Annotated in this window: 36 protein-coding genes, 1 tRNA gene and 1 pseudogene; 28 read left to right on the forward strand and 10 right to left on the reverse strand. The window is 71.1% G+C overall.

What is annotated here, in order from left to right; all coding sequences use genetic code 11:
• The 4 genes and pseudogenes from N865_RS23070 to nicT all read left to right on the forward strand — a co-directional run.
• Positions 1–246: pseudogene (locus N865_RS23070) on the forward strand (DNA polymerase III subunit gamma and tau); the annotation flags it as partial.
• Between the two features lie 177 nt (positions 247–423).
• Positions 424–1,215: a class I SAM-dependent methyltransferase gene (locus tag N865_RS15660; RefSeq protein WP_245603794.1), complete on the forward strand. Its 792-nt coding sequence runs from the start codon at positions 424–426 to the stop codon at positions 1,213–1,215.
• Between the two features lie 44 nt (positions 1,216–1,259).
• On the forward strand, positions 1,260–1,937 hold the full coding sequence (locus N865_RS15665; protein WP_034807914.1) for a lysophospholipid acyltransferase family protein: 678 nt from the start codon (positions 1,260–1,262) through the stop codon (positions 1,935–1,937).
• A 149-nt stretch (positions 1,938–2,086) separates the two neighbouring features.
• Positions 2,087–3,214 carry a Nickel transporter NicT gene (gene nicT, locus N865_RS15670; RefSeq protein ID WP_245603795.1) on the forward strand — a complete coding sequence of 376 codons (1,128 nt, stop codon included), beginning with the start codon at positions 2,087–2,089 and terminating at the stop codon, positions 3,212–3,214.
• Positions 3,215–3,265: 51 nt separating this feature from the next.
• Here nicT and N865_RS15675 read toward each other — a convergent pair whose 3' ends face one another.
• Complete coding sequence (locus N865_RS15675) at positions 3,266–4,465, reverse strand: aminotransferase class I/II-fold pyridoxal phosphate-dependent enzyme (RefSeq protein WP_034807963.1); 1,200 nt, start codon at positions 4,463–4,465, stop codon at positions 3,266–3,268.
• 141 nt (positions 4,466–4,606) lie between these two features.
• On the opposite strand from N865_RS15675, the gene recR reads away from it, so the two are divergent.
• The 8 genes from recR to N865_RS15715 all read left to right on the forward strand — a co-directional run bounded on the left by recR (position 4,607) and on the right by N865_RS15715 (position 12,921).
• A complete protein-coding gene (gene recR, locus N865_RS15680) occupies positions 4,607–5,206 on the forward strand; it encodes a recombination mediator RecR (protein WP_034807916.1) in 600 nt (199 codons plus the stop codon).
• Between the two features lie 138 nt (positions 5,207–5,344).
• Positions 5,345–5,932 carry a DUF5063 domain-containing protein gene (locus N865_RS15685; protein WP_034807918.1) on the forward strand — a complete coding sequence of 196 codons (588 nt, stop codon included), beginning with the start codon at positions 5,345–5,347 and terminating at the stop codon, positions 5,930–5,932.
• Positions 5,933–6,059: 127 nt separating this feature from the next.
• The gene (locus N865_RS15690; protein WP_034807920.1) at positions 6,060–7,331 is read left to right on the forward strand and encodes an aspartate kinase; all 1,272 of its coding nucleotides are present in this window, start codon (positions 6,060–6,062) and stop codon (positions 7,329–7,331) included.
• Positions 7,332–7,538: 207 nt separating this feature from the next.
• Positions 7,539–8,723, forward strand: a complete 1,185-nt coding sequence (locus N865_RS23075; protein WP_169735756.1) for a DUF6544 family protein — start codon at positions 7,539–7,541, stop codon at positions 8,721–8,723.
• Positions 8,724–8,806: 83 nt separating this feature from the next.
• Positions 8,807–10,303, forward strand: a complete 1,497-nt coding sequence (locus tag N865_RS21910; protein WP_169735757.1) for a glycosyltransferase 87 family protein — start codon at positions 8,807–8,809, stop codon at positions 10,301–10,303.
• A 90-nt stretch (positions 10,304–10,393) separates the two neighbouring features.
• Entirely contained in the window at positions 10,394–10,666 is a 273-nt protein-coding gene (locus tag N865_RS15705) for a Rho termination factor N-terminal domain-containing protein (protein WP_034807924.1), read from the forward strand.
• Between the two features lie 152 nt (positions 10,667–10,818).
• Positions 10,819–11,691 (forward strand): SDR family oxidoreductase, encoded by an 873-nt coding sequence (locus tag N865_RS15710; protein ID WP_034807969.1) that lies wholly within the window; start codon positions 10,819–10,821, stop codon positions 11,689–11,691.
• Positions 11,692–11,799: 108 nt separating this feature from the next.
• Positions 11,800–12,921 (forward strand): carboxylate-amine ligase, encoded by a 1,122-nt coding sequence (locus N865_RS15715; RefSeq protein WP_281173507.1) that lies wholly within the window; start codon positions 11,800–11,802, stop codon positions 12,919–12,921.
• Positions 12,922–12,986: 65 nt separating this feature from the next.
• On the opposite strand, the gene N865_RS15720 is transcribed toward N865_RS15715, so the two are convergent.
• The 6 genes from N865_RS15720 to N865_RS15745 all read right to left on the reverse strand — a co-directional run bounded on the left by N865_RS15720 (position 12,987) and on the right by N865_RS15745 (position 19,511).
• Positions 12,987–13,760 carry a GAF and ANTAR domain-containing protein gene (locus N865_RS15720; RefSeq protein WP_051510720.1) on the reverse strand — a complete coding sequence of 258 codons (774 nt, stop codon included), beginning with the start codon at positions 13,758–13,760 and terminating at the stop codon, positions 12,987–12,989.
• Positions 13,761–13,847: 87 nt separating this feature from the next.
• On the reverse strand, positions 13,848–14,666 hold the full coding sequence (locus tag N865_RS15725; RefSeq protein ID WP_051510722.1) for a sigma-70 family RNA polymerase sigma factor: 819 nt from the start codon (positions 14,664–14,666) through the stop codon (positions 13,848–13,850).
• Between the two features lie 299 nt (positions 14,667–14,965).
• Positions 14,966–16,072, reverse strand: a complete 1,107-nt coding sequence (locus tag N865_RS15730; RefSeq protein WP_084328291.1) for a M4 family metallopeptidase — start codon at positions 16,070–16,072, stop codon at positions 14,966–14,968.
• Positions 16,073–16,109: 37 nt separating this feature from the next.
• On the reverse strand, positions 16,110–16,427 hold the full coding sequence (locus tag N865_RS15735) for a protealysin inhibitor emfourin (RefSeq protein ID WP_034807928.1): 318 nt from the start codon (positions 16,425–16,427) through the stop codon (positions 16,110–16,112).
• Between the two features lie 287 nt (positions 16,428–16,714).
• The gene (locus tag N865_RS15740) at positions 16,715–18,565 is read right to left on the reverse strand and encodes a carboxypeptidase regulatory-like domain-containing protein (RefSeq protein WP_157557730.1); all 1,851 of its coding nucleotides are present in this window, start codon (positions 18,563–18,565) and stop codon (positions 16,715–16,717) included.
• A 130-nt stretch (positions 18,566–18,695) separates the two neighbouring features.
• Positions 18,696–19,511, reverse strand: coding sequence for a GDSL-type esterase/lipase family protein (locus tag N865_RS15745; RefSeq protein ID WP_034807932.1), 816 nt, complete (start codon positions 19,509–19,511; stop codon positions 18,696–18,698).
• Positions 19,512–19,710: 199 nt separating this feature from the next.
• On the opposite strand from N865_RS15745, the gene N865_RS15750 reads away from it, so the two are divergent.
• From N865_RS15750 to N865_RS15775, 5 genes are all read left to right on the forward strand, one after another.
• Entirely contained in the window at positions 19,711–22,086 is a 2,376-nt protein-coding gene (locus tag N865_RS15750) for a lysylphosphatidylglycerol synthase transmembrane domain-containing protein (RefSeq protein ID WP_034807934.1), read from the forward strand.
• A gap of 227 nt (positions 22,087–22,313) precedes the next feature.
• Positions 22,314–25,625 carry a formate dehydrogenase gene (gene fdh / locus N865_RS15760; protein WP_245603796.1) on the forward strand — a complete coding sequence of 1,104 codons (3,312 nt, stop codon included), beginning with the start codon at positions 22,314–22,316 and terminating at the stop codon, positions 25,623–25,625.
• Positions 25,622–26,656, forward strand: coding sequence for a 4Fe-4S dicluster domain-containing protein (locus N865_RS15765; protein ID WP_034807938.1), 1,035 nt, complete (start codon positions 25,622–25,624; stop codon positions 26,654–26,656). The genes fdh and N865_RS15765 overlap by 4 nt, the downstream gene beginning before the upstream one ends.
• Positions 26,653–27,759, forward strand: a complete 1,107-nt coding sequence (gene nrfD / locus N865_RS15770; protein ID WP_034807940.1) for an NrfD/PsrC family molybdoenzyme membrane anchor subunit — start codon at positions 26,653–26,655, stop codon at positions 27,757–27,759. Before N865_RS15765 ends, nrfD begins: the two co-directional genes overlap by 4 nt.
• Positions 27,756–29,069, forward strand: a complete 1,314-nt coding sequence (locus tag N865_RS15775; protein ID WP_034807942.1) for an L-lactate MFS transporter — start codon at positions 27,756–27,758, stop codon at positions 29,067–29,069. The genes nrfD and N865_RS15775 overlap by 4 nt, the downstream gene beginning before the upstream one ends.
• A 74-nt stretch (positions 29,070–29,143) precedes the next feature.
• Here N865_RS15775 and selD read toward each other — a convergent pair whose 3' ends face one another.
• Positions 29,144–30,127 carry a selenide, water dikinase SelD gene (selD, locus tag N865_RS15780; protein ID WP_034807944.1) on the reverse strand — a complete coding sequence of 328 codons (984 nt, stop codon included), beginning with the start codon at positions 30,125–30,127 and terminating at the stop codon, positions 29,144–29,146.
• Between the two features lie 88 nt (positions 30,128–30,215).
• Here selD and N865_RS15785 point away from each other — a divergent pair.
• The 3 genes from N865_RS15785 (at position 30,216) to selB (ending at position 33,468) form a co-directional block, all read left to right on the forward strand.
• Positions 30,216–30,311: transfer RNA gene (locus tag N865_RS15785), tRNA-Sec, on the forward strand.
• A 73-nt stretch (positions 30,312–30,384) separates the two neighbouring features.
• Positions 30,385–31,689, forward strand: a complete 1,305-nt coding sequence (gene selA / locus N865_RS15790; RefSeq protein WP_245603797.1) for an L-seryl-tRNA(Sec) selenium transferase — start codon at positions 30,385–30,387, stop codon at positions 31,687–31,689.
• Positions 31,690–31,692: 3 nt separating this feature from the next.
• Complete coding sequence (selB, locus tag N865_RS15795) at positions 31,693–33,468, forward strand: selenocysteine-specific translation elongation factor (RefSeq protein WP_034807945.1); 1,776 nt, start codon at positions 31,693–31,695, stop codon at positions 33,466–33,468.
• Here the strand turns inward: selB and N865_RS22805 are convergent.
• Positions 33,389–33,844: a hypothetical protein gene (locus N865_RS22805; RefSeq protein WP_157557731.1), complete on the reverse strand. Its 456-nt coding sequence runs from the start codon at positions 33,842–33,844 to the stop codon at positions 33,389–33,391. The genes selB and N865_RS22805 overlap by 80 nt on opposite strands.
• Before the next feature lie 266 nt (positions 33,845–34,110).
• On the opposite strand from N865_RS22805, the gene N865_RS15805 reads away from it, so the two are divergent.
• The 4 genes from N865_RS15805 to N865_RS15820 all read left to right on the forward strand — a co-directional run bounded on the left by N865_RS15805 (position 34,111) and on the right by N865_RS15820 (position 37,573).
• Positions 34,111–35,364, forward strand: a complete 1,254-nt coding sequence (locus N865_RS15805; RefSeq protein WP_034807947.1) for a M48 family metallopeptidase — start codon at positions 34,111–34,113, stop codon at positions 35,362–35,364.
• A 183-nt stretch (positions 35,365–35,547) separates the two neighbouring features.
• Entirely contained in the window at positions 35,548–36,120 is a 573-nt protein-coding gene (locus N865_RS15810) for a dihydrofolate reductase family protein (protein ID WP_034807948.1), read from the forward strand.
• Between the two features lie 226 nt (positions 36,121–36,346).
• Positions 36,347–37,078, forward strand: a complete 732-nt coding sequence (locus N865_RS15815) for a hypothetical protein (protein WP_051510723.1) — start codon at positions 36,347–36,349, stop codon at positions 37,076–37,078.
• Positions 37,079–37,195: 117 nt separating this feature from the next.
• On the forward strand, positions 37,196–37,573 hold the full coding sequence (locus N865_RS15820) for a DUF1801 domain-containing protein (RefSeq protein ID WP_034807950.1): 378 nt from the start codon (positions 37,196–37,198) through the stop codon (positions 37,571–37,573).
• A 22-nt stretch (positions 37,574–37,595) separates the two neighbouring features.
• Here the strand turns inward: N865_RS15820 and N865_RS15825 are convergent, their stop codons facing one another.
• Positions 37,596–38,636, reverse strand: a complete 1,041-nt coding sequence (locus tag N865_RS15825; protein WP_051510727.1) for a helix-turn-helix domain-containing protein — start codon at positions 38,634–38,636, stop codon at positions 37,596–37,598.
• A 376-nt stretch (positions 38,637–39,012) separates the two neighbouring features.
• Here N865_RS15825 and N865_RS15830 point away from each other — a divergent pair, with 376 nt between their 5' ends.
• The 4 genes from N865_RS15830 (at position 39,013) to N865_RS15845 (ending at position 44,790) form a co-directional block, all read left to right on the forward strand.
• Complete coding sequence (locus N865_RS15830; protein ID WP_169735758.1) at positions 39,013–42,657, forward strand: S8 family peptidase; 3,645 nt, start codon at positions 39,013–39,015, stop codon at positions 42,655–42,657.
• A gap of 394 nt (positions 42,658–43,051) precedes the next feature.
• Positions 43,052–43,462 carry a VOC family protein gene (locus tag N865_RS15835; protein WP_034807955.1) on the forward strand — a complete coding sequence of 137 codons (411 nt, stop codon included), beginning with the start codon at positions 43,052–43,054 and terminating at the stop codon, positions 43,460–43,462.
• 1 nt (position 43,463) lies between these two features.
• Complete coding sequence (locus N865_RS15840) at positions 43,464–44,090, forward strand: VOC family protein (RefSeq protein ID WP_034807958.1); 627 nt, start codon at positions 43,464–43,466, stop codon at positions 44,088–44,090.
• 238 nt (positions 44,091–44,328) lie between these two features.
• Positions 44,329–44,790 carry a helix-turn-helix transcriptional regulator gene (locus tag N865_RS15845; RefSeq protein WP_051510729.1) on the forward strand — a complete coding sequence of 154 codons (462 nt, stop codon included), beginning with the start codon at positions 44,329–44,331 and terminating at the stop codon, positions 44,788–44,790.
• Positions 44,791–44,942: the final 152 nt, after the last annotated feature.

The following is a 44,942-nucleotide window of genomic DNA, read 5'->3' on the forward strand; positions in this document are numbered from 1 at the left end:
ACCGCCGGGACCTCCGGGCCGGCGCCCACCGAGACCGCACTGCGCGGGGCGAGCGCGGTCCGCGCCTCCTTCGCCCAGGCCCGGTCCGCGCCGTCGCGCGCCGACGACGCCCCGAGCCGCGTTCCGCTGACCGACGACTCGGCCGTGAGTGAGGACGACGAGGACATCGAGCAGTCCGGCGACGTCGGCCGCACCGTCATCGAGAAGGTCCTCGGCGGCCGCGTCGTCGCCGAGATCGACGACTGAGCGAAGGCCGACGAAGGCTCGAAGAGGAAGGGTTCCCCCAGGGCTCCGGCCGATGCTGTCGCCCGATGGATCCGTCCACGGAGCGGGACCCGTCCGCTGTGACCGTCAAGCCCGATCTCGCTTGTGAGTGAGGCGGATTCGGCCTCGCCCCAGACGGATAAAGCGGTACCGTCGAACGTGACCTTCGACGTGACGCCGCAGGCGTACGACCGGTTCATGGGGCGGTACTCCCGGCCGCTCGCCCGGGTCTTCACCGACTGGGCCGGCGTGCGCGAGGGGCAGCGCGTCATCGACGTGGGCTGCGGCACCGGGGCCCTTACCGAGCAGCTCGTCGCACGGGTCGGGACGAGTGCCGTCTCGGCCGTCGACCCCTCCCTTCCCTTCACCACGGCCCTTCGGAGCCGGTTCCCGGACCTCGACGTGCAGACGGCTGCCGCGGAGCACCTGCCGTACCAGGCCGACTTCTTCGACGTCGCGCTGGCGCAGCTCGTCGTCCACTTCATGACGGACCCGCTCGCGGCCCTCCGCGAGATGGCCCGCGTCACCCGGCCGGGCGGAACGGTCGCCGCCTGTGTCTGGGACATGGTCGAGGGCGGCCCGTTGGGCCTCTTCTACCGGGCCGCGCGAGACCTCGACCGTGGCGCCCCGGACGAGCGCGAGCGGCCGGGCACGCGGCAGGGTCACCTCGAGGAGCTGTGCACCCGCGCCGATCTCGCGCACGTCGAGGGGGGGCTGGCTGGTCGTGACGGTGACGCACGAGACCTTCGAGGAGTGGTGGGAGCCGTACACCCTCGGCGTCGGTCCGGCGGGCGACTACGTCAGGTCGTTGCCGGCCGCCGCGCGGGAGGCGCTGCGCGAGCACTGCCGCGAGCTGCTCCCTCCTGCGCCGTTCCAGGTCAGCGCCGCGGCGTGGAGTGTCCGGGCCACCGCGTGAGGGTGCGTGAGCGGCATACGGCTCGATCGGGCTGAGATGCCGACTCGACCAGGGAGCGGGCACCCCTACGCTGGGGCCCATGTTCTACAGCCTCGGACGGACCGTGCTCGTCCCGCTGAGTCACGCCCTCTACCGGCCGACCATCGAGGGGAAGCACCACGTGCCCCGCGACGGCGGCGTCATCCTCGCGAGCAACCACCTGTCGTTCATCGACTCCTTCGCGATCCCGCTCGCGTCCCCGCGCCAGGTGCGTTTCCTCGCCAAGGAGGAGTACTGGACGGGCTCGGGACTCGGCGGGCTGCTCCGCAAGGGCTTCTTCAACGCCGTGGGGATGGTCCCGGTCAACCGGCACTCCCCGACCGCGGCCCAGGAGAGCCTCGACACCGCGCTCGAGGTGCTGCGCGCCGGGGACGCGTTCGGGATCTACCCCGAAGGGACCCGCTCACGCGACGGCCGGCTCTACCGAGGACGGACCGGGGTGGCGTGGCTCGCGCTGACCGCCGGGGTTCCCGTCGTGCCCGTCGGTCTCATCGGCACCGAGAACATCCAGCCCGTGGGGTCGAGCTTCCCTACGCTCGCCAAGGTCACCGTGCGCTTCGGCGCCCCGATCGGCGTCGAGAAGTATGCGGGGATGCCGGCCGGCAGGGCTCGTCGCCAGCTGACCGACGAGGTCATGGACGCGATCGCGGCACTCACAGGTCAGGAGCGGGCCGAGGGCTACAACGAGGTTCCCGGCGCCGCGGAGACAGAGGTCTGAGGCTCCCTCGCCCGCGCGCCTACGTCACTGCTCCGCCTGCGGGAGCAGTGGGACCCACTGCTCCCGCAGGCGGAGCAGTGACGTGGTGGCGGCAACCCGCTGGGGCCACCCGCTTGCAGATGCGACCCAGTCGCATCTAGCGTGACGGGGTGGCCTCTCCCGCGACCGTGCAACCCGCTCGTCAGTCCGGCGAGCGTGCGGACCGACCCCGCCTTCGGGAGCAGCTGACCGCCGCAGACCGGCGCAGCCTCGCCGGGATGGGGCTCGTCGTCCTGCTCCTCCACGTCGTCGGCTGGGGCCTGCTCGTCTGGGTCGTCGCGCCACAGGAGTATCGCGTGGGCGGCCACCTCTTCGGCGTCGGGCTCGGCGTCACCGCCTACACCCTCGGCATGCGTCATGCCTTCGACGCTGACCACATCGCGGCGATCGACAACACGACGCGTTCGCTGATGGGCGGTCGACGCCGCCCGCTCACCGTCGGCTTCTGGTTCAGCCTCGGCCACTCGTCGGTCGTCTTCGCGATGGTCACCCTCCTCGCTCTGGGCGTTCGAGCGCTCGCATCGGCCCTACACGACGGCAGCGCCGTGCAGCGGCTCACGGGGCTCTGGGGCACGTCGGTGTCAGGCCTGTTCCTGCTGCTCATCGGCGCGGTCAACCTCGCGGCGCTCGCCGGGATCCTCCGGGTCGTCCGCGGCATGCGGGCCGGGCGCCTCGACGAGGAGGAGCTCGAGCGTCAGCTCGGTCGCCGCGGCCTGCTCACACGGGTCCTCGGTCGGGTCACCCGGGCGGTGTCCCGTCCGTGGCACATGTACCCCGTCGGCCTGCTCTTCGGCCTCGGCTTCGACACCGTCACCGAGGTCGGCCTCCTCGTCGCCGCCGGGGGAGCGGCCGCCGCCGACCTGCCCTGGTATGCCGTCCTCACCCTCCCCGTGCTCTTCGCCGCGGGCATGTCGCTCCTCGACTCGATCGACGGCGCCTTCATGACGTTCGCCTATGACTGGGCCCTCCACCGGCCGGTCCGGGCGGTCTACTACAACCTCACCGTCACTGCGCTCTCGGTCGCCGTGGCCCTCGGCATCGGTGGCATCGAGGTCCTCTCCGTCGTCAGCGACCGGCTCGGCATCACGAGCGGGCCGATCGCCGCGATCGGGTCGATCGACCTCGGTGGCGTGGGCTTCTGGGTCGTCGGGCTCTTCGCCGGGGCGTGGCTGCTCTCCCTCGCCGTCTGGCGGCTCGGGCGGATCGAGGAGCGCTGGGGGGCGCGGCTCGCCGAGTGACACCTCACCGACGGACGCCGCAGGCGGCCGTATGCCGCTCGGCGGGCGGGGTCAGTCGCGCGCGGTCTCGCTCGTGGCGCGGCGGATGGCCTCGGCGAAGCGGGGCAGCGACTGCTCTATCGTCTCCATCGTCGCGGTGAGGCAGATCCGGAACCAGCCGGGTGTCTCGAAGAGCCGTCCGGGCAGGACGAGGACGCCGAGATCGGCGAGGACGCGGGTGAAGGCCTCGTCGTCGGGCACCGGCGACTCCGGCCAGAGGTAGAAGGTTCCCTCCGGGACCGCAACCCGGTAGCCCAGCTCGCGCAGCGCCGACACCATCCGGTCGCGTTTGGCCTGCAGGGCCGGCACGTCGAGCGAGAGCTCCTCGAGCCGGGGCAGGGCGTGCTGGAGCACGGCGTTGGGGAAGAGCCAGCCACCGGCGATCTGGAGGGTGTCGATCGCCTCCATGAGCACCTCCGCCCCGGGCAGGCCGGGTGGGACGGCGATGTAGCCGATCCGCTGGCCGGGCGCGAGGAGCGTCTTGCCGTAGCTGTAGCAGAGCAGCGTCCACGGGTAGAACTCGGCAGGGCTGCGAAGGGTCGCCCCGTCGAAGACGATCCGGTTGTACGGCTCGTCGGAGATGAGCCAGATCCGGTGGCCGATCCGCCTCGAGGCGTCCTCGAGCAGCTCGGCGAGCGCGGCGAGCAGCGACGCGGGGTAGATCCTGCCGCTCGGGTTGTTGGGCGTGTTGACGATGACGACCCGGGTCCGTGGCGTGATCGCGGCGGAGATCCCGTCGAGGTCGAGGTCGAAGCTCGGCCGGAGGGCCGGCACCTTGACGGCCACGAGCCCGGCCTCGAGAGCCAGCCCCTCGTAGAGGAACCAGGGCGGCAGCGTGAAGACGACCTCGTCGCCCGGGTCGGCGACGGCCTTCATGGCGACCGTGATCGCGCCGAAGCCGCCGGTCGTCATCCGGAGGTTGTCCGCGGTCCAGTCGAGCGGGACGACCCGCCGGAGCGACTCCGCGGCCGCCTCCTGCGCGGGCCGCTCGCTCTGCTTGTAGGCGAACCACAGCTCGTCTCGCGGCACGGTCGCGTCCTGGAGGGCCTCGACGTAGGCGGGCATCTGCATCTCGTGCGGGTCGCCGAAGGTGAGGTCGAGGACCCCGGGCTCGTGCCGCCGCTCCTGGTAGCCCGAGGTGTCGAAGTACTCGAAGAGCATCCGGAACGGCGCCGCGCCCTGGATCAGCGCACTGCGCCGTGAGACCTGCATGTCGTCCACTGGAGCTCCCTCCGGCCGATCCTCCCCAGGCGTCAGGCTAGCCCCGCCCCGCCGTCCGGGACTGCGCATTCCCCCTGGCGCCCGGCCGGGCGGCATACGGGCGATGTCCGGGCTGGGGCTTAGGGTGAGGGGGTGTACGAAGGCGCGGTCCAGGACCTCATCGACGAGCTCGGGCGACTCCCCGGCGTGGGGCCCAAGGGCGCCCAGCGGATCGCCTTCCACCTGCTCCAGGCCGACTCCGATGACGTCACCCGACTCGTCACCGCCCTGACCGAGGTCAAGGCCAAGGTCCGCTTCTGCGACCTGTGCGGCAACGTCGCCCAGGCCGAGCGCTGCCGCATCTGCGCCGACCCGCGCCGCGACCAGACGGCGATCTGCGTCGTCGAGGAGCCCAAGGACGTCGTCGCCATCGAGCGCACCCGGGAGTTCCGGGGGACCTACCACGTCCTCGGCGGCGCGATCAGCCCGATCGACGGCATCGGCCCCGACGACCTGCGCGTCCGCGAGCTCATGACGCGCCTCGCGTCGGGCGACGTGCAGGAGGTCATCATCGCGACCGACCCCAACCTCGAGGGCGAGGCGACGGCGACCTATCTCTCCCGGCTCCTGCGCGACATCGGCGTGACGGTGACCCGCCTCGCGTCGGGCCTTCCGGTCGGCGGCGACCTCGAGTACGCCGACGAGGTCACGCTCGGGCGCGCCTTCGAGGGCCGCCGCCGCGTCGACGCCTGACCCGCCCGTCCGGGCCACCCGTCCGGTCCCGCCCGACCAGTTCGTATGCCGCCGGGTCGACTCCGGGACCCGCCGCGCGGCAGACTGGGGGCGCGGCCGTGATCCGGCCGAGCGGCATACGACCAAGAGGGGACGGCCATGGGATCCGAGGCGCCGGAGGACACCCGACAGGAGATCAGCGAGCTCGAGGGGCTCGCCGACCTGACGGCGCACGAGGCGAGCGCCTACCTGACCGCGGTCACCGAGGTCGCGAGCGGCACGTCCCCGGCCACGGCGATCCCGCTCCTCACGCTCGCCCTGTCGCAGGTCCTCGTCGCGGGGGCCCGCCTCGGGGCGATCCAGGACGTCGTGCCGGTGCTGCGCTTCGAGCCCGACACCGGCCCCGAGGACGATGTCGACCCGCTGCGGACGGCGCTCGCCAACGTCCTTACCGGCATCGACGAGTACGTCTACGTCGTCGACCCCATCACCTCGACCGAGCGCGCCGACGGTTCGGTCAGCGGCGACCTCGCCGACATCGCCGTCGCGCTGACCCACGGCCTCCAGCACTACGCGGCCGGCCGCCGCATCGAGGCGCTCTGGTGGTGGCAGTTCAGCTATCTCTCCGACTGGGGCGACCACGCGCTCATGGCGCTGCGCGCCCTCCAGTCGGTCCTCGCCCACCTGCGGCTCGACGCCGACGAGGAGACCGTCGGCGAGGCCGAGTTCGACGCGCTCCACCCCTGAGGCCGTGCTGCGACACGCGCGCTGTCTCGAAGCGTGGGCGCTGCGTCTCAGCATGCCGACCGCTCGGTCGGGGTCGACCTCGGCTCCCTAGACTGACATCTCCGCACGAGAGATCCCGGGAGTCAGTGTGAGCATCGTCGTCCAGAAATACGGCGGTTCGTCCGTGGCCGACGCCGAGTCGATCAAGCGCGTCGCGCGCCGGATCGTCGAGACGCACAAGGCGGGCCACTCCGTGTGCGTCGTCGTCTCGGCGATGGGCGACACGACCGACGAGCTGCTCGACCTCGCCGAGCAGGTCACGCCCGCCCCGCCGGCCCGCGAGCTCGACATGCTGCTCACGTCCGGCGAGCGCATCTCGATGGCTCTCGTCGCAATGGCGATCGCTCAGCTCGGCGCCGAGGCCCGGTCCTTCACCGGCTCCCAGGCCGGCGTCATCACCGACGACTCCCACGGCGCCGCGCGAATCATCGACGTGACGCCCGGGCGGATCCAGAGCGCCCTCGACGCCGGACACATCGCCATCGTCGCCGGCTTCCAGGGTGTCAGCCAGACGACCAAGGACATCACGACCCTCGGCCGTGGTGGGTCCGACACGACCGCCGTCGCTCTCGCCGCCGCGCTCGACGCGGACGTCTGCGAGATCTACACCGACGTCGACGGCGTCTTCACCGCCGACCCCCGCATCCTCCCGAGCGCCCGCAAGCTCGACGTCCTGTCGATGGAGGAGATGCTCGACCTCGCGGCCAACGGGAGCAAGATCCTGCACCTGCGCTGCGTCGAGTACGCCCGCCGCTACGGCATCCCGATCCACGTCCGCTCGTCCTGGTCGCAGCGGCCGGGCACCTGGGTCAAGGACAACCCCTACGAAGGAGAAGGCGCTGTGGAAGCTCCGATCATCGCCGGCATCGCCCACGACCGCAGCGAGGCCAAGATCACCATCGTCGGTGTGCCCGACCGCGTCGGCATCGCGGCCAAGATCTTCGGTGCCATCGCCGAGGCCGGCCTCAACATCGACATGATCGTCCAGAACGTCTCCGCAGCGGAGACGGCCAAGACGGACATCTCCTTCACCCTGCCCAAGGGCGACGGGCCCAAGGCCATGTCGGTCCTCCAGGCGATCAAGCACGAGGTCGAGTACGCCGATCTCCGCTTCGACGACGAGATCGGCAAGATCGCGCTCGTCGGGGCCGGCATGAAGTCGCACCCGGGCGTCTCCGCGAAGTTCTTCGGGGCGCTCGCCGAGGCCGGCATCAACATCGAGATGATCTCGACCTCCGAGATCCGCGTCTCGGCGGTGACGCGCGCGTCCGAGCTCGACGAGGCCGTCCGAGCCGTCCACACGGCATTCGGCCTCGACTCGGCCGAGGACGCGATCGTCTACGGCGGCACCGGCCGCTGACCTCGTCATGACCGACCCCGGTCCCCGTCGAGGGGGGCCGCGGCCGGTGCGTCCCGGCCCGAGGCCTGACCCTGCCCGTGATCCCGTCGCCTGAGTCGGCGCCTGAGTCGGCGCGACTCGGCGTGTGATCCGTGCGTGATCCTCCTCGAACGCGGGGAGCTCGGCCCTTCCCCGGCGCAGACTGGAGGGGGAGGGGAGGTGGTCGCCGTGGTCCTGAGGCGCGTCATCCGGTGGACCGTCGTCGTCGTGGTGGCCGTCCACGGACTGCTGCACCTGCTCGGCGCCGTCAAGGGGTTCGGGTGGGCGGACGTCCCCGCCCTGAGCGCCGAGATCGGGCCGTGGCTCGGACTGGCCTGGCTCCTCGTCTCCGTCCTCGTCCTCGCCGTCGCCGTGCTGCTCGCCCGCGGGACCTGTCCCTGGTGGCTGCCGCTCGTCGCCGCGGTCCTCTCCGAGGTCCTCGTCGTGACGGCGTGGCAGGACGCGTGGGCCGGGACGGCGGCCAACCTCCTGCTCCTCGCGGTCGCCGGCCACGCCTGGGCGCGCACCGGACCGCGCAGCCTTCGAGCGGACTACGCAGACCACGTCCGGGCGGCGCTCGCCAGGCCGCGCACCCAGGTGGACCTGCGCGAGGACGACCTCGCCGGGCTGCCCGCGCCGGTCGCGCGCCTCATTCGCCGGACGGGGGCGCTCGGGCGCCCCGCCGTCATCGGCTTCCGCGCTGAGCTCCACGGACGGATCCGCGGTGGTCCGTCGAAGCCCTGGATGCCCTTCACCGGCGAGCAGGTCAACCTCTACGGCCCGGACCCGTGCCGGCTCTTCCTCATGGACGCGACGATGTTCGGCCTGCCGGTCGACGTGCTGCACGTCTTCGACCGTCGGAAGGCCACGATGCGGGTGCGGCTCTGCTCGACCGTGCCGATCGTCAGGGCGGCCGGGCCCGAGCTCGACCGGACAGAGACGGTCACGCTCCTCAACGACCTCTGCCTGCTCGCCCCCGAGGCCCTCGTCGGCGCACCGGTCAGGTGGACCCAGGTCGGGGACGACAGGGCGACAGGCTCGTTGACGTTAGGCTCGTACACCGTGGCGGCCGACCTGACCTTCGACGCAGCAGGCGATCTCGCCGACTTCGTCTCGGACGACCGGGCGCGGGCCTCGGCGGACGGCCGGACTTTCACACCTCAACGATGGTCCACGCCGGTCCGCAGTGTGGGGCAGTGGGACGGACGTCGGGCGTGCGGCGTCGGCGAGGCGCGGTGGCACGCTCCCGAGCCCGAGGGCACGTTCACCTACCTCGAGGTCGTCGTCGACGACCTGTCGCCGATCGAGGGTGTCCCCTGGGCCCGGACGCCCACGCCGTCGACGCGCTCCCTCGGCTCATCGACCCCTGGTTGAGCGCGTTGAGCTCCATCGAAGGAACGCCACCCGATCCCGGACATCCAGTCACGACCGGCCGAGCCGTCGCAGCGACCGAGTCGATGCCCACCGACCGCAGGGTCTCGCGCGCTGTGGCCCTGGGACTCCTCGCCCTCGCGGCGGTCGTCGTCGCCGCGTCGTCGGCCCGAGGCGGTGGCCACGTCGACCTCGAGGTCTACGTCCGCGCGGGGAGACGCTGGCTCGCCGGAATGGACCCCTACGCCGCGCGCCCGGAGCTCCCCTTCACCTACCCGCCCTTCGCCGTCCTGCTCAGCGTGCCGATGGCGCTTGCCCCCGGCGTGGCGCTCGCCGTCCTGACGACCCTGACCCTGGTGGCTGCGGCCGGGGGAGCGCTGTCCGCGGCGCGGGACGCGGGCCGGCCGTCCCTGGCCGGTCACGGCCCTCCCGCCCGCCTCTCACCCAGGCAGGACTCCGGTCGGGTCCGCCTGGCCTGGGTCGCTGTGGGGGCCGGGGCCCTTCTCAGTGAGCCGGTGCGACGGACCCTCCACCTCGGGCAGGTCAACGGGCTCGTCGTCGGGCTCGTGCTCGTGGACCTGCTTCTCGTGCCTCGGCCGTGGCGGGGCTGGCTCACCGGAGTCGCCGCGGGCACCAAGCTCACTCCGCTCGTCTTCGTCCTCCACCCGCTGGCCCGGAGGGACTGGGCCACGGCCGTGCGGATCGTGGCGGGGTTCGCCGCCACCGTTCTCGTCGGAGCCCTGGTCCTGCCGGCGGAGTCGCGGACGTACTGGACCTCGCTCGCCCTCGATCCCGGACGCGTCGGCGCGCCGGGATTCGCCGACAACCAGAGCCTTCTCGGGCTGTTCGACCGGGTCGTGCCAGGGCATGCGACGGCGGCGTGGCTCGCCGCCTCGGTCCTTGCCGTCGGCGCCGGTCTCGTTGCGCTGCAACGGCGCCGGGGACGAGCGCCGATCGAAGGTGTGGTCGTCTGCGCGCTCCTCGGTCTGCTCCTCTCGCCGATCTCCTGGTCGCACCACTGGCTCCTGCTCCCTGCGGCCGCAGTCGTCTGCCTGCGCGACCGCCGGCCGCTCGTCGCCGCGATCGCAGGCGCCACCGTCCTGCTCGCGGAGCCGCTGGCGTCCTCGGGCGCGGTCGGCGGCAGTGGCCTCCTCGAGGGCCTCGCCACGAACGCCATCACCATCGCCGGCGTGCTCTGCCTGGTCACCCTCGCTCGCGTCCCGGGCCGTCCCATCATCGAGGCACCACCGGGCGGCGGGCCCACGGCACGAGGACGCGGTCCGGCCCGGCTGCCCCTTCGGCCGGCTCGCGTCGGCCGGAGGCGACTGATTCCGGCATTCCCCAACGGCACTCAGGTTCGGGGCGTAGCAAGGGGGTATGAAGGCAGTAGGAGGCAAGAAACCATGACCAAGCACATCTCGCATCTCCAGGAGGACGGCACCGTCTTCCCGCCCGTCACCCCCGATCCTCCGCTCCCACCGGGACAGCCGGAGATCGTCGTGCCGGAGATGGTCCCGCCCAAGGACACCGCGACGCCGACCCGGCCGACCGAGGACCCAAAGCCGACGGAGCAGCCCGACTGACCCGTCCCCAGCCCGGTTCGATGTATTGCCGCGTGCTCTGGGTCGCGCCGATACATCGACCGGGGCCTTCCCGAACGAGAGGAGAGGCACATGCCACGCCGACAGGACCCGGGACCGTCCGTGAAGGACAAGGAGCTCTACGAGGCGCTGCGTGACGACGGCGCGAGCAAGGAGAAGGCCGCGCGCATCGCCAACGCGGCCGCTGCGACGTCCCGCTCGAAGGTCGGGCGCAAGGGCGGCAAGGCGGGGGACTACGAGGACATGACGAAGGACGAACTGATGTCGCGCGCCCGCCGCATCGGCATCGCCGGGCGCTCGTCGATGAACAAGGCCCAGCTCATCGACGCCCTGCGCAACCACTGACCGCACGCCCTGGAGGCCGCATGACCCCCGAGCCCGAGCAGTCCGAGCGCCAGCACGAGTCCCAGCACCAGCCCGAGTCCCAGCGCCAGCCCGAGTCCCAGCGCCAGCCCGAGTCAGCGGGGGAGCCCGAGGTCGCACGGCACGCCGAGAGCATGGTCCGCCGCGACGACAAGGGCGGCTTCCCGGCCCAGCAGCAGGACCCGCCCGGCCTCACGAGCCGGATGCACCCCGTGCCGGACCACGGCGAGGACACCTACATCGGCCACGGTCGGCTTGAAGGCCTGCGTGCCCTCATCACCGGCGGGGACTCCGGGATCGGGCGGGCCGTCGCCATCGCCTTCGCCCGCGAGGGAGCCGACGTCGCCATCGGCTACCTGCCGGACGAGCAGAGCGACGCCGAGGAGACGCTCGGCTGGGTCGAGCGGGCCGGCCGCAAGGGCGTGCTCGTGCCCGGCGACCTCGTCGACCGCGAGACCTGCCGGCGGGTCGTCGCCCAGGCCGTCGGCGGCCTCGGCGGCCTCGACATCCTCGTCAACAACGCCGGCTACCACTGGGACCGGGGCGGCGACGGGATCGAGGGGCTGCAGCCAGAGCACGTCGAGCGGGTGCTGCGGACCAACCTCCACGCGGTCCTCTGGCTCTGCCAGGCGGCCTCACCGCATCTCGGCACGGGGGCGTCGATCATCACGACGACCTCGATCCAGGCCTACGACCCGTCGCCGGCGCTGCTCGACTACGCGGCGACGAAGGCGGCCCTCAACAACCTCACGGTCAACCTCGCCGCGGCGCTCGGGCCGCGCGGGATCCGGGTCAACGCCGTCGCACCCGGGCCGATCTGGACGCCGCTCCAGCCCGCCACCCGCGGAACCGACACGATCGAGACCTTTGGCGCCGACACCCCGCTCGGGCGGGCCGGGCAGCCTGCCGAGGTCGCGCCCGCCTACGTCTTCCTCGCCTCGCCGGCCGACGCGAGCTACGTCTCCGGGACCGTCCTCGGTGTGACGGGCGGGAAGGCGACCCTGTGACGGGAGGCGACCGCCGTATGCCGCCCGGCCGGGTCCTCAGCCGACGCTGAGTCGATCCTCACTCGGCTTCGGTCGGCACTGCGCGCTCGAATGGAGCAGAGTGTGAGGGTGCGGACCATGGGAGTCGAGGAGGAGATGCTCCTCGTGGACATTCGCAACGGTCGGCCACGCTCCGTGTCGGGCCGGCTCCTCATCCGGGCCGCCCAGCACCCGGCGCCGGTCGCCGGGGTGGGCGTCCACGGGGCGCTCGAGGGGGAGTTCAAGCAGCAGCAGATCGAGACGCACACCCGGCCCGTGTCCGACCTCGACACGCTCCGTCGGGAGGTGCGCCGCTGGCGCACCGAGGCCATCGACGCCGCCCGGGAGAGCGGCTCGAGCGTCGCCGCGCTCGCGACCTCCCCGCTCCGGGTGAAGCCGACGCCGGTCGCGTCGCCCCGCTACGCCTGGATGCAGGAGCGCTACGCCCTGACCGCGCGCGAGCACCTCACGTGTGGGCTGCACGTCCACGTGTCGGTCGAGTCCGACGAGGAGGGCGTCGCCGTCATCGACCGGATACGGGTCTGGATGTCGACCCTGCTCGCGCTCAGCGCCAACTCGCCCTACTGGAAGGGCGACGACTCCGGCTTCGCGAGCTACCGCGCTCGGGCCATGGCGAAGTGGCCCGCGGCAGGGCCCACCGACCTGTTCGGCTCGGCGGCGGTCTACCACCAGCTCGTCCGCGACATGACCCTGTCGTCCGTCATCCTCGACGCCGGCATGGTCTACTTCGACGCCCGGCTCTCGCACCACTACCCCACGGTCGAGATCCGGGTGGCGGACGTGTGTCCCTCGGTCGAGGAGACGGTGGTCATCGCCGGGCTCTGCCGGGCCCTCGTCGAGACGGCCGCCTCCGAGTGGGCCGCAGGGGAGCCGCCGCCACCGGTCCCCACCCTGCTGCTTCGTCTCGGAGCCTGGCAGGCGAGCCGCGAGGGCATTGACGGGGTCCTGCTCGACCCGTTCACGTCACGGCCCGTGCCGGCGTGGGACGTCGTCGACCGTCTCGTCGACCACGTCCGGCCGGCGCTCAAGGCGGCCGGCGACCTCGAGGCGGTCGAGGACGGTCTGGAGCGACTCCGCAGGGAAGGCAACGGCGCGATCCGCCAGCGGCGGATGTACGAGCGGACCGGCCAGCTCGTCGACGTCGTCGCGCATGCAGTGCGGGTCACCGCGGGGCTCGAGGACGCGCCCTGAGGCCGCCGACCCGCCGAGCGCGCGCGCCGGCGGGCGGATGCGAGCGGCATACGGCCCCGGGATGGTCAGGCCGGGTCGATCCAGAGGGTCCCCGTCTCGATGACGTCCGCAGCCACGTCACGCAGCTTGCGGTTGTGGTTCTGGCTCGCGGCGTGGAGCAGGTCGAAGGCGCGCTCACGGGTCACCTTGTGCAGCCCCATGATGATGCCCATGGCCGTGCCGATGTCGCGGTTGCTCTGCAGGGCCCGCTCGAGGTTGACGACGCGCTCGCGGCTCGTGGCGGCCGTGACGGCCCCGGCGGCGTGCGCGGCCAGCAGCAGGCCCGTCAGGACGTCGTGCTCGTCGAACGCGCGAGGAGCCCGGGCGTAGACGTTGAGCCCCGCGATCGAGTCGTCGTCGAGGTCGGTCAGGAGCCGGAAGGAGAGCATGCTCCGGAAGCCGAACTCCTCCGCCACGAGCCGGCCGAACTCAGGCCACCGATCGTCGTGGAGGAGATCGGCCGGGTGGTAGACGGTGGCGTCGAGCACGGCATCGACGCAGGGCCCGGACCCGAGCCGGTACTGGAGGTAGTCGGCCTCGCGGGTCGCGTCGTCGGTCGCCGCCGGGGTCGAGAACCGGCCCGCCCGCAGCGTCGTGATGCTCGCGCTGTCGGCGCCCTCGATGACCTTCACGGCATGGCGCGCCACGTCCTCCATCGTCGGCGCCGCGCCGGGCCCGGCCGCCGTCACCGGCTCGACCATCCGGTAGCGCGTGATCAGCTCCTCGACGCGCAGCGTGTTCGCCTCGAGGTCAGTGGACCGCTTGGTGCGCCGGTCGGGTGCACGACTCTCGTTGCTCACAGCGGGCTCCTTCGGGACGACCGAGGCTCGCAGGACGCGGGACCCCTCCCATCATGCGCGCGCTGCGGCCACGATGGGCACGAGGAGTCAGGATGCGCGCCTCGCGGTCGTGCCCTCCATCGCGGACTCACCCATGGAGGCACGCAGCGTCTCGAGGACCCGCGCCAGCCGCCGCGACACCTGCATCTGGCTCACCCCGAGCGACTCGCTGATCCGCCGCTGGGTCTGTCCCTCGACGAACCGCATCCAGATCAGACGCCGCTCCTCCTCGGTCCGTTCGGCGAGCGCCTGCCGGAGACAGATCCGGTCGGGGAGCATCTCGACGGCCTCGTCGAACGTTCCGAGCGTGTCGAGGACGGACCGGTCCTGCAGTCCCCCGCACAACAGGTCGAGTGAGTCGGGTCGGTAGCTCGTGTCGACCTGCTCGGCCTCCGAGACGAGCTCGGCGGGCACGGACATCCGCTCAGCGAGGTCTGCGAGCCGCGGTGTGCGTCCGAGCTCCTGGGAGGCCTCCTCCACGTGGCTCCGCATGGCGATCCGCAGCTCCTGCAGCCGGCGCGGCGGGCGGACCGCCCAGCCGTGGTCACGGAAGTACCTCTTCAGCTCGCCCGAGATGGTGGGGATGGCGAAGGCCGTGAACGACCGACCCGCCTCCGGGTCGAACCGGCGGATCGCCTTGAGCAGGGCCAGGCGCGCGACCTGGACGAGGTCCTCCTCCTCGATCCCGCGGCGCCGGAACCGGCGGCCCAGGGAGTCGCAGAGGTCCAGGTGAAGCTCGACCAGCTCTGCCACGAGCTCCTGGGCTCGCTCGGCGTCGGTCTCGGCGCGGAGCCGTTCGAAGAGCTGTCTGGCGACGTCGTCGCGCTCGGAATGACGAGAGGTTCCGGGGGTGTGGGGGTCAGACATGACTCATCTCCGTGTGCTACCGGATGACTGAGTCGGCACGTGGTTTGGACCGCTCGCTGTCTGGTCGGTCCATACCCACTCTTCGCGGATGGCCGTCGCCGGCGTGACCGGTTCGCGTGGGGCCGTGACGACGATCGTCGCGGAGGCGGCGCGGACCGTGGGCTGCCGGACCAACGAAGCCCGACCTGACCCCTGCTCGCTCCGGCCGGGTCCAGGACCGCGCCGCAACTCCGCCCGGGCGGAGTTGCGGCGCTGGGCGTCGTTCAGGTCGTCGTTCAGGTCATGACGAGACGCAACACCTAGGCGCCACTCGGGGTGGTGTGCGGCTTCTTCTTCGGCTTGTGGTGGGGCTGGCCGTCCGTTGCCGGGACCTTCGTCGCCACGCCGACCTGCTCCCACGCGTCCCGGACGACGGTGACGGCGTCGGCGCCGAAGAGGCTCTGGGCATTGGTGACGGTGAGCTGGGCGAACGCCGCGAAGGTGGCCGACGCGCGGAGGTGGCCGCCGGTCAGCGTCGCGTACCAGATGCGGCCCGCCTTGTCCCAGGCATAGCCGCCGAAACCGGCCGCCGCGAGGTAGAAGGCGCGGTTGGGGATGCCGGAGTTGATGTGGACGCCGCCGTTGTCGTCGGACGTGTGGACGTAGTGGGCCATGTCCGCGGGCTGCGGGTCCTTGCCCAGCTGCGGGTCGTCGTATGCCGTGCCCGGGTCCTTCATCGACCGGAGCGCGACCCCGTGGATGCCCGCTGCGAGCAGCCCGGCACCGATGAGCCAGTCCGCCTGGTCTGCCGTCTGCTTCGGGTCGGCGTGGTACTGCTTGACCATCGAGCCGAACACGTCGGACATCGACTCGTTGAGTGCTCCCGCCTGGTCCTGGTAGTCGAGCGCGGCGGTGTACTGGGTGACGCCGTGGGTGAGCTCGTGGCCCATGACGTCGATGGCGATGGTGAACCGGTTGAACAGGGTCCCGTCGCCGTCACCGAAGAGCATCTGGCTGCCTGTCCACTCGGCGTTGTCGTAGGCATGCCCGTAGTGGACCGTGCCGATGAGGTCGAGGCCGGCATCGTCGACCGAGTTGCGGGAGTAGACCCCGCTGTAGAAGTCGAGGGTCGCCCTCAGGCCGTCATGTGCCTCGTCCGTCTCGGCGTCACCCGTCGCGGGATCGGTGTCGCCCCGGACCAGCGAGCCCGGCAGGGTCGTGGAGCCCTGGGCGTCGTAGATGGCGACGGTCGCGGGTGGCGCGCCGAGGGCCCGGGTCGTGGCGACCCCGGGAGCCATCTCTCGCGAGCCGATGACGGAACGGTGCTGTTCGAGGGCCACCTCGGCGAGCTGGCGCTGCTCGGGTGTGCCGTGGTCGCGAATGTGCTCGAGAATGTGCGGGGGAACGATCCCCTGGATGAATGTCATCGCCCGACCTCCCGGAGCCCGGAGGCTCCGACTCATTTCATCGTGGATTTTTCTCTCTGCCGATCTCCTCGATCCGCGACACGAGGTGCTGCAGCGTCGGGTCGGCTATCGGTGACGTGAACGACACGGCGGATTCGCCGTCGTCGTGCGACACGGTCAGCGTGTAGCTGATGTAGTCGCCGGCACCGGGCTTGGGGGTCTGACGAGCGACCGCATGCTCGAAATCGACTGCCCCGACGAGGTGCTCGATCTCCCGGGAGGAGGGCTCGGTCAAGGAGTCGGTGTCGATCGTGATCTCCCCGGTCAGTGCTCTGACGGCGGCGAACCCGCCGGACCGGTTGAGAGTGATCCTCATCGACCCTCACCTCCCCCCGATTCAGTGTTCTCTCGCCGAATACGGGGCGTCAAGGTGACGAAGAAAAGGGCTGGTGTCAGTTTCTTGGACGTTTCCCGCGAATTCCATAGCAGTATCGGCGAATTCCCGGGCGGACCGTTCGACCGCGGCGTATCGTGCCCGGCCGGGTGACGAGAGGGCATCCCGAGATGCCCCACAACCCTTCACGGGTATGCCGCCGGGCCCGCTCCGCAGAGTGGGGACCTCGCCGTTCGGCGAGGTCCCCACACGTGCACCGCTGCGCCCGGTCAGGGCAGGTGGATCGTGATCTGCTTCTGCTCGCCGCGGGCCAGCGGGACGACCGTGGCATCGACCGAGCTCGAGGCCGAGTCGTACCAGACGACCTGACCCGTGTCGGGGTTCTCCAGCTGGAGCTTGAACTCGCCGCCGGGGAGGGCCGTCGACGCGAAGGAGTTGCCTCCCCAGACGTCGAAGCTGCCGACGATGGTGCCGTCCGCCGCGATGATGGAGCCGTCCCAGGGCTCGGTCGTGGCTGACCCGTCACTGTTGACCACGGTGCCGGTCAGCCGGGCGGCCGGACCGAGCTGCGCGTCGAAGGTGGACGTCTTGGTCGCCTTCACCGTGATCGGCGTCGCGTCGGTCGGGGTGTCGGCATCTCCCGACCACTCGGGCGCCAGGTTGCCCCAGGGGACTGCGTACACGACTGGTGTGTAGTCACCAGCCGGGATCCCGATGATGGTGTACCTGCCGTCCGCATCCGTCTGGGCGACGTACCGACCTTCGCCGGGGCCGGCGCGACCCCCGGTGTTGCCCTCCGCGGAGACCCAGGCACCCTCGAGCGGGTTCCCGAACGGGTCCGTGATCCGGCCGCTCAGCTGTCCACCCGGTGCGAGCTTGACGTTGCGGATCGCCTTGTTCTCTCCGGCGCCGACCGTGATGAGGTCGGCGGTCGCCTGGGAGTCCGCCTTGAAGGCCCACGTCCCAGCCATGTAGCTCGTGTGGTGGGCGCCACTCAGGAAGAGGGCGTAGTCGCCCTTGCCGAGCCCGCGCAGGGTCCAGCGCCCGTCCGAGCCGCTGCACTCGGGCGCCTGGCCCTGGGCGAAGCCCCCGTTATGGCCGACGTAGGCGTCGGGACAGACTCCCTCGATGGGTGCTCCAGTCTTCCCGTCGACGGCGAGGCCGGTGATCGAGGACGCCTTCGCAAGGGAGGTGTCCACCCTGGTCGTCGCACCATGGGTCACGGTGAACGGAGCTGCATCCGCGGCGACCGTCGTGTTGCCGTTGTACTCGGCAACGAACCGGCCCTCGGGGTCGGTCACGAGGGTGGTGTAGGTGCCAGCCGCCGACAGGTCGATCGAGTAGGTCCCCGTGTCATCTGTGCATCCGTACCCTTGGCCCCAGCCGTCGGGGACGACCGGGTAGGGCTTGACCTCCACGCAGGCGCGGGCGACGGGCGCACCGTCGACGTCGCTCGTGATGACGCCGGAGACCGTGGCTGCGCCGAGCATGGTGTCGTCGACCACGGCCGTCCGGCCCGCCTCGACATGGATCGTGGTGGCACCCTCACGGGTCTCCGAGCCGTACGCGTACTGCGAGGCGCTGCCATCGTGGAAGGACACCACATAGTCGCCCGATGGGACGAGGGCGCTCCACGTGCCATCCCACGTAGAGGCCCCGCCGACAATTTCGCCGCTGTCCAGCTTCGAGACGTCGATCCAGGCGTAGCCCTGCGAGCCATCGGCGCGCGTCAGCGTGCCTGAGATCGTTCCTCCGAGAGCCAGGGCCGCGTCGGCTGTCGCGGGCGCCACGTACTCCGCCGCATTCTCGAACGAGCTTGCACCACCGGCCCACTGCTCGACGTGCTTGCCGTCGAAGGCCTGGACCGCGACCTTGTAAGCGACCCCGGCCTCGGTGGAGGCGACGCTCCAGTGCCCGGCGTCGTCGGTGCAGGCGCTGTCGACCCAGGAGTAGGAGAGGTCGTAGACGGTGACGCAGGCCTGGAGCGGTTGCCCGGTGTCGGCTGCGGTGACGGTGCCCGACAGGGCGGCGGGCTCGGCGTGTGCGGGAGCGGAGACGGCCCCGAAGGCGAGCAACGCCCCCGCGACAGCCACCCCCACCCGTGTGAGTGCTCTGTGCATGGGTTCCTTCTGACTGGGTACGCCAGCCGGGGCGGCCGGGCAGGCGCAACGTAACAGAAGAAATCGGTCGATACCCGTCGAAAAATGCACCAATCGCGCCCATTCAGCCTGGCGCGGTCAGCAGTGCCGCTCACCCCCAGTAGCTGGCTGCCCAGGTCTCCGCGGCGAGCTTGTTCTGTCCGGCGATCGACGGGTGGAAGTAGTCGACGGTGGAGACGTCGCTCGTCGTGAACGCCGTGTTGAACGTCGCGTTGTTGTCCCACCTGCAGTTCGTGTACTTCGAGCACACCGAGGCGAGGGCGCTGTTGAAGGCGGTCTCCTGGTCGACGACCTTCTGACGGTCGGCCGCGGTGTTGCGTGCCGACAGCATCGACTGGCAGATGCCGAACGAGCTCCACGTCGCCTGTGCGCTGAAGTTCGTGTGGAGGAGCGACCACAGCTGGTAGATGTTCGGGATCGAGCTGACGAAGACCCGGGAGCCCGGTCGCGCGGCGACGTAGGCGGCGAGCGCGGTGTCGAACTGGCTCGTGAAGGTCGAGACCGAGGTCATGGTCGCCGCGCTCGAGGTGCACAGGTCGTTCGCACCCATGAGGATCGTGACGTAGTCGACGCCCTGGCTCGCGGCGGCGGAGAGCTGGCCGCTCAGGTCGACCATCTTCGCCCCGGTCTTCGCGTCGTTGTAGACGTGCCCGGAGATCGCGGGGTTGGCGGCGAGGATCGAGCGGTACTGGCTCTTGACCTTCCGGTCCGTCCCCGTCGACCAGGAGTACTGCGGGCAGTCGCTGAGGAAGCAGCCGCTGGCCGTCGCGTCGAAGCCCCGGGTGATCGAGTCACCGGTCGAGGCCATCGAGCTCGGGAGCGGCACGCCCGTGGCGGCGTGTGCCGGGGCCGTGAGTCCGAGGAGAAGGCTGACGACGGCCAGCAGGCCGAGAAGTGCACGACGCATGGTCACCTCACCGTTGAGAACCTGAACGTGGAGCCGGGCGGGCGCCGAAGGCCCACGACGAGAGTGGCACCGGGCGACCGACCCCACAAGAGAATCCACACCTCCGCCGCGTCCCGAGCGCGTCGACGACGGAGCACGCGGCGCCCGCCCGTCGTGTGTGCTCCGTCGTCGAGGGGCGCGAGTGGGGCAGGATGGGGCGGTGTCCAGCCATCAGGGGGCCGTCGAGGTCGTGGAGCCGCCGATCCCGGATCGCGTGCGGCGGCCGGCCGACGCGCTGAGACTGGGCGTCGTCGTCCTCATCCTCGTCTTCTCCGTCGTCCTTGCCACCGTGGCCGTCGGTACCGCGGGGGCGCTGGAGCAGGACCTGGCCCTCGCGACGAGCGGCCTGCCCCGCCTGCTTCTCCAGGTGTTCAGCTGGCTCTCCGGGATCGGCGTCGTCGTCCTGCCCCTGGCCGTGGGAGCCGACCTCCTCGTCCGGGGGCGCCCGATGCAGCTCATCCTCGCGCTCGCCGCCTCCGGTGTGGGCGCGCTGGTCGTGGTCGGCCTCAGGGCGCTCATGCTGAACGGTCACCTCGGCGTCCTCGTCAGCGCACTGACCCGGCCGGTCGCCGGGGGCCGCACCGACCCCCTGGACGCGGTGATCGTCTCGATGATGGCGCTCCTGACCGTGGCCGACATCGTCGGGCGCAAGTGGATCTCTCCTCTGGCGATCGTCGTCATCGGGTCCACCTTCGTGACGGCGTTCCTCTCCGGCACCAGCACGTCTCTGGCCCTGTTCATCTCGTTGCTGCTCGGCTGGGCCATCGGTCTCGCCTTCCGGTTCGGTTTCGGCGCCACGTCGACCCGCCCCCCTGGCGCGGAGATCGCCACGGCGCTCGTCGCCGCAGGGGTCCCGCTGCAGCGGCTCGAGCTCGTGGACCCGGACGACGGCGGGGACCGTCGCTACCGCGGGACGACGAGCACCTCGACGGTGGACGCGCAGGTCATGGACCGCGACACCTTCGGGATCGCCTCGGGCCGGCGGCTCCTGCGCCTCCTGCGCCTGCGCAAGGGCACGACCCGACCGGCCCTGACGCTGCGCTCCGAGCTCGAGCACCGGACGCTCATGGGTCTGGCCCTGGCCGAGGCGAGGATCCCGGCGCCGCGCCCAGTCGCCGTCCGTGAGGTCGGCCCGTTCGCCGCCGTCATCGCCTACCTCAACCCGCGGGGAACCTCGGTCTCCGAGCTCGGCGCCGACCTCGACGACGACCAGCTCGCCCGGATCTGGAGGATGCACGCGACCCTGCTGCGACTCAGCGTCGCCCACCGGGGACTCAGCCCGGAGGTCGTCATGGTGACCGACGACGGACGCGCCGGGCTCCTGCGCGTCGGCGGCGGCGACATCGCGGCCGACGACCTGGCGCTGCGCATCGACACGGCCCAGCTGCTGACGACGGTGGCGCTCGCCGTCGGCGCCGAGCGCGCCGTCGAGAGCGCGACCGCCGAGCTCGGAGAGGAGACGGTCGCCCGGGCGCTCCCGCTCCTGCAGCCGCTCGCCCTGACCCGGACGACGCGCCGGGCCCTGAAGGAACACAAGGGCCTGCTCGGCTCCCTGCGCGACGAGATCCAGCGCCGCCGTCCTCCCGAGGAGGTCGTCGAGCCCGTCGAGCTGCGCCGCGTGACGCTCCGCGGCCTCGTCACCGTCGTCGGCGGGGGCGTCGCCGCCTACCTGCTCCTCACGCAGCTCGCCCAGGTCGACCTCGCCACGGTCGTCGCCACCGCCAACCTGGGCTGGGCCGTGGCCACGGTCGCGTGCGCCGCCCTGACCTTCGCAGGCGCCTCGCTGGCGCTCAGCGGGTCGGTCAACCTGGCGTTGCGGTTCATCCGGACCTACATGACCCAGCTGGCCGTGGCGTTCAGCGGACTCGTGGCGCCGTCGGCGATCGGCAACATCGCCCTCAACACCCGCTACCTGCAGAAGTCGGGGGCCGATCCGGCCGTGGCGGGAGCCAGTGTCGGGGTCGCCCAGCTGGCCCAGTTCTGCTCGTACTTCGTGCTGCTCATCGTGTCCGGTGTCCTCGCGGGCACCGGCCCGCAGGCCTCGTTCACGCCCCCGGCCATCGTCGTCGCGGCCGTGCCGATCTTCGTCCTCGTCGTCCTCGTCCTGCTCGCGATCCGGCCGGTGCGCCGGCTCATCGCGATGCGCGTCCTGCCCCGGATCCGGACGGTCGTCCCCCAGGTCCTCGCGGTGCTCCAGCACCCACGCAAGCTCGCCCAGCTGCTCGGCGGGGCGCTCCTGCTCGACCTCTCCTTCGTCGCCGCGCTCGTCTGCGCGACGCGCGCCTTCGGTGCCACGCAGTCGGTCGCGGCCATCGCCGTCGTCTACTTCGCGGGCGCGATCATCGGCTCGGCCGTGCCGACGCCCGGCGGTCTCGGCGGCATCGAGGCCGCGATGTCGGCGGGCCTGATCGCGATCGGGCTCGACGGAGGGACCGCCGTGTCCGCCGTCCTGCTCTACCGGATGGCCACCTACTGGCTGCCGATCCCGTTCGGCTGGTACTCCCTCAACCGGCTCCAGAAGCTCGGCGCGATCTGACGCGCTCCAGCCCGCCGAAGCGGTCGGGGGACGTATGCCGTCCAGTCCGGTCGTCCCCGACGTGACGGTGCCGGGCGTGCCGGGTATGGGAGCCACAGCGGGACCGCGCTCTGGGTTCGGTCCCGGCTCAGCGGCATACAGCCGATTGTCAGGTTCGCAAGTCCCCTCGTCGTGGTCCCGTGGACCATGCTGGTGTGAGTCACTTCTTCTCCGGGAAGGTGTCAGCGATGGACCCGAAGCAGACCTTCCTGTCCTGGCCGGTCGTCAGGCAGGTGCGCAGCGGCGACTTCCTCGGGCGCGGCCCGTCGGTGACCTCGAAGCGGACCCGCGAGCTCACGCCCCGCACCGTGACGGCCGACCGCGTCGTCCAGAGCGTCTGCCCCTACTGCGCCGTCGGCTGCGGTCAGCGGGTCTTCGTCAAGGACGAGCGCGTCGTGCAGATCGAGGGCGACCCCGACTCGCCCGTATCGCGAGGGCGGCTCTGCCCCAAGGGGTCCGCGAGCGAGCAGCTCGTCAACAGCCCCGGCCGCCAGCGCAAGGCGCTCTACCGCCGACCCGGCGCCGCCGACTGGGAGCCGATCGAGCTGTCTAAGGCCGTCGAGATGATCGCCCAGCGCTTCGTCGACACCCGTCGGCGCACGTGGCAGGACCACGACGAGCACGGACGTCCGCTGCGCCGCACCATGGCCATCGCGTCCCTCGGCGGAGCGACGCTGGACAACGAGGAGAACTACCTCATCAAGAAGCTCTTCACCGCCGCAGGCGCGATCCAGATCGAGAACCAGGCCCGTATTTGACACTCCTCCACGGTCCCCAGTCTGGGGTCCTCGTTCGGGCGCGGCGGCGCCACGCAGTTCGTGCAGGACCTGTCCAACGCCGACTGCATCGTCATCCAGGGATCCAACATGGCCGAGTGCCATCCGGTCGCCTACCAGTGGGTGATGGAGGCGCGGCTCAAGGGCGCCAGGGTCATCCACATCGACCCGCGCTTCACGCGGACGTCCGCCACCGCCGACAAGCACATCCCGATCCGCGCCGGCAGTGACGTCGTGCTGCTCGGCGCGCTCATCAACCACATCATCAGCAACGAGCTGTACTTCAAGGAGTACGTCGTCGCGTACACCAACGCCGCGACCCTCGTCAGCCCGGAGTTCCAGGACACCGAGGACCTCGACGGTCTCTTCTCGGGCTACGACGACGAGAAGGGCAGCTACAAGCAGGACACGTGGGCCTACGCCAGCGCCGACGGCGAGGGCGACGAGTCACCCGGCACCATCGGGGGGCCGGCGGCCGTGCACGAGCACGGCCAGACCGAGTCCGAGCGATCTGCCGGCGAGCAGCACGGTTCCGGCGGACCGGCCCTCGAGCACGCCCGCGTCCTGCGGGACGAGACGCTCCAGGACCCGAACACCGTCTTCCAGATCCTCAAGCGGCACTACTCCCGGTACACCCCGGAGATGGTCGCCGACGCCTGCGGCATCTCCGTCGACGACTTCCACTACCTCGCGGAGGCCGTCACCGAGAACAGCGGGCGGGAGCGGACCACCGCCTTCGTCTACGCCGTCGGCTGGACCCAGCACACCCTCGGCGCCCAGTTCATCCGCACGGCGGCGATCGTGCAGCTGCTCCTCGGCAACATGGGCCGCCCGGGCGGCGGCATCATGGCGCTGCGCGGCCACGCGAGCATCCAGGGCTCGACCGACATCCCGACGCTCTACAACCTCCTCCCGGGCTACCTCGCGATGCCGGTGGCCGGCCTGCACGACACCTGGGAGGCATACCTCGGCGCGATCGCCAACAAGGAGCAGAAGGGCTTCTGGGCCAACGCCGACACGTATGCCGTGAGCCTGCTCAAGGCGTGGTGGGGCAAGGCTGCGACAGCCGAGAACAACTGGCGCTTCGACTACCTGCCGCGCCTTTCCGGAGCTCACGGCACCTACCAGACGACGATGGCGATGCTCGACGGCGAGGTCGAGGGGTACTTCCTCCTCGGGCAGAACCCGGCCGTCGGGTCCGCCCACGGCCGGATGCAGCGCCGCGCCATGTCGCACCTCAAGTGGCTCGTCGTACGCGACTTCAACATGATCGAGTCCGCGACCTTCTGGAAGGACGGCCCGGAGATCGTCTCGGGCGAGCTCGTCACCGAGGACATCGAGACCGAGGTCTTCTTCCTCCCGGCTGCCGCACACACCGAGAAGAGTGGTTCGTTCACGCAGACCCAGCGGATGCTCCAGTGGCACCACCAGGCGGTGCAGCCTCCGGGCGACTGCCAGAGCGAGCTCCAGTTCTTCTACGAGCTCGGTCGCCGGGTGCGCGAGCTGCTCGCCGACTCGACCGACGAGCGCGACCGCCCGCTCCTCGACCTCACGTGGGACTACCCCACCGACGGGCACGGTGAGCCGGACGCCGAGGCGGTCCTGGCCGAGATCAACGGCCGCCACCTCACCGGCGACAAGGCGGGCCAGCCCCTGTCGTCCTACACCGAGATGAAGGCCGACGGCTCCACCGAGGGTGGCTGCTGGATCTACACCGGTGTCTATGCCGACGGCGTCAACCATGCGGCGAACCGCAAGCCGGGCCGCGAGCAGGATCTCACCGCGCTCGAGTGGGGCTGGGCGTGGCCTGCCAACCGCCGCATCCTCTACAACCGCGCCTCGGCAGACCCCGACGGCAAGCCGTGGAGCGAGCGCAAGAAGTACGTCTGGTGGGACGAGGAGCAGGGCAGGTGGACCGGGCACGACGTGCCGGACTTCGTGCCCGACAAGGCGCCCACCTACCGCCCCGAGCCCGGCACCGGTGGCCCGGCAGGACTGGCTGGCGACGACCCGTTCGTCATGCAGGCCGACGGCAAGGGCTGGCTCTTCACGCCCAAGGGGATGCTCGACGGGCCGCTCCCGACGCACTACGAGCCGCAGGAGTCGCCCGTCCGCAACCCGCTCTACGGGCAGCAGTCCAACCCGGCCCGGAAGGTGTTCCCGCGCAAGGACAACCTGTGGAGCCCCTCGGGAGGTGAGCGCGGTTCGGAGGTCTACCCGTTCGTCTTCACGACCTACCGCCTCACCGAGCACCACACGGCCGGAGGCATGAGCCGGTGGCTCCCGTACCTTGCCGAGCTCCAGCCGGAGTTCTTCTGCGAGGTCTCGCCGGAGCTGGCTGCCGAGCGCGGCCTCGAGAACGGCGGCTGGGCCACGATCGTCTCGGCCCGCACTGCCATCGAGGCCCGGGTCCTCGTGACCGAGCGGATGACGCCCTTGGTGGTCGGCGGTCACACGATCCACCAGGTCGGGCTGCCGTACCACTGGGGTGTCGGCAAGGAGGCCCTCGTGTCGGGCGACGCGGCCAACGACCTCCTCGGCGTGGCGCTCGACCCCAACGTCCAGATCCAGGAGTCGAAGGCGGGCTCGTGCGACATCGTGGCCGGGCGTCGGCCGCAGGGAGAGGCGCTGCTCCGGCTCGTCGAGGAGTACCAGTCGCGGGCCGGGTCGACCGTGATGACGGGCAACGTCCTCGTCACCCCGCCTGAGGAGGAGAGCCGATGAGCTTCTGGAGGAACCAGCTCTCGGGGCCGACCGACCCGGTGGCCGACGCCGCGTGGGAGGCGCCGCCGCCACGGAAGGGCTTCTTCACCGACACCTCGATCTGCATCGGGTGCAAGGCCTGCGAGGTGGCCTGCAAGGAGTGGAACGCGATCCCCGAGGACGGCCTCAGCCTCCTCGGCACGTCCTACGACAACACCGGATCCCTCGGTGCGAGCACGTGGCGTCACGTGGCCTTCATCGAGCAGTCGGGTGAGCGCATCGCGCAGGCCCGCGAGTCGGGGCGGCGACTCGTCGACCTCGGTATGCCGGCCGTCGGGCTCCCCGACACCGCGCCGGCTCCCGCGCTGGCGGGTTCCAACGGGCACGGCGCGGCCGGCCCGGGGGCGATGACCGACGGCGACGCCGTCGCCCTGGCGAGCGAGGCGGCTGCTGCCGGAACGGTCCCCGACTTCCGCTGGCTCATGTCGTCGGACGTCTGCAAGCACTGCACCCATGCGGCGTGCCTCGACGTGTGCCCGACCGGCGCTCTCTTCCGCACCGAGTTCGGGACCGTCGTCGTCCAGGACGACGTGTGCAACGGCTGCGGCTACTGCGTGGCGGCGTGCCCGTTCGGCGTGATCGAGCGGCGCGATGGCGATGCCACCGTCAAGAACTCCGGGATCGCCCAGAAGTGCACGCTCTGCTACGACCGACTCGGCGCCGGCCAGACCCCGGCGTGCGCGCAGGCCTGCCCGACGACCTCGATCAGGTTCGGCGACCTCGACGAGCTGCGCGAGGTCGCCCAGCAACGGGTCGACACGCTCCACGCCAACGGCTACACCGAGGCCCGCCTCTACGGCGCGGACCCCACCGATGGTGTCGGGGGCACCGGGTCGGTCTTCCTGCTCCTCGACGAGCCGGAGGTCTACGGCTTGCCCCCGGACCCGAAGGTGACCACCGCCGACCTGCCCGACATGTTCCGCAAGGCGGGGATCGCCGGCCTGACGATGCTCGGCATGGCCGCCGCCGCATTCCTGGGGAGACGCAGATGACGACGAACCCGCTCGACGCCGACCGCCCGCCGGAGCTGCCTCGCAGTGGCCGTCGCGGGGGCGGCGGGGATGTCCGCCGGCGGCGTCGCGACGAGTCGATCATGGTCCCGGACGCCGAGTTCCAGAGCTATTACGGTCACCAGGTCGTCAAGCCCGCTCCGTGGAAGAAGGAGATCCCCTCCTACCTCTTCCTCGGCGGTGTCGCCGCCGGCTCGGCCCTCATCGGCGCCGGGGGTGCAGCGGCCGGGCTGTCGAGCCTGCGGCGGATCGGACGGGTCACGGCCGTCGGGGCGGCAGCCCTCGGTGGGGCCGCGCTCGCCAAGGACCTCGGCAAGCCGAGCCGGGCCCTCAACATGATGCGCACGGTCAAGCTGACCTCGCCCATGTCGGTGGGCTCCTGGATCCTCACGGCGTTCAGCGGCTTCGCCGGCACGGCGCTCGCAGCCGAGGTCGGGCGGAGCGTGCTCGACCGCGACTCCTTCCTCGCCAAGCTCCTGCGCGTCGTGGAGCCGCCGGCCACCGTCGGGTCGGCCCTCTTCGCGCCGCCGCTCGCCGCATACACCGCTGTGCTGCTGAGCGACACCGCCAGCCCGACCTGGCACGAGTCCTACCGCGAGCTGCCCTTCGTTTTCGTCAGCTCGGCCAACGCGGCGGCGTCCGGCCTGGCCCTGCTCGCGGCGCCCACGGCCGAGAACGGTCCCGCGCGGAAGCTCGCTGCGGTGAGCGCTGCGGCCGAGGTCGTGGCCTTCGAGCGGATGCAGCGCACGCTCGGCCCGACGCTCTCCGCGCCGCTCCACGAGGGCAGGGCGGGCGCCTTGCTCAGGGTGAGCAAGCTCCTGACGGTCGGAGGTGCGGTGGGTGCCGTCCTCTTCGGGCACAAGCGCACCGGAGCGGCCCTGAGCGGCCTTGCGCTCCTGGCGGGTTCGGCCTGCACCCGGTTCGGCGTCTTCGAAGCCGGGATCGAGTCCGCCAAGGACCCGCGCCAGACCGTCGAGCCGCAGAAGCAGCGGCTCGAGGGGCGCCGCGCCGCGGGCGCGTCGGGGGGCTCCATCACCACCAGCCGGTCCACTGATATGCCGGCTCTCCAGGGAGGTTCGACATGAGCGATACCCGCCGCAGCGTGGCACCCGACGCGACCGGCGACGCGGGACCAACCGGCAACCGCTGGTTGATCCTGGGGTGCGCCATCCTCGTCCAGCTGTCCATCGGGTCGGTCTACGCGTGGAGCGTGTTCGCCAAGGCGCTGCAAAGCAAGGAGGCGTTCGGCTGGTCGAAGACGGAGGCCGCGATCCCGTTCAGCGTGGTCATCGGAATGATCTTCGTCGGGAGCTTCGTCGGCGGGCGGATCCAGGACGCCCGCGGTCCGCGGACCGTCGCGATGGTCGGCGGCATCATCTACAGCATCGGGGTCATCCTCGCCTCGTTCGCGAGAACTGACTCCTCCCTCTGGCTCCTCGCCCTCGGCTACGGCGTCATCGGCGGCTTCGGCCTCGGCATGGTCTACATCGTGCCGATCGCCATGCTGCAGAAGTGGTTCCCCGATCGCCCGGGCCTCATCACCGGCATCGCGGTCGCAGGTTTCGGGTTCGGCGCCGTCATCACCGCACCGGTGGGGCAGGCCCTCATCGACCAGACCCCGAGCGTGCCGACGAAGGCCTTCCTCTGGCTCGGCATCGCCTATCTCGTGGCGCTGCTCGTCGGCACGTCGGTCTTCCGCAACCCGCCGGCGGGCTACGGAGCCGTCGCGTCGCCCTCGACCGCGACGCGCGATGCGACGGCAGACGAGCCGGTCGCGAGCGCCGACTTCACCGCGAACGAGGCCCTTCACACGAGGCAGTGGTACCTCCTGACGGGCATCCTCACCATGAGCGTCACGGCCGGCATCTCGCTCATCGCGGTCGCGGCCGGCACCGCCACGGACGTGGCTGGCTACTCCAAGACCGCCGCCGCCACCCTCGTGGGCCTCCTTGCCGTCTTCAACGGCGGAGGCCGGATCCTCTGGGGCTGGCTGTCCGACCTCATCGGCAAGATGCCCGCCTTCCTCGGGATCCTCGGGATCCAGGGGGTGTGCCTCCTGCTCATCCCGCACGCGTCCAACGCCGTGTTGTTCGCGGTGCTCGCAGCCCTCGTCTACACCTGCTACGGCGGTGGGTTCGGCACGATGCCCTCCACGGCCGGGACGTTCTTCGGGGTGAAGAACGTCGGGGCCATCTACGGCCTGATGCTGATCGGCTGGAGCATCGGGGGCATCGTCGGCCCGATCCTCATCGCCTCGCTGATCGGCGACCAGAAGGCGTACACGCTCGGGTTCACCGTCATCGGCATCATCACGCTCGTGTCCCTCCTCCTCCCGATCGTCACCAAGGCACCCAGTCCGCGCGCTCGGGTGGCGGAGACCGCCGCGCGCGCCTGAGCCGGCGCGCCACCTCTCGAGCCCGCAGCGCCTGCCCCACCCGTCGGGCAGGGGCTGCGCTCTGTGGGCTGCCGTCAGTGCACGAGGACCGTGCTCGCCTCGCGCGGCACGAACTCCCCGACGACCGTCGCACCGGGGATCTCGCCCGCGACGAGCAGACCGCCGCTCGTCTGGGCATCGGCGAGCAGGATCAGCTCGTCCTCGTCCACGCGCGCCTCGAGGTGTGGTCGCACCCAGGCGAGGTTGCGGCGGCTCCCGCCCGGGACGAACCCCTGCGCGAGCGAGGACCTGGCCCCGTCCAGGTACGGAACCGCTGCAGAGTCGACGGCGGCGGTGACGCCGGAGGCCCGCGCCATCTTGTAGAGGTGGCCGAGCAGCCCGAACCCCGTCACGTCGGTCGCGGCCCGGACCCCGGCCGCAAGCGCCGCGGCAGCCGCGGTGTCGTTGAGGCTCGCCATGGACTCGACGGCATGGTCGAAGACCTCGCCCGTCGCCTTGTGCCGGTTGTTGAGCACGCCGACTCCGAGCGGCTTGGTCAGGCTGATCGGCAGGCCGGCCCGGGCGGCGTCGTTGCGCAGCAGGCGATCCGGGTCGCCGAGGCCGGTCACGGCCATCCCGTACTTCGGCTCGGGGTCGTCGATGCTGTGGCCGCCGGCGACGAGGCACGAGGCCTGTCGCGCCACGTCCATCCCCCCGCGCAGGACCTCCTGCGCCAGCTCGCGTGGCAGCACCTCGCGCGGCCACCCGAGGAGGTTGACCGCGACGACCGGCCGCCCGCCCATGGCGTAGATGTCGGAGAGGGCGTTGGCGGCGGCGATGCGGCCCCAGTCGTACGGGTCGTCGACGACCGGCGTGAAGAAGTCGGCCGTCGCGAGGACCGCGAGACCGTCCTGGATCCGGACCGCCGCGGCGTCGTCGCCGTCGTCGAGCCCGACGAGCAGGTCGGGGGAGACGACGCCCGTCAGCCCGCGGACCATCTCCTCGAGCTCACCGGGCGGGATCTTGCAGGCGCACCCTCCGCCGTGGGCGAGCTGGGTGAGCCGGGGCGCGTCAGGCATGGCTCGACTGTATGCCGCTCAGCCTCGTGACGTGCCCGCGCGGGCGCCCGGCGTTGTCAGTCACCCCCCGCCGGGTACGTTGGGCCCTGGAGGTGTCTGGGCTCCTGGTGGTCCCCCCGGTCTTCAAAACCGGTGAGACCGAGCATCTCGGTCTGGCGGGTTCGATTCCCGTCCACCTCCGCCACACGTGGCTCGTGCATCGCGACGAAGGACCCGGGGACGGACCCGGCGGACCGTGGACGGAGGAGGCGGACGAGGTGACCGACGAGGTGCCCGACCAGGACGCTCGCCGCCGGATCCCGCGCACCGACGCGCTCCTCGCCCTCCCGGCGCTCGTCGAGGCGGCGACCCGCCATGGCGAGCGGGTCGTCCGGGCCGCCGTCACCGAGGCCCAGCAGCAGGCGCGCGATGGCCGGATCACCCCGGAGGAGGTCCCCGCAGCGGCCGAGGCCGCGCTGCCCCGCCGGCCCACGAGCCTGCGGGCGGTCATCAACGCGACGGGGGTCGTCGTCCACACCAACATCGGGCGGGCCCCCTTGTCAGCAGGGGCGATCGAGGCGCTCTCGCTCGCCGCCGGCTACGTCGACGTGGAGTACGACGCCGAAACCGGCGCCCGGGCTCGCCGCGGCCGCGGCACGATCGCGGCCCTGCTCGACGCCGTCCCCGCTGCAGGGGGTGCCCTCGTCGTCAACAACGGCGCGGCGGCACTCGTCCTCGCCACGACCGCGCTCGCCGCCGGGCGCGAGGTCGTCGTGAGCCGCGGGGAGATGGTCGAGATCGGCGACGGGTTCCGCCTCCCCGACCTCATCGAGTCGACCGGTGCCCGGCTCCGGGAGGTCGGGACGACCAACCGGACCACCCTCGCCGACTACCGGGCCGCCGTCGGCCCTGAGACCGGGTGCATCCTCAAGGTCCACCCGAGCAACTTCCGCGTCGAGGGCTTCACCTCGTCGGTCGGCGTCGCGGAGCTGTCGACGCTGGGCCGGCCGGTCGTCATGGACATCGGCAGCGGGCTGCTCCACCCCGACCCGCTCCTGCCCGTCGAGCCGGACGCCACGACGGCCCTGACCGACGGGGCGACGATCGTGACGGCGAGCGGCGACAAGCTCCTCGGCGGCCCGCAGGCGGGCATCATCCTCGGCGAGGCCGCCACGGTCGAGCGGCTCAGGAGGCACCCTCTCGCCCGGGCGCTCCGGGTCGACAAGCTCACGCTGGCCGCGCTGGAGGCGACGGTCCGCGGCCCACGGACGCCGGTCACGGCATACCTCCACGCCGACCCCGCCGAGGCGCGACGGCGCACGGAGGCGCTGGCGGCAGCTCTGGGGCGCAAGGTCGTCGACGTGGTCGGCCGCGTCGGCGGCGGGGGTGCACCGGGTCTCGAGCTCCCGGGCTGCGCGGTCGAGCTGCCCGAGCGGTGTGCCGCCGGTCTCCGGCGCGGGGACCCGTGCGTCGTCGCGAGGGTCGAGCGCGGCCGCTGTCTCGTCGACCTCCGCTGCGTCCCACCCGAGCAGGACGACCGGCTCGAGGCAGCGATCCGGGCCGCCCTGGCCGACGGGATCTGACCGGTGCACGTCGTCGCCACCGCGGGCCACGTCGACCACGGCAAGTCGGCCCTCGTCCGCGCCCTGACCGGCATCGAGCCCGACCGTTGGGAGCAGGAGCGTCGGCGCGGCATGACCATCGACCTCGGCTACGCCTGGACGACTCTCGACTCCGGTGAGGAGCTCGCCTTCGTCGACGTGCCCGGCCACCAGCGCTTCATCGGCAACATGCTGGCCGGACTCGGGCCCGCCCCAGCCGTCGTCTTCGTCGTGGCGGCCGACGAGGGGTGGCGCCGGCAGTCGACAGAGCACCTGGCCGCGGTCGACGCGCTGGGCATCGAGCACGGCCTGCTCGTCGTCACGCGCAGCGACCTCGCCGATCCGGCCGCGGCCCTGGACGACGCGGGGGAGCGGCTCGCGGGTTCGAGCCTCGGCCGGTGCGAGGCGGTGGCGGTCTCGGCGAGGACGGGGGACGGCATACCCCTGCTGCGCGCCGCTCTCGACCGTCTCGTCGCGCGGCTGCCCCGGCCGGCGACGGACGGTCGCCTGAGGCTGTGGGTCGACCGCGCGTTCACGATCCGGGGCAGCGGCACCGTCGTCACCGGCACCCTCGGCGAGGGGACCATCCGGGTCGGTGACCATCTCGAGGTCGCAGGCCGCTCGGTGACGGTCCGCGGGCTCCAGTCCCTCGAGCGGGCTCGTGACACCGTGCCCGCGGTCGCGCGCGTGGCCGTCAACCTTCGCGGCATCGGGACGGACGAGGTCGCCCGGGGCGACGTGCTGCTGAGCCCGGGCGCGTGGGTCCCCACCGCGACCGTGGACGTGCGCCTCGGTATGCCGCAGAGCGCGCTGCCCACGCACGCGATGGTCCACGTCGGCACCGTCGCGGTCGAGGCCCGCGTTCGCCCGCTCTCGGGAGACGCGGCCCGGCTCACCCTGCGCGAACCGCTGCCCCTCCGTGCGGGGGACCGGGCCATCCTCAGGGACCCCGGGGCCCAGCGGGTGCTCTCCGGGGTTCTCGTCGTGGACACGGACCCGCCCGTCCTGCGGCGCAGGGGCGCGGCAGCGCGGCGGGGGGAGGAGCTCGGCACGTACACCGGCGGTCCGGACCTCGTGCACGAGGTCGACCGACGCGGTGCGATGCGGGTCGCCGAGGCTCGAGGGCTGGGGATCGATGTCGACGAAAAGCTGAGCGCCACAAGCCAGTTCATCGGTCGTCACGGCGACTGGCTGGTCAACCGAACCACGTGGGCGGGTTGGGGCGAGGCTCTCGTCGGCGCCCTGCGACGGCGCGCAGCCGACGACCCGCTCGACCCCACGCTGACCCTCGAGGCGGCACGAGCCGTTGCGGGCATCCCCGACCGCGACCTCGTGGCGGAGGTCGCCACGTCCGCTGGTGCAGAGGTCCTGGCCGGCCGCGTCGGGCTCGTCGGCGTGACGCCCTCGCTCGGTGACCGAGCGGAAGCAGGTCTGCAGGCGATCGAGGCACGGCTCGCGGTGGAGCCGTTCGCGGCGCCGGAGGCGCGCGAGCTCGAGGCGGCCGGGCTGGGTCCGCGCGAGATCGCCGCCGCTGCGCGCCTCGGGCGGGTCCTCCGGCTGCCCGATGACGTCCTGCTCCTGCCCAAGGCCCCGGCCCTCGCCATGCGCACGCTTGCCGCGCTGCCTCAGCCGTTCACGACGAGCGATGCCCGGCAGGCGCTCGGCTCCACCCGTCGGGTCGTCATCCCGCTGCTCGAGCACCTGGATGCGCGGGGCTGGACGCGGCGGCTCGACGGCTCTCACCGCGAGGTCCGGCGGTAGGCCTGTCGGCTGTCGTCCCCGTCGGACCTTTCGAGGAGCGCCAACCGATGAGGAGGCACAACGCCGCCAGCGGGATCTCGATGACGGCCGCGCTGAGGAGCGCGCCGGCATACGCCCAGCCCGGCTGGCTGAGGGTGACGTCGAACCACGCGTCGACGAGGAACACCATCGCCGTCATCGGCGCCACCTGGGCCACGGCGGCCGCCCGTAGCCGCATCAACACCGTCGTGGCGAGCAGCCCGACGACCTCGAGGATGTCGAGGCCGATCCAGCTGACGTCCCAATGTCGCACCGTCGCAGAGGTGCCCAGCGTGGCGCCCAGGACGGCGATCCAGCCCACCAGGAGAGCCGCGCAGGCCGCAAGGACCCAGGGCACCCGGTGTGCGTCAATCAGGCTTCTCGCTCGCATAAGAGCACGGTAGGAACAGGCCCGCTCCATCGGGAATCAGGTACGCCACGGATCCGTCCCTGAGTGGACTCGCCGACGTGTCGGGATCACTGCGCCCGGAACCGGGATCCCACGTCGTCCTGGGCGGATACTGCGGGCATGACCACCGACCGCGGCTGCCCTCGTGCCCATCGACCTGGGAGATCCGTGGCGCGCGAGGGATTCCCGAACGGCAAGGTCAGGGAGGGGCGGGCGTGACCCCGACGTGGTGGGCCCTGGCGGCGCTCGGCGCGCTCGGTGTCGCGCTGACCGTCGCGGCGATCGTGCTGGTGCCCTGGCGGGGGCCCACCCCGACCCGCGCCGAGTGCTCGGCGGTGCTGCGTGACCTGCCGGCCGGCATGGTCGCGAGAGGTCGGGCACTGCACGCCGCGCTGCGCCCCAGCTCCTACGGCTCTCTGCTGCTCGGCCTGGTGGTGCCTTTGCTGCTCGGGCTCACCCCGGCCGGCGCCCGGATCGTCGGCTGGGTGGCCCAGCCGTTCGGCGGGCACTGGCTCGCCGAGGCCGTGTTCGGCGGCCTGGTCGTCCTCATGATGGTGTGGGTGGTGTCCCTGCCGTTCAGTGCGTGGCGCCACACCGTGCTGCGCGACTATGGGCTGTCCACCCAGGGCTGGGGCGGGTGGGCGGTCGACCTGCTCAAGGGCGGCGCAGTCGGCGCGGTGACCGGGGCTGTGGTGCTCGCCGGGTTCTACACCCTGACCCATCTCGCACCGGTCTGGTGGTGGGCCTTCGGAGCCGTGGGTGCCGCAGGCCTCGTGGTGCTGCTGTCCTTCGTCTTCCCCGTCCTCGTCGAGCCGGTGTTCAACAGGTTCACGGGCATGCAGCCGGGGCCACTGCGTGACGAGCTCGTCAGGATGGCGGCACGGGACGGCATACAGGTGGGGGAGGTCCTGGTCGCGGACGCGTCGCGGCGGACCGCCGGGCTCAACGCCTACGTGTCCGGCTTCGGCGCCACCCGGCGGGTCGTGGTCTACGACACCCTGGTCCGCGAAGCGCGTCCGGGTGAGGTGCGCAGTGTCGTTGCGCACGAGCTGGGCCACGCGAAGGACCGCGACCCGGAGGTGGGCACGCTGCTCGGGGCGATCGGCGCCGCGGCCGCCGTCGTGGGGCTCTACCTGGTCGGGCAGTGGGATGCCCTGCTCCACCGGGCCGGGGTCGACTCGATCGGCTCACCGAGCGCGATCGGGCTGGTGCTCGCGGTGATGGCGGTGGTGGGCCTCGTCAGCAGCCCTGCGCAGAACGTCGTCTCTCGTCGGGTCGAGGCCCGTGCCGACCAGCATGCGCTCCGGCTGACCGGCGACCCGGCCGAGTTCGCCGCGATGCAGCTGCGCCTGGCCGAGGTCAACATCGCCGACGTCCAGCCGCCCCGGATCGAGTACGTCCTGTTCGCCACGCACCCCGACACCGTGGAACGCCTGGCCGCGGCTCGGCAGCCGGCGGCCAGCCCCTGACCGGGCCGGGCCACGTCGCCTCGGGCCGCCAGCGGGACGGCCCCCTACCACCACTCCGAACTGCGAGGACGGTACGCAGTTGCCTAAAGGCTCGACGACTGCCGCCTCAGCGCGACGATGGGATGCGTTGGGACGGCCCTGCTGACCCATCGACAACTGCCTCAACTCCAAAGGACACCTCACATGCGTTCCCTTATCAGTACCGCCTTCATCTCGGTCGACGGCGTCGTGGAGGCCCCCGGCGGGGAGCCGGGATACCGCAACTCGGGTTGGACGTTCAAAGACGTCGACTTCCTGCCCGAGGCCTATGACATCAAGGGCCGAGAGCAGCAGGACGCCACTGCGATGCTGCTCGGCCGGGTCAGCTACCAGGCGTTCAGCCCCGTGTGGCCGACCATGGAGGAGTTCGCCGACTACAACGTGATGCCCAAGTACGTGGTCTCGACCACCCTCGCCGAGGACGACCTGGTGTCGAACTGGGGCGAGACGACCGTTCTGCGCTCGCTCGACGACGTCGCCGCCCTGAAGGAGACCGACGGCGGCCCGATCATCGTCCATGGCAGCGCGTCGCTGACGCAGGGCCTGTCCGACGCCGGCCTGATCGATCGGTACCACCTGCTCGTCTTCCCGCTGCTGCTCGGTGCAGGCAAGCGACTGTTCAGCGCCAGCGACAAAGACGCACGGAAGCTCCGACTGGTCGAGCACGAGGCCTACGCCAACGGAGTCCAGCTGAACGTCTTCGACGTCGTCCACTGACGGAACGCGGGCTCCTGGTCTCCCCCCCGGCGAGGTCGAGAGTTCCACGGGCCGAGGGCTGGACCCCGGCCTCGACCTCGACAACGGCGGCAGGTCCCGACAAGGGGATCCGCATGCCCTCTGTCGTCGGGTGTGACGTTTCGACGAACGTTCAGACTGTCGAATCTCCAGCCTATATGGTGGCCAGCGGGAGAAGGAGACTCGAATGCCACGATCTCGACCGGCCATGGGCGGCGCACTGGCGGGCCTCCCTGTGGCACTGCTCTTGCTGGCGGGCTGCGGGACGTCGTCGCCGGGCGCGGCATCGGCCACGTCTTCCGAATCGGCCGCATCATCCACATCGGCGGCCGCGACCGCGCTCGCGGGTGCAGCCTGGCTCGATGCCGGTCATGGCGTCGCTGTCGTGAGCATGGGCAGTTCGACCTGCGTCCCCCAGGCCGGGCACATCACGGCGAGCGGACAGACCGTCACGGTCGCTTTCACGGAGCCGACGGCCACGACGCCGTGCACCTCGGACTTCGGGCCGCGGGCGTCGTACGTTCCGTTGCCCTCCGGCGTGGATGTGACCAAGGCTGTCCAGATCGTCGGCACCGGTGCGCTCGGGGGCACCCTCACGCTCAGCGCGCTCTCCGCCGCGCCGGCCCCCGCCGGTGAGAACACCCCGAGCGCCGGATGGGTGGAGACATCGCCACAAGCCTCGGACGTCCCCCAGGGCAGCTTCGCGTTCGTCACCTGGGGATCGTCGACCTGCCCGCCCACCGTGGGGTCCGTCTCCTCCAAGAGCGCAGGGACGTTGACCGTCACGTTCGCTGCGCCCAAGACAGCGGCTTGCACGATGGACATGGCACCCCGCGTCGGTCTGACGGTGGCGCCCGCCACGGTCACCGCCAGTGACGTCAGGGTGTCGTTCCTGGGCGCCCACGTCACCGGGACGACCACGATGCTCGGAACGCGCTGACCTCAGTCGGCGGGGTTCAAGAAGCTCGCACTGTTGGATATCTTCAGCTGACCTTCGGGCGGGACCTCTGGAGAGATCTGGTTGCGACGTGGCATGCGGCAGGAACGGAGTCATGTGATGGGACACGCCAACGAGGAAGTCGATGCCATCATCCGCATCGCGGATGACTGGCGAGGTGAGATGTTGTCACAACTCCGCCGGATCGTTCTGGCCGCCGGCCCGGCCATCGACGAGGACGTGAAGTGGAAGAAGCCCTCGAGGCCGGAGGGAGTTCCGGTGTGGTCCTCCAACGGCATCATCTGTATCGGCGAGATGCTGAAGAACGCCGTGAGGCTGACGTTCCCGAAGGGCGCCTACCTGGACGACCCGACGAAGCTTTTCAACGCTCGCCTGAACAGCAAGAGCGTCCGCGCCATCGACTTCCCCGAGGATGGGGACCTGCCAGAGGCCGACGTGCGGGCACTGGTTGCCGAGGCGCTGGCCCTGAACGGCTGACGACGGCGTTCGTGTCGACGCTCTAGCTCCCTACGCCCGGGGTGCCTTTGCTGTCCAGGGGCCGACGGGTCACCCAACCGCGCTCGGACGCCTCCCAGCCCAGCTGCATACGGGACGTGGACCCGGTGTAGTCCATGAGCGCGCGAAGCCGGCGTTGCACGGTCCGTCCGCTCATCCCCAGCTGCTTGCCCACGGCGTCATCGGTGAGCCCGCTCAGCACGAGGGACAGCAGCGCGACGTCGAGCGCGTCCGGTCCGGCAGCAGAACCATCGACGAGCCCGCCTTGGGCGTCGGGGACGACGGGGATGCCGGACGACCAGACCGACTCGAACAGCGTCACCAGCGACTGGACGAGGCTCCGAGCCCGGATGACGACGGCGGCCGCGTCGTAGCCGCGGACTGAGAGCGGCGCCATGGCCACAGTGCCGTCCGTCACGAGCAGCTTGGTGGGGACGCGTTCGACTGCGCGCAAGAGAACGCTGGCGCCGAGGGCCTCGCGCGCCTCGGCCACGGTGGCCTCGTCCTCGAAGGCCGCTCGCTCCATGACGACACGGAACGTCACCCCACGATGGAGCGCCTGCTCCTCGGCCCGGTTGTCCTCGGGGTTCACGGCGACCGGACTGGCGTCGACAAAGGCGCAGACCTCTTCCCGCGCGCTGAGCTCCAGCTGCAGGAAACGGGCGCCGACGGCTTCGGTCCCCAGGACGACCTCGACGAGGTCGCCGACGTCAGCATGGTGGAGGTCGCGGCGGAAGATCTCGGTGAGCCGAGCCACTGACGTCTCTGCGAGGGACAGTGCATGCTGCCTGGTGTTGAGGAGTCCGCGCAGCGCGACGTCCGGGGCCGTGGGGAACCAACGGGGAGCGTCGCGGCCGATCGTTGCCACCTCGACGAGTCCCAGGTCGCGCAGCGAGGCGAGACTCCGGTCGACCGCCCCCACGGGCCGCCCCCATCGGTTCGCGAGCGCCTCCGCGGTTCCCCCACCCTCGACGACGAGGGAGTGGTAGTCGCGCTCCTGCACCTCCGTCAGGCCGATGGCGCTGAGATCGACCTCCAGGGCCACGGGCCACTCCCTTTCCACACCGGTCCACCGCGGGGCGCCGGGCACCGGGTTGTCGAGAACACGACATGTCGATTCTCCGCCCGTCGGGACGGCTTACGCGAGCCGACCCCGGTTGACATCCTGCTTGCTAGCTCCGGGCCTCGCACCTCAGGCCGGCAGCGCCCGTGGACGGTCCCTTCCACGCCATCCCCCACCCCGGGGCCCTCTCCCCGGGTGTCTTCCTGGAGGTCCAATGCGCCGCACATGGCGTCGCTCCACCTTCGCGTCCGCTGGCGCTCTCGCCATCGCCGCGACCGCACTAGCCCCCTCAGTCATCGGAGCCTCGACCGCCTCCGCGGCCGACACTGCGAAGCCCATCGTCGGGTCGGCCGCCGCAGTGCAGACCCAGCGTTCGGCAACCGTCACGCTCATCACGGGCGACAAGGTCCGGGTCACCCGCACGACCGACGGCCAGCCCGTCGCCGAGGTCCTGCCGGGCGCTGACGGCAACGTCGGCGAGTACCAGACGCTCCGCGACGGAGACAACCTGTACGTCTTCCCGGCGTCGACCGCCCAGGCCTTCGCCGCGGGCATCGTCGACAAGGAGCTGTTCAACGTGACCGGCCTGGTCGCGCAGGGCGTCGACGACGCCCACTCGGACTCGATCCGGGTCATCGCCCAGTACGACAAGGACAGCCGCACCGTCTCCGACACGACCCCCGCGCCGCCCGGCGCCGGCGAGACCACCGCTCTCGACTCGGTCAACTCGCTGGCGTATGCCGTGGACAAGTCGGACGCCCAGGCTGCCTGGGCAGACCTGACCGACGCGGTCTCGGCCGCCGGCAGCGGCCTGGCCAAGCTGTGGCTCGACCGTCCCGTGCGCGCCACGATGGCGGACTCGACCGCGCAGATCGGCGCCCCGGCGGCCTGGCAGGCCGGCCTCGACGGCGAGGGCAGCACGGTGGCCGTGCTCGACACCGGTGTCGATGCGGACCACCCCGACCTCGCGGGCCGGATCAAGGACAAGAGGGACTTCACCCGTTCCCCGAACGGGACGAACGACCTCGTCGGCCACGGCACCCACGTGGCGTCGACGATCGCCGGCACGGGAGCTGCGAGCGGCGGCAAGGAGCGCGGCGTGGCCTCGGGTGCCAAGCTGCTCATCGGCAAGGTCCTCGGTGACTCCGGGTCCGGGTTCGACTCGGACATCATCGCCGGCATGCAGTGGGCCGTGGACAACAAGGCCGACGTCGTCTCCATGAGCCTCGGCGCCCCGACGCCCGCGACGGCCTGCGACGACCCGATCGCCCAGGCCGTCAACACGCTGTCGGCCTCCAGCAACAGCCTGTTCGTCATCGCGGCGGGCAACATGGGCTCCGGCCAGAACACGGTCTCCAGCCCGGGCTGCGCCACCTCGGCCCTCACCGTCGGCGCGGTCGACTCGACAGACGCGACGGCCTACTTCTCGAGCCGCGGCCCGGTCAGCACCAGCCACCTCACCAAGCCCGAGATCGCCGCACCCGGCGTCGACATCCTCGCTGCCAACGCCGGCGGACGGGGCCTGTACGCGTACCGGACGATGTCCGGCACCTCGATGGCGACCCCGCACGTCGCCGGCGCGGCGGCCATCGCCAAGGAGGAGAACCCGTCCCTCACCGGTGCCCAGCTCAAGCAGCTTCTCACCTCGTCGGCCGACCCGACCGTGGCCGGAGGCGCACAGGAGGTCGGCGCCGGCCGCCTCGACGTCGCGCGGATGCTCTCCCAGACCGTCGTGGGCCAGTCGACCGTCTACGGCGGTGCCTTCGACTACCCGCAGACGCACGCGTACGCCCCCAGCACGCTCAGGTACACCAACCGCGGCAACGCGGCCATCGACCTGCGCCTGTCCGTCGAGAAGGTCCTCGGCAACGACAACCGCCCGATCAACACGCCGCTCATCCGGACCCCGCAGCACGTCGTCGTCCCGGCGCACGGCACCGCGGACATCCCGATCACGGTGCAGCTCGGGGCGAACATCCCCGACAGCGCACTCGGTGACATCACCGCCCGGATCCTCGCGACCGGTGGCAACCAGCGGGTCTCGACCGCGTTCAACCTCTACGCCACCGCCCCCGCGGTGACGGTCAAGGTGTCCGTCATCGACCGCAACGGCAACCCCGCCACGGGCTCGTCGTCGATCGCCATGGTCAACACCGACACCTCGAAGGGCGACAACCGAACCATCGGCGGCAAGGAGCAGACCTACACCCTCCGCCCGGGCAGGTACTTCCTCAGCTCGTTCGTGACCACGCCCACGCCGGGTACGGCCGCGAACAGCAGGGCGGCGGCACAGTCGATGACCTACCTGGCCCGTCCGGAGGTGACGATCGACAAGGACACGACGATCGTCCTCGACGCCCGCCAGGCGTACCCGCTCACGGTCTCGACCGAGCAGCGCAGCGAGCTCCGTACGACGGTGATGACCTTCGAGCGGCTGTGGCCCACGAACCGGTACTACGCCGGGTCCATTGGGGCCACCGCCGGCACCAAGCAGTTCTTTGCTCAGGTCGACGGCAAGGTGGCCAAGGGCGACGGCTCGTTCGAGTTCGGTGACTACAGCCGGCTGGTCGCGCCCCCCGTCTCCTCGATGACGACCTCCGGCGGGTTGGCCCTGCACCCGCTGTCGGCCAAGCTCGGCCTGGGCAACCTCAATGGCGACGGTTCCGCCGACGTGGTCTCGGTCGGGGCCGGCACCACGACCGACTTCAAGAACGTCGTCGTCACGGGCAAGGTCGCGGTGGCCCACGTCGCGATCGGTGCCAGCGACTTCTCGATTGCCTCTCTCGCCAAGACCGGCGGCGCCAAGGCGCTGCTGCTCTACCGCGACGACCCCGGCACGTGGCTCGCGACGTCCAGCTCCACGTCCGCCGCTCAGGTGCCGACCTACACCCTTCCCAGTGGTGAGGGTGCTGCGCTTGCCGCCGAGCTCGCGGCCGGTCCGTCCACCCTCACGTGGTCGGCGCAGAGCAAGACGCCGTACGCCTACACGCTCGGCTTCTACAACGACGGCCAGCTCGTCACTGCCCAGAAGCACGACGTGACCGATGCATCACTCGGCCACATCAACGCGAGCTACGCGAGCATGGGTGTCGCGACCGACATGCTCGAGCAGACCGCGGTCCAGCGCCCGAGCACCGTGGCCTTCTCGCTGGGCGCCGACTGGATGGCCACGCCGAGCAGCCGGACCGAGTACTTCCCAGCCGACGACGGCAGCCAGTGGTACAAGGCGATCCAGTCGAGCTTCGGTTTCGCTGAGGTCATGGCCGACAAGTGGCGCACGTTCACCCCGGGCCAGGAGGTCAACGACGCGTGGTACGGCGGGTCCCTCGCCCCGGCCCTGCGCACCGATGGCAACGGCAAGCCGCAGATGATCGGCGAGCGTCAGGGCACCCTCATCGGTGTTGCCCCGATGGTCTGGGGCGACAGCGCGGACCACTATGCCGACCAGGGCAGCTTTGGCGACCTGGGCAACCTCACGCTCAAGCGCGACGGGGTCCAGATCGGGTCGAGCCTTGACCCGTTCGGCGTGTTCAGCGTCCCGTCGGACGACGCCAGGTATGACCTGACGCTGCACGTGGAGAAGGCCACCAGCTCGAACTTCCGGTACTGGAAGCGATCGGCAGCGACCGACACCACGTGGTCGTTCCGCTCGCACGAGGAGCCCGACGTGTACAGCCGCGCGCTGCCGATGCTCATGCCGCGCCTCGACCTGCCGGCCGACGGCCTCAAGACGGTCGCGGCAGGGTCGATCACGATTCCGGCCCGCGTCCAGGTCAACCCCGGCTACGATTCCGGCGCCATCGTCGCGGCGAAGGTGTGGACGTCGACCGACAACGGAACGACGTGGGTTCAAGGCACGACGGACCTCACCTCCACCGGTGCGAACCTCGTCGTGGACCACACCGGTCAGTCCGGCAAGCAGGTCAGCCTGCGGGTCGAGCTCACCGACGCCAACGGAGCCACGGTGCTGCAGACCATCACGCGCGCCTACGACGTGCGCTGACCATCGGTTGATCGTGAACCCGCCAGGTCGGGAGTTCGGACCTCCAGAAGACGTCGTGATGGCCAAGGGGTGATGGCAAGCAGGTCACGAACCCATCGGAGGTGTTCGGACGGCACGCCGGCGAGCGAACCGAAACCGGAGGGTCGCGACCGGCCCGGCCCCACCTGACGAGTCGGACCGGTCAGCAGGTGCCCGGGACCACAGTGTGGTCCCGGGCACCTGTCCGTGCGGTGGATGATGCCGGCGGGCCCTGCTGTCGTGGAGTCCCACGGCGGGTGGCACTCCAGCGTCGGGAGTTCCACCCGACCGTCCGATCCGGTCGGGTGGAAGAGGACGCGAGATGGGTCAGGAATCGAGAAGCACAGGTCAAGCGCGCACGCTTATCGTCAGCGCCATGAACCTCACCATTCACACCAGTTTTCTGCCGCACACCGACCCGGAGGAATCCCTGACGTTCTACCGAGACGTGCTCGGCTTCGAGGTCCGCAGCGATGTGGGTAGCGGCACGATGCGCTGGATCACGGTCGGTCCGCCCGAGCAGCCCGGAACCTCCATCCTGCTGGCGCCCCCCGCCGTCGACCCCGGCATCAACGAGGATGAGCGGCGCGTCATCACCGAGATGATGGCCAAGGGCACCTATGGCTGGATCTTGCTCGCCGCCAAGAATCTCGACGAGACCTTCGACCGGCTGCAGGCCGGCGACGCCGAGGTCGTGCAGGAGCCGACCGAGCAGCCGTACGGGATCCGCGACTGCGCGTTCCGCGACCCCGCCGGCAACCTGATCCGGATCCAGGAGGTGCGCTGAGATGGCCGCCATCGAGGGCGTCACGCTGCAGGTTCCCGACCCCAAAGCCGCGGACGTGTTCTACGCCAACGCATTCGAGCTCGGCCCACGGGTAGCCGTGTGCGCCTCGGACGAACCGACGACCGGCTTCCGTGGTTTCACGATGTCGCTCGTGGTGTCCCAACCGAGCACCGTCGACAGCCTGATCGGCACGGCCCTCGAGGCCGGTGCCACGACGCTGAAGCCGGCCAAGAAGGGCTTCTGGGGCTACGGCGGCGTGGTGCAGGCCCCGGACGGCACGATCTGGAAGGTCGCCACCTCGACGAAGAAGGACATCGGCCCGTTCACCCGACAGGTCGACGACATCGTGCTCCTGCTTGGAGTGGCGAACGTGAAAGCGAGCAAGCAGTTCTACGTCGACCACGGCCTGGCCGTGGCGAAGAGCTTCGGCAGCAAGTACGTCGAGTTCGAGGCCCCAGCGTCAGCCGTCAAACTGGCGCTCTACGGCAGGCGCGCGGCGGCCAAGGACGCTGGCGTCTCCCCAGAGGGCAGCGGGTCACACCGGATCGTCATCGGCAGCGACGCCGCCTCCTTCACCGACCCCGACGGGTTCGCATGGGAGGCCGCTCGGGTGCAAGACCGTTTGTGAACCTGGGGCCTCAATGGAACGGAGGCCCGGCAGCGAGCCTCCTCGCACGGGGCGCCGAGTCTCCCACCCGCCCGCAGACCAGACCTGCGACCACCTTCGTTGCGCTCCTGGGCCGCGGGCGCTCGTCGCCTCGCCGACCTTGTCCCCATCGGCAGGCAGTTCTTGGCCGCCGTCATCCCGACGGATGTGTTCTCGTCACGGCAACAGGAGATGTCTGATGTGTGTGGACTCCCATCGGATGCGCGCCGTCCTCGTGCAGCAGCGGACACCCGCCCGGGAACGGCAGCCCATCAGCTTGCGGGACCTTTCGCAGCTGCGCCGCGTTCGTGACCGGATCGACCGGGAGCACGCGCAGCCGCTTGACGTCGAGGCACTCGCCCGCGGCGTGGACATGCCCGCCGGGCAGCTGAGCCGTGCGTTCCGGGCCGCCTATGGCGAGTCGCCCTACTCCTATCTGATGACCCGGCGCATCGAGCGAGCAATGGCTCTGCTGCGGCGGGGCGACCTCAGCGTGACCGAGGTCTGTTCTGCGGTGGGCTGCTCCTCGCTCGGCACCTTCAGCACCCGCTTCAGCGAGCTGGTCGGCGTGCCACCGAGTCTCTACCGGCGCGAAGCGGCGCGCGAGACGACGGGGATGCCCTCGTGCGTGACCACACAGGCAACCCGGCCGACCAGGAATCGTGGCGCACAGGTTGCGTGACGCGGACAATTAGAGGCGGGAAACGAGAATCCATAGCCACTCCGGATCGTCCCTCAGGCACGGCAAAGGCCCTCTGCCTGTGATTGGCAGAGGGCCTTTGACCTGCAGAAACGCTGGTCGGGGTGACAGTGTCTGATTCCACGACATAGTTG

The organism is Intrasporangium oryzae NRRL B-24470 (assembly GCF_000576595.1).
In the GTDB taxonomy this organism is placed as follows: Bacteria; Actinomycetota; Actinomycetes; order Actinomycetales; family Dermatophilaceae; genus Intrasporangium_C; species Intrasporangium_C oryzae.

What these genes read in the sequence shown, in the direction of transcription:
- N865_RS15665 (WP_034807914.1), top strand. Translation starts at nt 1,260, where the DNA reads ATGTTCTACAGCCTCGGACGGACCGTGCTCGTCCCGCTGAGTCACGCC.
- N865_RS15675 (WP_034807963.1), bottom strand. Translation starts at nt 4,465, where the DNA reads ATGCAGGTCTCACGGCGCAGTGCGCTGATCCAGGGCGCGGCGCCGTTC.
- N865_RS15685 (WP_034807918.1), top strand. Translation starts at nt 5,345, where the DNA reads ATGGGATCCGAGGCGCCGGAGGACACCCGACAGGAGATCAGCGAGCTC.
- N865_RS21910 (WP_169735757.1), top strand. Translation starts at nt 8,807, where the DNA reads ATGCCCACCGACCGCAGGGTCTCGCGCGCTGTGGCCCTGGGACTCCTC.
- N865_RS15705 (WP_034807924.1), top strand. Translation starts at nt 10,394, where the DNA reads ATGCCACGCCGACAGGACCCGGGACCGTCCGTGAAGGACAAGGAGCTC.
- N865_RS15710 (WP_034807969.1), top strand. Translation starts at nt 10,819, where the DNA reads ATGGTCCGCCGCGACGACAAGGGCGGCTTCCCGGCCCAGCAGCAGGAC.
- N865_RS15725 (WP_051510722.1), bottom strand. Translation starts at nt 14,666, where the DNA reads ATGTCTGACCCCCACACCCCCGGAACCTCTCGTCATTCCGAGCGCGAC.
- N865_RS15730 (WP_084328291.1), bottom strand. Translation starts at nt 16,072, where the DNA reads ATGACATTCATCCAGGGGATCGTTCCCCCGCACATTCTCGAGCACATT.
- N865_RS15735 (WP_034807928.1), bottom strand. Translation starts at nt 16,427, where the DNA reads ATGAGGATCACTCTCAACCGGTCCGGCGGGTTCGCCGCCGTCAGAGCA.
- N865_RS15740 (WP_157557730.1), bottom strand. Translation starts at nt 18,565, where the DNA reads ATGCACAGAGCACTCACACGGGTGGGGGTGGCTGTCGCGGGGGCGTTG.
- N865_RS15745 (WP_034807932.1), bottom strand. Translation starts at nt 19,511, where the DNA reads ATGCGTCGTGCACTTCTCGGCCTGCTGGCCGTCGTCAGCCTTCTCCTC.
- N865_RS15765 (WP_034807938.1), top strand. Translation starts at nt 25,622, where the DNA reads ATGAGCTTCTGGAGGAACCAGCTCTCGGGGCCGACCGACCCGGTGGCC.
- nrfD (WP_034807940.1), top strand. Translation starts at nt 26,653, where the DNA reads ATGACGACGAACCCGCTCGACGCCGACCGCCCGCCGGAGCTGCCTCGC.
- N865_RS15775 (WP_034807942.1), top strand. Translation starts at nt 27,756, where the DNA reads ATGAGCGATACCCGCCGCAGCGTGGCACCCGACGCGACCGGCGACGCG.
- selD (WP_034807944.1), bottom strand. Translation starts at nt 30,127, where the DNA reads ATGCCTGACGCGCCCCGGCTCACCCAGCTCGCCCACGGCGGAGGGTGC.
- N865_RS15810 (WP_034807948.1), top strand. Translation starts at nt 35,548, where the DNA reads ATGCGTTCCCTTATCAGTACCGCCTTCATCTCGGTCGACGGCGTCGTG.
- N865_RS15815 (WP_051510723.1), top strand. Translation starts at nt 36,347, where the DNA reads ATGGGCGGCGCACTGGCGGGCCTCCCTGTGGCACTGCTCTTGCTGGCG.
- N865_RS15820 (WP_034807950.1), top strand. Translation starts at nt 37,196, where the DNA reads ATGGGACACGCCAACGAGGAAGTCGATGCCATCATCCGCATCGCGGAT.
- N865_RS15835 (WP_034807955.1), top strand. Translation starts at nt 43,052, where the DNA reads ATGAACCTCACCATTCACACCAGTTTTCTGCCGCACACCGACCCGGAG.
- N865_RS15840 (WP_034807958.1), top strand. Translation starts at nt 43,464, where the DNA reads ATGGCCGCCATCGAGGGCGTCACGCTGCAGGTTCCCGACCCCAAAGCC.
- N865_RS15845 (WP_051510729.1), top strand. Translation starts at nt 44,329, where the DNA reads ATGCGCGCCGTCCTCGTGCAGCAGCGGACACCCGCCCGGGAACGGCAG.